The organism is Capnocytophaga genosp. AHN8471 (assembly GCF_016806945.1).
Lineage (GTDB): Bacteria > Bacteroidota > Bacteroidia > Flavobacteriales > Flavobacteriaceae > Capnocytophaga > Capnocytophaga periodontitidis.
Genome location: NZ_JAESPJ010000004.1, coordinates 1 through 57,671, shown reverse-complemented (window position 1 = coordinate 57,671; position 57,671 = coordinate 1). Strand labels below are relative to the sequence as shown.

Annotated in this window: 51 protein-coding genes and 2 tRNA genes; 27 read left to right on the top strand and 26 right to left on the bottom strand. The window is 37.9% G+C overall.

All coding sequences use genetic code 11. From position 1 onward, the window contains the following. Genes JMN12_RS00670 through JMN12_RS00655 form a run of 4 tightly spaced genes read right to left on the bottom strand, consistent with a single transcriptional unit; the run spans window position 1 to window position 6,987 of the window. The gene (locus JMN12_RS00670) at window positions 1-1,314 is read right to left on the bottom strand and encodes a DUF4302 domain-containing protein (RefSeq protein WP_009414218.1); all 1,314 of its coding nucleotides are present in this window, start codon (window positions 1,312-1,314) and stop codon (window positions 1-3) included. Between the two features lies 1 nt (window position 1,315). Further along, window positions 1,316-2,392 (bottom strand): substrate import-associated zinc metallohydrolase lipoprotein, encoded by a 1,077-nt coding sequence (locus tag JMN12_RS00665; RefSeq protein WP_009414217.1) that lies wholly within the window; start codon window positions 2,390-2,392, stop codon window positions 1,316-1,318. Between the two features lie 20 nt (window positions 2,393-2,412). After that, window positions 2,413-4,047 (bottom strand): RagB/SusD family nutrient uptake outer membrane protein, encoded by a 1,635-nt coding sequence (locus JMN12_RS00660; RefSeq protein ID WP_203136177.1) that lies wholly within the window; start codon window positions 4,045-4,047, stop codon window positions 2,413-2,415. A 21-nt stretch (window positions 4,048-4,068) separates the two neighbouring features. Continuing rightward, window positions 4,069-6,987, bottom strand: a complete 2,919-nt coding sequence (locus JMN12_RS00655) for a SusC/RagA family TonB-linked outer membrane protein (RefSeq protein WP_203136175.1) — start codon at window positions 6,985-6,987, stop codon at window positions 4,069-4,071. Window positions 6,988-7,348: 361 nt separating this feature from the next. Between JMN12_RS00655 and JMN12_RS00650 the strand changes: the two genes are divergently transcribed. Both JMN12_RS00650 and JMN12_RS00645 read left to right on the top strand, forming a co-directional pair. Next, entirely contained in the window at window positions 7,349-11,230 is a 3,882-nt protein-coding gene (locus JMN12_RS00650; RefSeq protein ID WP_088594068.1) for a hybrid sensor histidine kinase/response regulator transcription factor, read from the top strand. 76 nt (window positions 11,231-11,306) lie between these two features. Beyond that, window positions 11,307-12,980, top strand: a complete 1,674-nt coding sequence (locus tag JMN12_RS00645; RefSeq protein ID WP_203136166.1) for a leucine-rich repeat protein — start codon at window positions 11,307-11,309, stop codon at window positions 12,978-12,980. A gap of 64 nt (window positions 12,981-13,044) precedes the next feature. Here the strand turns inward: JMN12_RS00645 and JMN12_RS00640 are convergent, their stop codons facing one another. Beyond that, entirely contained in the window at window positions 13,045-13,794 is a 750-nt protein-coding gene (locus JMN12_RS00640) for an ABC transporter ATP-binding protein (RefSeq protein ID WP_203136164.1), read from the bottom strand. A 113-nt stretch (window positions 13,795-13,907) separates the two neighbouring features. Here JMN12_RS00640 and JMN12_RS00635 point away from each other — a divergent pair, with 113 nt between their 5' ends. The 10 genes from JMN12_RS00635 (at window position 13,908) to ybeY (ending at window position 21,973) form a co-directional block, all read left to right on the top strand. Next, entirely contained in the window at window positions 13,908-14,417 is a 510-nt protein-coding gene (locus JMN12_RS00635) for a GNAT family N-acetyltransferase (protein ID WP_203136162.1), read from the top strand. Continuing rightward, window positions 14,414-15,076, top strand: coding sequence for a TrmH family RNA methyltransferase (locus tag JMN12_RS00630; protein ID WP_203081671.1), 663 nt, complete (start codon window positions 14,414-14,416; stop codon window positions 15,074-15,076). Before JMN12_RS00635 ends, JMN12_RS00630 begins: the two co-directional genes overlap by 4 nt. Next, window positions 15,073-15,621, top strand: coding sequence for a tyrosine-protein phosphatase (locus tag JMN12_RS00625; RefSeq protein ID WP_203136159.1), 549 nt, complete (start codon window positions 15,073-15,075; stop codon window positions 15,619-15,621). Before JMN12_RS00630 ends, JMN12_RS00625 begins: the two co-directional genes overlap by 4 nt. After that, window positions 15,618-16,715, top strand: a complete 1,098-nt coding sequence (locus JMN12_RS00620; protein ID WP_203136157.1) for a Nif3-like dinuclear metal center hexameric protein — start codon at window positions 15,618-15,620, stop codon at window positions 16,713-16,715. Before JMN12_RS00625 ends, JMN12_RS00620 begins: the two co-directional genes overlap by 4 nt. Before the next feature lie 2 nt (window positions 16,716-16,717). Further along, on the top strand, window positions 16,718-17,506 hold the full coding sequence (locus JMN12_RS00615; RefSeq protein ID WP_002678914.1) for a zinc ribbon domain-containing protein: 789 nt from the start codon (window positions 16,718-16,720) through the stop codon (window positions 17,504-17,506). A gap of 189 nt (window positions 17,507-17,695) precedes the next feature. Next, window positions 17,696-18,067, top strand: coding sequence for a ribosome silencing factor (gene rsfS, locus JMN12_RS00610; protein WP_095902310.1), 372 nt, complete (start codon window positions 17,696-17,698; stop codon window positions 18,065-18,067). Between the two features lie 4 nt (window positions 18,068-18,071). Then, on the top strand, window positions 18,072-20,039 hold the full coding sequence (gene ftsH, locus JMN12_RS00605) for an ATP-dependent zinc metalloprotease FtsH (protein ID WP_009414205.1): 1,968 nt from the start codon (window positions 18,072-18,074) through the stop codon (window positions 20,037-20,039). A 52-nt stretch (window positions 20,040-20,091) separates the two neighbouring features. Then, a complete protein-coding gene (locus tag JMN12_RS00600; protein ID WP_009414204.1) occupies window positions 20,092-21,075 on the top strand; it encodes a polyprenyl synthetase family protein in 984 nt (327 codons plus the stop codon). 259 nt (window positions 21,076-21,334) lie between these two features. Then, on the top strand, window positions 21,335-21,550 hold the full coding sequence (locus JMN12_RS00595) for a DUF2892 domain-containing protein (protein WP_002678703.1): 216 nt from the start codon (window positions 21,335-21,337) through the stop codon (window positions 21,548-21,550). 3 nt (window positions 21,551-21,553) lie between these two features. Next, window positions 21,554-21,973, top strand: a complete 420-nt coding sequence (gene ybeY, locus JMN12_RS00590; RefSeq protein ID WP_009414203.1) for an rRNA maturation RNase YbeY — start codon at window positions 21,554-21,556, stop codon at window positions 21,971-21,973. A 12-nt stretch (window positions 21,974-21,985) separates the two neighbouring features. Here ybeY and JMN12_RS00585 read toward each other — a convergent pair whose 3' ends face one another. The 6 genes from JMN12_RS00585 to JMN12_RS00560 are packed head-to-tail and all read right to left on the bottom strand — an operon-like array spanning window position 21,986 to window position 29,377. Further along, on the bottom strand, window positions 21,986-23,401 hold the full coding sequence (locus tag JMN12_RS00585) for an oligosaccharide flippase family protein (RefSeq protein ID WP_203082081.1): 1,416 nt from the start codon (window positions 23,399-23,401) through the stop codon (window positions 21,986-21,988). A 12-nt stretch (window positions 23,402-23,413) separates the two neighbouring features. After that, on the bottom strand, window positions 23,414-24,778 hold the full coding sequence (gene radA / locus JMN12_RS00580; protein ID WP_203136148.1) for a DNA repair protein RadA: 1,365 nt from the start codon (window positions 24,776-24,778) through the stop codon (window positions 23,414-23,416). A 9-nt stretch (window positions 24,779-24,787) separates the two neighbouring features. After that, window positions 24,788-26,245, bottom strand: coding sequence for a hypothetical protein (locus JMN12_RS00575; protein WP_203093580.1), 1,458 nt, complete (start codon window positions 26,243-26,245; stop codon window positions 24,788-24,790). Continuing rightward, window positions 26,242-27,294 carry a hypothetical protein gene (locus JMN12_RS00570; RefSeq protein WP_203136146.1) on the bottom strand — a complete coding sequence of 351 codons (1,053 nt, stop codon included), beginning with the start codon at window positions 27,292-27,294 and terminating at the stop codon, window positions 26,242-26,244. Before JMN12_RS00570 ends, JMN12_RS00575 begins: the two co-directional genes overlap by 4 nt. Window positions 27,295-27,305: 11 nt before the next feature. After that, window positions 27,306-28,184: a glucose-1-phosphate thymidylyltransferase RfbA gene (gene rfbA, locus JMN12_RS00565; protein WP_203083275.1), complete on the bottom strand. Its 879-nt coding sequence runs from the start codon at window positions 28,182-28,184 to the stop codon at window positions 27,306-27,308. Between the two features lie 20 nt (window positions 28,185-28,204). Continuing rightward, on the bottom strand, window positions 28,205-29,377 hold the full coding sequence (locus JMN12_RS00560; protein ID WP_203136144.1) for a metallophosphoesterase: 1,173 nt from the start codon (window positions 29,375-29,377) through the stop codon (window positions 28,205-28,207). Between the two features lie 132 nt (window positions 29,378-29,509). Here JMN12_RS00560 and JMN12_RS00555 point away from each other — a divergent pair, with 132 nt between their 5' ends. After that, complete coding sequence (locus JMN12_RS00555) at window positions 29,510-30,583, top strand: glycoside hydrolase family 6 protein (RefSeq protein WP_203136142.1); 1,074 nt, start codon at window positions 29,510-29,512, stop codon at window positions 30,581-30,583. Window positions 30,584-30,599: 16 nt separating this feature from the next. Here the strand turns inward: JMN12_RS00555 and JMN12_RS00550 are convergent, their stop codons facing one another. Both JMN12_RS00550 and JMN12_RS00545 read right to left on the bottom strand, forming a co-directional pair. Continuing rightward, window positions 30,600-31,193 carry a M15 family metallopeptidase gene (locus JMN12_RS00550; RefSeq protein ID WP_203136140.1) on the bottom strand — a complete coding sequence of 198 codons (594 nt, stop codon included), beginning with the start codon at window positions 31,191-31,193 and terminating at the stop codon, window positions 30,600-30,602. Window positions 31,194-31,327: 134 nt separating this feature from the next. Beyond that, the gene (locus JMN12_RS00545) at window positions 31,328-32,260 is read right to left on the bottom strand and encodes a malate dehydrogenase (RefSeq protein WP_002678807.1); all 933 of its coding nucleotides are present in this window, start codon (window positions 32,258-32,260) and stop codon (window positions 31,328-31,330) included. Window positions 32,261-32,461: 201 nt separating this feature from the next. Between JMN12_RS00545 and bioD the strand changes: the two genes are divergently transcribed. The 14 genes from bioD (at window position 32,462) to JMN12_RS00475 (ending at window position 45,835) form a co-directional block, all read left to right on the top strand. Further along, the gene (gene bioD, locus JMN12_RS00540; protein ID WP_009414195.1) at window positions 32,462-33,073 is read left to right on the top strand and encodes a dethiobiotin synthase; all 612 of its coding nucleotides are present in this window, start codon (window positions 32,462-32,464) and stop codon (window positions 33,071-33,073) included. A 16-nt stretch (window positions 33,074-33,089) separates the two neighbouring features. Further along, on the top strand, window positions 33,090-34,883 hold the full coding sequence (gene argS, locus JMN12_RS00535) for an arginine--tRNA ligase (protein WP_203136138.1): 1,794 nt from the start codon (window positions 33,090-33,092) through the stop codon (window positions 34,881-34,883). 135 nt (window positions 34,884-35,018) lie between these two features. Then, window positions 35,019-35,091, top strand: a tRNA-Gly gene (locus JMN12_RS00530). A gap of 23 nt (window positions 35,092-35,114) precedes the next feature. Next, window positions 35,115-35,200 (top strand) — tRNA-Leu (locus JMN12_RS00525). A 71-nt stretch (window positions 35,201-35,271) separates the two neighbouring features. Further along, on the top strand, window positions 35,272-35,514 hold the full coding sequence (locus tag JMN12_RS00520) for a hypothetical protein (RefSeq protein ID WP_198472923.1): 243 nt from the start codon (window positions 35,272-35,274) through the stop codon (window positions 35,512-35,514). Between the two features lie 366 nt (window positions 35,515-35,880). Beyond that, the gene (locus JMN12_RS00515; RefSeq protein ID WP_203084484.1) at window positions 35,881-37,062 is read left to right on the top strand and encodes a proline dehydrogenase family protein; all 1,182 of its coding nucleotides are present in this window, start codon (window positions 35,881-35,883) and stop codon (window positions 37,060-37,062) included. A 105-nt stretch (window positions 37,063-37,167) separates the two neighbouring features. Beyond that, window positions 37,168-38,112, top strand: coding sequence for a ribose-phosphate pyrophosphokinase (locus JMN12_RS00510; protein WP_203136128.1), 945 nt, complete (start codon window positions 37,168-37,170; stop codon window positions 38,110-38,112). A 50-nt stretch (window positions 38,113-38,162) separates the two neighbouring features. Further along, entirely contained in the window at window positions 38,163-38,762 is a 600-nt protein-coding gene (locus JMN12_RS00505; protein WP_198466174.1) for a 50S ribosomal protein L25/general stress protein Ctc, read from the top strand. Between the two features lie 167 nt (window positions 38,763-38,929). After that, window positions 38,930-39,451, top strand: a complete 522-nt coding sequence (locus JMN12_RS00500; protein WP_002678754.1) for an NUDIX hydrolase — start codon at window positions 38,930-38,932, stop codon at window positions 39,449-39,451. Next, entirely contained in the window at window positions 39,448-40,416 is a 969-nt protein-coding gene (locus JMN12_RS00495) for a polyprenyl synthetase family protein (RefSeq protein ID WP_203136126.1), read from the top strand. The genes JMN12_RS00500 and JMN12_RS00495 overlap by 4 nt, the downstream gene beginning before the upstream one ends. Window positions 40,417-40,479: 63 nt before the next feature. Beyond that, window positions 40,480-42,885 (top strand): efflux RND transporter permease subunit, encoded by a 2,406-nt coding sequence (locus tag JMN12_RS00490; RefSeq protein WP_203136124.1) that lies wholly within the window; start codon window positions 40,480-40,482, stop codon window positions 42,883-42,885. A gap of 75 nt (window positions 42,886-42,960) precedes the next feature. Further along, window positions 42,961-44,235 carry an NAD(P)/FAD-dependent oxidoreductase gene (locus JMN12_RS00485; protein WP_203136122.1) on the top strand — a complete coding sequence of 425 codons (1,275 nt, stop codon included), beginning with the start codon at window positions 42,961-42,963 and terminating at the stop codon, window positions 44,233-44,235. A 45-nt stretch (window positions 44,236-44,280) separates the two neighbouring features. Continuing rightward, on the top strand, window positions 44,281-45,363 hold the full coding sequence (locus JMN12_RS00480) for a methylmalonyl-CoA mutase family protein (RefSeq protein ID WP_203136120.1): 1,083 nt from the start codon (window positions 44,281-44,283) through the stop codon (window positions 45,361-45,363). Beyond that, a complete protein-coding gene (locus JMN12_RS00475) occupies window positions 45,347-45,835 on the top strand; it encodes a hypothetical protein (protein WP_203136117.1) in 489 nt (162 codons plus the stop codon). Before JMN12_RS00480 ends, JMN12_RS00475 begins: the two co-directional genes overlap by 17 nt. Here JMN12_RS00475 and JMN12_RS00470 read toward each other — a convergent pair. The 13 genes from JMN12_RS00470 to JMN12_RS00410 all read right to left on the bottom strand — a co-directional run. Next, a complete protein-coding gene (locus tag JMN12_RS00470) occupies window positions 45,830-47,464 on the bottom strand; it encodes an AMP-binding protein (protein WP_203136115.1) in 1,635 nt (544 codons plus the stop codon). The genes JMN12_RS00475 and JMN12_RS00470 overlap by 6 nt on opposite strands. Before the next feature lie 27 nt (window positions 47,465-47,491). Beyond that, window positions 47,492-48,166, bottom strand: coding sequence for a tRNA (guanosine(37)-N1)-methyltransferase TrmD (gene trmD / locus JMN12_RS00465; protein ID WP_009414183.1), 675 nt, complete (start codon window positions 48,164-48,166; stop codon window positions 47,492-47,494). 4 nt (window positions 48,167-48,170) lie between these two features. Next, complete coding sequence (locus tag JMN12_RS00460) at window positions 48,171-48,809, bottom strand: hypothetical protein (RefSeq protein WP_009414182.1); 639 nt, start codon at window positions 48,807-48,809, stop codon at window positions 48,171-48,173. A gap of 16 nt (window positions 48,810-48,825) precedes the next feature. Next, entirely contained in the window at window positions 48,826-49,428 is a 603-nt protein-coding gene (locus JMN12_RS00455; RefSeq protein ID WP_203082097.1) for a thioredoxin family protein, read from the bottom strand. A 24-nt stretch (window positions 49,429-49,452) separates the two neighbouring features. Then, a complete protein-coding gene (gene clpX / locus JMN12_RS00450; RefSeq protein WP_088594026.1) occupies window positions 49,453-50,685 on the bottom strand; it encodes an ATP-dependent Clp protease ATP-binding subunit ClpX in 1,233 nt (410 codons plus the stop codon). Then, window positions 50,685-51,344, bottom strand: coding sequence for an ATP-dependent Clp endopeptidase proteolytic subunit ClpP (gene clpP, locus JMN12_RS00445; RefSeq protein WP_009414179.1), 660 nt, complete (start codon window positions 51,342-51,344; stop codon window positions 50,685-50,687). Before clpP ends, clpX begins: the two co-directional genes overlap by 1 nt. 263 nt (window positions 51,345-51,607) lie before the next feature. Continuing rightward, window positions 51,608-52,936 (bottom strand): trigger factor, encoded by a 1,329-nt coding sequence (gene tig, locus JMN12_RS00440; protein ID WP_009414178.1) that lies wholly within the window; start codon window positions 52,934-52,936, stop codon window positions 51,608-51,610. Window positions 52,937-53,037: 101 nt separating this feature from the next. Then, entirely contained in the window at window positions 53,038-53,667 is a 630-nt protein-coding gene (locus tag JMN12_RS00435; RefSeq protein ID WP_203093594.1) for a trimeric intracellular cation channel family protein, read from the bottom strand. 1 nt (window position 53,668) lies between these two features. Then, window positions 53,669-54,322 (bottom strand): hypothetical protein, encoded by a 654-nt coding sequence (locus JMN12_RS00430; protein WP_203093595.1) that lies wholly within the window; start codon window positions 54,320-54,322, stop codon window positions 53,669-53,671. Beyond that, a complete protein-coding gene (locus JMN12_RS00425) occupies window positions 54,319-54,945 on the bottom strand; it encodes a hypothetical protein (protein WP_203093596.1) in 627 nt (208 codons plus the stop codon). The genes JMN12_RS00430 and JMN12_RS00425 overlap by 4 nt, the downstream gene beginning before the upstream one ends. A gap of 35 nt (window positions 54,946-54,980) precedes the next feature. Next, window positions 54,981-56,288 carry a tRNA (N(6)-L-threonylcarbamoyladenosine(37)-C(2))-methylthiotransferase MtaB gene (gene mtaB, locus JMN12_RS00420; protein ID WP_088594020.1) on the bottom strand — a complete coding sequence of 436 codons (1,308 nt, stop codon included), beginning with the start codon at window positions 56,286-56,288 and terminating at the stop codon, window positions 54,981-54,983. Window positions 56,289-56,309: 21 nt separating this feature from the next. Further along, window positions 56,310-56,672, bottom strand: coding sequence for a hypothetical protein (locus JMN12_RS00415; RefSeq protein ID WP_009414173.1), 363 nt, complete (start codon window positions 56,670-56,672; stop codon window positions 56,310-56,312). Between the two features lie 132 nt (window positions 56,673-56,804). Beyond that, a partial coding sequence (locus JMN12_RS00410) for a T9SS type B sorting domain-containing protein (protein ID WP_203136113.1) occupies window positions 56,805-57,671 on the bottom strand: 867 nt, incomplete at its 5' end.

Genomic DNA, 57,671 nt, shown 5'->3' with positions numbered 1-57,671 from the left:
TTATTTTTTGATGTAAAACCAGACTTCGTCGTTACGGGCACTGGTGAAGATGTAATAACCATTGTTTTGATCTTCTACCTTATAAGGACTATATTTTGCTAATTGCAACAATAAATTTTTTACATCGGAAAAGAAGTAGATGTAGTTATAATAGTCTTCTCCAATGTCTCTAAATAGGATTTCGACTTGATTAGGTTCGCCAGCTACCCCTACGAAATCGGCTTCGTAATAACAATTATAGCCACTTACATCGGCATATAGTTGAGAAACACTTGTGCCATCGTTTCCATTAGCCAATGGCATAAAATAAAGCGACTCGGACAGAACAAAATTAGCTCCATACTCACGTGCAATGGCTCTTTTTCTTCTATTGAAATAGTTTAATAAAATAGGTGACACCCATCCACTACTGAAGTTTATTTGATGAGTGTTATCAGTAGGGATGAAAGGGGAGGTTACAAAAGAGGTTGTAATCGTGCCATCGGGGGTGGTGAGTCCTGTTTTGGCATTGTTGATATAAAACTCACTGAAAGTAACACCATTGATGGTTACGGGTTCATAGAGTTTAAAGCCTTTTTCGGTCATTAGGAAAGCGCGTTGCTCATACTTTTGGTTGTTGTTGTACAAGAAAGCAATCTGTCTATAAGTAGGAAAAAATTTTAGGTTTACTTCTGTTCCGTTTACGCTGATAGGAGACAGTGCTTTGTTTTTTAGGGTATTAGTATTTTCTCTCAGTTTGTTTAAGAAAGTTTCTCTATCACCTTCTAATTTTCTGAGTGTCATCAGGTTGTTAGAGGTACGACCACGCAAGGTAAATACGCCATTTTCTTCTTTGAGGAAGATAAAATCTATATCGCCACCTCTTCCTTTAGGAAAGCAGTTGGATACAAAAGAAAAGTGATGTAATACCTTACTATAGGTGTCAAAACTCAAGGTAGGACCTTCTGTTATGGTATATCTGAAGTAAGAGGTGTCTTCGGTATTATCCTTTAAGACTTCAGAGGAGGCTGTTACCTTTCCATCGGCGAACTTCACGATATAGTTATAGCCACCGATACTGCGGTCGAAGCGGGGATAGTCTCTTTCGGTAGCAAAAACAGTAGGATTATAGGGGTATACCCAAAAGCCTACGTTGCTTTCGCCAGGGTAACTACTCAAGACCCAATAGGTATTAGGAGCTTCTAATTGGCTTTTGTACTTTTGAAGGATGCTATTGTTACGTTCGGAAGGTTTTTGAGAGAACACATCGTCTTCTTTGTAACTACAACTGATAAGCATCAATGTTGATAGTGCTATATATAGGTATTTTTTCATTTTAATCGTTGTTTAATATTGAAAAATCTTTTGCAGGCACGGCTACGCCATCGAAGGTTTTACCAGCTACATAAGGATAACGGCTGCGAATTTCGGCTCTAAACTCATCTAAATTGATGTTCCAAGTCTCAGACAGGTATTTTTTCATAATAGCTATCTTTTGTTCTAATTTTTGTTTGCCGGTATAGGTTTCGGTATCTCTTATTTTTACGTCGGCTTCTTTGAGTACTTCTTCCCAAACGCTAGCAGATTCATAGCCTGTTATATCACCATAATTCACAAATTTGGCTTTCCAAGCGGTGTACAAACTATCGTCGAAGCCATCACCATCGGTATCTAAGCTGCTATTGGTAGTGGCACAACCGCAATCCAAAGAGGCGTTGTAATAGACAATGTAACGGGCTAATAGTTCTACGAAATCTTCGTCGTGGTCGTAACTAGAATAAGCGGTGATGAATCCAGCTTTTAGGTAGTCGCGAGTGCTACCCCAATGGCTAAAGCAGTTTCCCCCTTGATAGTCGTTGAGCGATATTTTCTCGTAATCGGTAGTGTACTGTATTGACTGGTGCAAGGTATGTGAATTTTCGTGATAGAGAGTAGACAACAGGTTATCGTTCAGCCAATAGATATTATTAGGCTGGATGTTGTTTATCTCGGTGAGGTGCACTTTTCTACCTACATTAGCAAGCCCTACGTTCTTAGAGCCATCACTATTGAAAGCAGGTTGCCCCAACAAGATGAGCATATTGAAGGAATGTTCCTTCAAGAAAGTTGTAGAAGTTATTTTTACATAGGGTTCTACAAATAAGTACTTAAACACATTGACGAACTGTACAGCCTTATCGTATTGGGTGGGAGTATAGGAGTACTCACGATTGATGAGCTTGTTATCTTCATACCTATACACTATCTCGATACTATAAGGGGTTGCAATATATTTATCTAAATATCTATCCAGCTCATTTTGAGGGTTTAAGGTAGAACCGTCACTCTCGGGTGTATCATCACTGAGTTTATCGTGGTTGCTACAACCTAAGAAGAAAAGAGCTGCACAAAGGGGATATAGTATTTTTTTCATACGTTGAGTTTTTATTTTTATTATCTTGGGTTTGCTTGCATTCCTGCACCAATAACGGCATCGGGTAGTTGTATGGTGCGTTTCAAATCGTCAGGAGGCAAGATGGCTTTGATGGTTGAGTTGTTTCGGTTTCTGTTGTCACGCTGATATCTGGCGACCTCTATATTATAACGGCGTATATCTTGCCAGCGCAATCCTTCGCCAAGGGTGAGGATACGGCGGCATTGCAATAGGTAGTGCAAGAGAGGTTCTTGAATACCATCGTTGGCAATGGCAAAAGATGGAGCGAGGCGTTTTTTTTGAGTTGCTCCATTATCGGTAGCGGTAGAGGAATAAGCCAAATTGTTGTAAAAGTCTACAATTTCTTGTTGGGTGAATTGGTTTTTAGAAGTATAACTTCCTATAGTAACATCTTTTTTGATGAATTTACCTGTCCACATATTGAGGTCGTTGATCGCACTTGCATATTGTTGCAGGTGTATTTTAGCTTCGGCACGTACCAAAAGAGTTTCATCGGTAGTGAAAGGGACAACGATGCTTTTTTTGACGGTAGTACCTTCTTCATTTTTAGCATTGAATTTAGGAAATTTATCGACTACTACCCCATCGGCACGGGCGCTGGTAGGGGTAAAAGGTTCGAAATAGTAATAGCCAAACGAGAAGTTGTTATTAGGTTGGCGTTGAGGATACCACAAGTTTGCAGTTACGAGTGTTTCCTCGCCGTTTGTGCGTTTGTTGTGTACAAAACGTGTATAGGGTGTAAAATAAGTTTCGGATATTTCGGAACTTACAGGCAAGAGCAACAAATTGGCATTGATACGCTCATTGGTGTAATAAATGGCAAACCTACCGAATACTTTTCCTCCTGTTTTGCTTGCATCGGTGAAGTCGCTCCAGTTGCGCAAGAGTGCTTCGGTAGTAGCATCGTTGGTGGAGAGCACTACATTGGCGGCATCTAAGGCTTTTTGCCATTGTTGGTAATACAAATAGAAGCGTGCCGCAAAAGCATAAGCTGCTTTTTTGTTGAAGTGGTATTTAGGTGTTTGGTAATAACTATCATTAATGAGAGGTAGGCCTGTGGTGAGGTCGGCATCTATTTTGGCATATACCTCGGCTACAGTACCTCTTGCGTATTTTCTATTGAGTTCGCTTTCAGGTTGTAGCATATAAGGAATACCCAAATCGGTACTGCTGCTATTGGGATTATAAGGTTTAGAAAAAAGGTTCACCAGCACAAAGTGAGCATAAGCGCGCGCTACTAAAGCTTCTCCTTTACAAGCGTTGAGTTCTGCTGAAGCGCTCATTTTTTCAATGGCTTCGAGCACGGTATTAGCCGTATTAATTGCTTGGTAGTGAGCTGTCCAAACATTCTGTAATCCGTCGCTATTATTATATTCGCGTATTACCTGCCAATAGCTAGCTTCATTGCTCAAGTAGTTAGCGCCTGATATGATAGTACCGTTATCGTCAATATTATCGGAGGAGAGTTCGCTTATGACAATTTCGCTTGTTTCAGGATAAGCGTTTGTGAGCAATCGGCGTGCTTTTTCGGGGGTATCGATGCGCACTTGGTTGTCGGGCAACTCATCGAGTAACTGGTTGCAGGCGGTCAAGCTGCATACGGCTATACCTATAAGTATATATATCTTTTTCATCGTTTCTCTGTTTTTTTAAGATTAAAGACCTACTCTTAAAGTAAATATAAGGCGTTTTGGCTGGATAGGAGTTCCATTAGCCAGATAATCGGGGTCGTCGCCGTTGAGTCGTTTATCGGCATATAGCAAGGCGAGATTGGTTCCTTGGAGTTTCATACTCAGCTGGCGGATATGGTTTCTTTTCAAGAATTCTTTATCAAAAGTATAACCTATAGAGATTTCTTTTAATCGAATGTTATCACCTTTGGCTATGCGAATATCGGAATAATCATAGGTGTAATAGGCTTGTATTACATTGGCTCTTTGGTATTGTTCAAACATATAAGAGGTAAAAAGCGTAGGCATTGTAGTGCTTTTCTCATCGCCTTCTCTCAACCAGCGATTGTTGAGTTCTTTAGGGGCGGTACTATAATCGGTTGCATAAGCATTGGTGATTTTACGCAAGCGCACCACATTGCCGTAAGAATAGGTAAAGACAACGCCGAGCGAAAGTCCTTTGTAAGTAAATGAGTTGCTGAAACTTCCTTTATCGGTAGGGATGAGTGTACCTGAATATTTCAAGAAATCGACATTGCGGTTATCAAATCGAATACCACTGACTGTGGTGTTGCCATTGGCGTCCAAGAAAGTAGGTAGCCCCTTGTCATTCAGTCCATTGAAAGGAATAGAGAATATAGATTTGAGGGGGTAGCCTTCTTTGGCAAAACCAGCGGGCGAGCTACTGGTGGTAGAGTAGCCTATCATATCTCTAATGGTAGGGGCGGTAAGCAGTTTGGTTACCTCGTTGGTAGCGCGGGAATAGACGAAAGAAGTTTTCCAAGAGAAATCGGTTGTTTTTATATTGGTTGTTTCCAAGCCAAGTTCTACGCCTCGTATGCGCATTTCAGCCATATTTCCTTTTTTGGTAATCGTTCCTCCTACGCCTTGGGTTACAATATCGCCAATGAGGTCATAACTCTTTCGGTTGAACCATTCTGCTGATATGTTGATGCGATTGTTGAATAAGCCTAACTGAGTACCGAGGTTGAGTTCTTGGTTTTTTTCATAGGTAAGGTCGTGGTTGGCAGCATTTTTTATGTATAAGCCTATCTCACGCTCGGTTGAGTTTCGCCAAGGCATATCGGTATAGATTTGAGAAAGCGAATTGCTCACAGAAGGGGAAATGGCTGTTATTCCAAAAGAGGCTTTAAACGATAAGAGCGAGAGCGGTTTGAGTTTGCTGAAGAATTTTTCTTCGGTTACGTTCCACTTTACTCCTGTGTTCCAAGTAGGCATCCATCGTATGTAACGCGATTCGCCGAACTTGTTAGAGGCATCATATCGAAGAGTTCCATCAAAGGTATAACGTTTCTTAAATGTATAGCTCACATTTCCGTAGAAGGCTTGGTTGTTGTTCACGGTGTTGTTGATGCTGTAATAGTTTTTGTTTTCTTCTTGTCGTTTTTTAAAGAGGAGATAGCTGTAATAGCTATAATATCCTGAGTTATAGAGGACGCCGTAATTGTCGTTAGAGTCGGTATCGCGCTGTGTATTATCCATTTCAAAACCGCCAAACAGCGATAGGAGGTGCAAACCGTTTTTAAAGCTGTCGTTATAACTTATTGTAGCGCGGAAGTTGTTGCTACGGGTGGTCATTTCTCGTTTAGAGCGCAAGCCACCTTCGGGCAATACGATGTTGGGGAGAGCAAAGGGGTCGTTAGGGTCTTTATAGAGATTATTATTGCTATCACGGATGAAGGAGTTGGACATCTCGCGGTAAGACATTGCCTCGTTTGATTTTTCGGTGCGGTCGGTATTGCGGATATAAGACTGGTATCGTATAGCGCCCATTAGAGAGGCTTCGACTTTAGGGGTAATTTTCCAAGAGAGTTGTGCCTGCAAACGCAAATTGGCGGTATAGCTTTTTCGATAGGCATTATCTATTTCGTTGAAGATATTGTAAGGAGTGTATTTTTGGGTGTAGTAGTCCTTAGGGTCTAAGGCACGGGAGTTGTTAAGGGCGTAAGAATATAAATCTTGATAAGGAGAAAGTTGTTCTCTATAGGACAAGTCGTTGATGACATTCAGGCGTACTTTTCGAGAGAGGTTGTAGTTAGCATTTAGGTTTCCAGAGTATTGATTTAAGTAGCTTCCTTTCGTCCAACCTGGGTCGCTGAGCACACTCAAAGCGGCGTAATAAGTAGATTTTTCATTTCCAGAGGAGAAAGATAGGGTGTGGTTTTGCATTATACTTGTTTGAAAGAGCTCGTTGAACCAATTGGTGTTCCTAAGTCCGGCAGCTCTGAGGTAAGCAGCGCGCCCTGCTTCGGTATTAGGTACCATAGGGTTGCCATTGGCATCTAATATTTTATACAGTTGGTACATTCGCGAGAGCACGCCCGTTTGAGCGTAGATATCATCGACTTTGAAGTGTCCAGCTTGTAAAAACTCTTTGTATAGTGCGACTTGGTCTTGCGAGTTCATTATATTATACTCGGCATAGGTAGGGATAAAACGAAAGGTAGATTCATTGGTATAGGTGATGTTGCTACTTCCTACATTTCCTTTTTTAGTGGTGATAGCAACAACCCCCCCGATAGCTCGCTGGCCATAGATAGCGGTAGCTGAAGCGTCTTTAAGCACTTTAAAACCTTCTATACTTTCGGTGGTAAGGCCAGGTATAGCCGCGGCGATGAGCATTTTAGCGTCGTCGGAGACTAAATCTTCAGGTTTTAAATCTATATCGTCTTCCAATATTACCCCATTGAGCACCCATAGGGGTTTGGTATTCCCTGAGATAGAAGTTTCCCCGCGCGTAATGGTGTTCATAGGAGTTTGTGCTGTAGTGGTTTTAGAGGTAGTAGCAGTAGTAGTTACTGTTTGCGTTTGGGCGGTAGTCCATTGGGTTAGCCATACAAAAACGCACAGTAGCGAGAGAGTTTTAAATTTTAGTACCTTCATATTATTTTTTGTGGTATGAGGTCGCAAATATACGACATTAAACGAAACGATGCAAATATTTTGTTAAAAAAATTGGGGGAATGTATTTTAATTAGATTGTGAATAAATAATAATCGGAAGTGGAGGAATGGGATTATTAGACAGTGCGGACGAGTTGGGCGAGGCAGATGGTGATATTAATAGACTTTTTAGTTAGAGAGAGGCTTGAGAATCTCGGAAAATTGCAAGGAGTGTTATTTTTGATAGTTTTTGTGATATTGTTTTTGGGGAAACTTCGTTGTGTGTTCGTTGTGTGTTCGACTCTGCATTAAATTGGTATATTGACAAATTATTATTATCTTTGCACTCCAAATAAATGAGGATGAGAATGAGAATACTACCAGCTTTTATATTTATCATATTAAGTTGCTTCCTTTCATTAGTAGGATATAGCCAAAGTTCTACTACTGAATACTATTTTAAACGCATTTCTATAGAACACGGTTTGTCGCAATCGGGGGTTACTACTATGGTTCGCGACCATAAAGGGCTTTTGTGGATAGGCACTCGGCAAGGAATCAATAGAGTGGATAGGAATCACCTTAAGAAGTATATTGACGATTATGTTTACCAGCTCTTGGAAGATGCTCAACAAAACCTTTGGGCTATCACCCCCAAAGGTGTATTACGCTACAATTCAGACCAAGATACTTTTCTTCCTATTATCAACCAGCAGTTATTTTCTATCTGTACTACCCAAAAAGGTGTGTACTTTGGAGGTTATGCTGCTATCTATCAGTATGATTACGCTACTAAGAAGATTGAGCGTTTACCTCTGCGCAAAGACCCTCTCTCTAAAGATAAAGAATGTCTCATCACACATTTATTTCCTATAGATAGCGATACACTTTTAGCGGGTACAGAAAGTGATGGTTTGTATCTTTATTCTTTTAAAAATGAATTGCTAAAGGCTTTTATCACTGAAAATGCTAGTCCGTTGAGCAGTCTTTATTACGACACTAATCGCAAAGAAGTATTGTTTTCAGTTTTTCAAAAAGGGCTTTTTCGCTATAGTCTTTCAGGAGCATTTATAGGGCATTACCACACTCAAAACAGTTCCTTACCTAATGATATTATTTTAGATATCAAGCCTTATAAAAATAGAATATGGCTTGCCACTGATGGCGGAGGGGTATCAGTATTCAATCCTGCTGATCAGCGTTTCTTCAACATACAACACAGTGCGGGTAATGTGCACTCCATTCCTGTAAACTCTATCACTGTACTTTACGAAGACCCTAATCACAATATGTGGGCGGGTACCGTGCGCGATGGTGTTTTTCTATTTAAAGAAACCTATATCAAAACCTATACTGATAGTGCCTTGGGTAGTAATAATGGACTTTCGGAACGCGCAGTCATCAGCCTCTATGAAGCCCCTAATGGCATACTATGGATAGGTACTGATGGTGGAGGTATCAATGCTTTTAACCCTCAAACAGAACATTTTACACATCATTTAAACACCTATACCGACAAGGTATCGTCTATCACCTACTTTTCACCTAATGAGCTTTTAGTATCTCTCTATAGTAAAGGGCTTTTTATATACAACACTAATGCTCGTAAGTACACACCTTTTCTACTTCGTGATGAAACGACTAACCAGCAAGAATGTCACACTGGGTTTACTCCTTTTGTATACCGAATTAACAATGATTTAATACTTATTACTGCTAAAAATACTTATCTCTATCAACTAAGTAACAAACAGTTTACTAAAATATCTTTTGCCCAAAATATCGCTCCTAAAATAGCTTTACAACTAAAGGCAGAAGTAGGCAATACTCTCTACCTCAGCAAAGGTAACTCTCTTTACCAAATGAATGTACAACAGCCTGAACTAAAACCCTTTCTTAGTTTAGAGAATGAGTGTAACATCAGTGCTGTGTGTTATGATCACACTCATAACAGCTTTTGGATCGCAACAGATAAGGGGCTTTTTAGTTATTCCTTATCCAATAAAAAACTTGAGAATGTAGCTACCGAGAACCTTTTTAGGCAAATCAGTTATATGCAATTAGATGATGCACAACGGCTATGGATAAACGCTAGCAATGTACTCTTTTCTTACCACATCCCCGACAAAAAAATAATGATATGGGATGATAATGATGGTTTTCTACCTAACGATGTGCTTACAGGTTATGTACAGACTAAAGCTTCTCCTTACATCTATATGGCAGGAGTGGGAGGATTAGCAAAAATCAATAAAGCGATACGCTCAAGTGAGAATACTTCTCCCTTACTCTTCTTACAAAACATTGAACTAAATGGCAAAATATACAGCGCTCACAATTTTCCTAAAGAAATACCTCCTTATTTTAACTCATTGAAAATAAATGTAGGACTTAATGAAAAGGATATGTTCCGCCGTTTGCTTTTCCGTTTCAAAATTAAGAATAAAGAACAGACTTCTGTGATTGAAACTTACGACAATCGCCTTGATATCTCTCTTCTATCAGTAGGCAAATACCAAGTTGCAGTAGCTTGTATGACTCAAAATGGATCGTGGACTCCCGATACACCTTTGCTTTCTTTTGAAGTATTACCTGTATGGTATCAGCGGACTTGGTTTTTTGTAAGTGTGGGTTTGTTGCTGTTAGCTATCACAGCAGGAGTAATATGGGGCTATCTGCGCCGCAAAAAGCAACAACTGAAATGGCAAATTGCTCTTCATCAGCAAGAACTGAACGAAGATAAGATTCAGTTTCTCACGAATGTAAGCCACGAACTACGCACGCCTCTGACACTTATCTATGCTCCCTTGAAACGACTGTTGAGTGATAGCAATACCTCCACTTTTCCTCCTGCCCAAAAAACACAATTAGAAGGAGCTTTTAGACAAGCCAATACAATGAAAAACATCATCAATTGGATATTAGACTACAATCGCTCTACCTCATTAGAAAATACACTTTCTAAAACCTATACAGACCTCAATCATCTTATCACTGATTGTAGTAAGGATTTTGAACAAGAATTTGAAAGCAAACATATACAATTAGACCTACAATTAGACAAAAACTTACCGCCTATAGCTATTGACACAGCTAAAATACGCGTAGTGCTCTCTAATTTACTTATGAATGCCGTAAAATTTAGCAATGAAGGAGCCACTATAAGACTACGCAGTACTCATACTTCCGAAATAGTACGTTTTCAAGTAGAAAATACAGGTATCGGACTTCAAAACATAGACCCCAACAAACTCTTTAGTCGATTTCAGCAAGGAAAACACCAGCAAGGTGGCAGTGGTATAGGTCTTGCTTATTGCAAAGAATTAGTAGAAAAACACGATGGCAAAATAGGAGCTTATGACGAAGGAGCTCAAACTATTTTTTATGTGGAATTGCCTTACAATAATAGTAATGTATTAGAGAAATTCGACAACGAAGAAACAGATATCCAAGTACCCGAAAAAACTGCTGTGAGTGATACGAGTCAATACAGTATACTTTTAGTAGATGACAACACCGATTTCCTCAACTATCTTTATAGTGAAGTACGTCCGTTGTTTAAGAATGTACTTAAAGCGGTGAATGGAGAAGAAGCTCTATTGCTTTTAAAAACTCACCAACCCGACCTTATCGTAAGCGATGTGATGATGCCTATAATGAATGGATATCAGTTGTGTAAAGAAGTAAAAGAACAGCTCAACATCAGTCATATACCAATAATATTGCTCACCGCTAAGAGTGATGGTGAGAGTCAGAAAATAGGTTATAAATTAGGTGCTGATGCTTATCTTTCTAAGCCTTTTGACATTGACTTATTGCTATCAGTGATAGGTAATTTGCTCAAACAGAAAGAGCTCATCAAGCAACGATACGAAAAAGAAGTACTTCTCCCCTCGCCTGCCCTCACTACCATTAGTAATGCTGACGAACAATTTATGATGAAACTCAACCAGCTCATCAAAAAACGCTACAACGAAATTGACCTTGATGCTAATAATATAGCTGAAGCAATGGCGATGAGTCGTGCTAGTTTATACAATAAGATGAAGCAAATCACAGGTTTAGGTATTGCCGAGTACCTAAATAAGTACCGTATAGAAGTAGCTTGTCAACTCCTCAAAACTACCAACCTTCCTATCAACGATATCGCTACCGACATAGGCTTCAACTCATCTAAATATTTTAGTACTGCTTTTAAGCAAGCTATGGGAGTAAGCCCACGAGAGTATAGAAACGGCAAATAAAAAGAAACACTCTGGCACATTTTTTGATAATAACCTTTAATTTATATTTTAACATTTATTAGTAATTTAGCATTTTATGAAAAAGATTGTTTTTTTAGCAATGTTTGTAGGTCTTAGTCTTGTATCTGTGCAATGTACTAAAACCGTAGAAGAACGCATTGTAGAGCGCGAGCGTACTAATACTATTCTCTCGGGATCTACAGCCCCTACCGCTACTATAGGTAACGTAGGCGATTATTATATAGATCTTACCTCTGTAAACCTATATGGGCCTAAAACTGCCGAAGGTTGGGGAAACCCTGTAAACCTTAGAGGACTACAAGGACAAAACGGTACTGATGGGCAAAACGGTCAAGATGCTCCTATACCTCACATCGGAGATGATGGCTATTGGTATATAGGCAATACTAAAACTACTGTAAAAGCACAAGGAAATAACGGTGCTGACGGTCAAAATGGCGTTACCCCTACTATCTCTGAGGACGGCTATTGGATTGTTAACGGACAAAAAACTAATGTAAAAGCTAAAGGAGAAAAAGGGGCTGACGGTCAAAATGGCACCAATGGACAAAACGGCATTACACCTACTATTTCTATCGACAACAACGGCTACTGGGTAATCAATGGCGTAAAAACTGACATCAAAGCCAAAGGTGAAAAAGGGGAAAAAGGGGAGGACGGTCAAAACGGTACTACACCCTCTATTTCTATCGACAACGACGGCTATTGGGTAATCAATGGCGTAAAAACCAATACCAAAGCCAAAGGAGAAAAAGGTCAAAATGGAACCACCCCTACAATTACAATTGATAACGATGGTTATTGGGTAATAAATGGCATAAAATCAAACACTAAAGCCAAAGGTGAAAAAGGAGAAAAAGGTAATGACGGTCAAAATGGAGCCGATGCTCCTAAACCCAATATCAAAGATGGCTATTGGTATATCGGTAATGTAAATACCAACATCAAAGCTCAAGGCGAAAGAGGACTCCCTGGTAAAGATGGCTCTAAAATATACGCAGGTCAAGGAAATCCTCCTGCCAATGCTGGTAGAGAAGGCGATTACTATATCAATACTGAAGACAAAATATTCTACGGACCTAAAACCAATACTGGCTGGCCTTCTACTGGTATATCTCTCTCTGCACAACAAATAATCACTACCGATTATGAGCTTAGCCCTGACGGCAAAACACTTCTGAAATGGAAAAACCCTAACTCCCGTTTTATCGATATGAACGCCGACCCTAAACTAAAAGACGTAGAATTTATAGCTGAATTAGCTTTTAATGGAGAGCAAGTGTCATACGAATTAAGAACTTTTGTCATTGGAAATAAAGTGAAAAGTATAGGTGCTAAGGCTTTCAATGGATGTTTTAGATTAACAACTGTAGAAGCAGATGAAAATAAAACTACACAGATTACAGAAATAAAAGAACAAACTTTTGCTAATTGTAATCATCTGCAAAATATAGACATTCCTTCAAATGTTACTACTATTGGTAAAAGGGCTTTTATAGGTTGTTATAAACTTACAACTATTATACTCCCTGAAAAAGTAAACAAAATAGAAGATCAAGCCTTTATGCAATGTAAGAATTTGCACACTCTAATTACACATAACCCTACTGCTTTTAATATAAACAAAAAGGCATTTATTCAAACACACTTACGTAATATTTATGTACCCTCTCAAAAAACAGACAGTTATAAAGCACTAAATGCAGATTACAAAGATATTATCAAATAAAATTAAAAATAAAAAAAGCTACCAAATGGTAGCTTTTTTTGTTACTTTTTATTCACATACCCAGCTATGAACTCTCACTGGCTTTACTTGTTACCTGAATAAATACTTCTTCTAAATTGAAAGCTTGTACCTCTTTAATAAGATTTTTAGGAGTATCTTCTTTTATCAATTGCCCCTCACTCAATATCCCTATGCGGTCGCAAAAATCCTGCGCCTCCTGCAAATGGTGTGAAGTATACAATACCGACATTCCTCTTACGTTCAACTCTTTTAAATAATCAATGATTATATTTTTAGATTGTACATCTACCCCTACAGTAGGTTCATCCAAAAAAAGAACTTCGGGTGTATGTAATATCCCCGCTATTAAGTTGATACGGCGTTTCATTCCTCCTGAAAAATGAGCAATTTTCTTATCAGCTACAGTTGATAAAGCAACACGCTCAAGAGCTTCATCTGTTTTTGCTTTTAGCTCTTTCCCTTTGAGTCCATATAGGCTCCCAAAGTAATGTAAATTCTCTCTCGCGGTAAGTGTGGGATACAAAGCGTATTCTTGTGGCACAACTCCTATTTTATATCTCAGTAAAGTATCTTTATAAGTAAGCCCTGCAATAGTAAAACTCCCCATTGTAGGCTTAATACTTCCAAAAAGTATTGACATCAGGGTCGTTTTCCCTGCTCCATTAGGTCCTAAAATACCATAAACTTCTCCTTTCCTCACCTCAAATGACACATCATTCAAGGCAAGAACTGTAGTTTCTTTATATTGTTTGCTGAGGTGTCGTACCTCAATCGCATTTGGGGTTGTATTCATAACATAAAAAACTTAAAAGCGGGGCAAGTTAGCGAAAATTTGTCAATGAGCAAAGTTTTTTCTATTTTTGCCCTCTGTTACCTGTCTTTTGTCACCTGATTACCTAATTGAACATGACCCAAAAAATACAACTCAAAGTAGCAACTCCAGCCGATGCTTCTGCCATTTGGACAATCTTATCCGCTGCTATCCAGCGTCGCAAAACCGAAGGTAGCAATCAGTGGCAAGATGGTTATCCTAATGAACAAGTAATAGCGAATGATATTGCCAAAGGCTATGGCTATGTACTTGTAGAAGACGACGAAATAGTAGGTTATTGTGCCTTGCTTATCAATGATGAACCCGAATATGCTCGTATCAAAGGCAAATGGCTCACCTCTGGCGATTTTGTAGTCTTTCATAGGGTAGCAATTGCACCTAATCATTTAGGGAGAGGCTTAGCAAAAATACTATTGCAACAAATAGAACAATTCACTTGCGATAATGGTATTCATTCTCTGCGCGCTGATACCAATTTTGACAATACCCCTATGTTGCACCTCTTTGAAAAATTAGGTTATCAATATTGTGGCGAAGTCTCTTTCAGGGGAAGTGCCCGTAAAGCTTTTGAGAAAATATTATGAACAAAAAACTACTTTCTTACTTAGAACGATTTATTACCGAAGAGCGCAAAGAGCGTTTTTTAGAGATTATAGCACAACGTACCAATCACTTTACGGTAGCGATGGAAGATGTATTCCAAATGCATAACACTAGTGCCGTTGTGCGTACCTGCGAAGTATTTGGCGTGCAACAAGCGCATAGCATTGAAGGGCGCTTCGGCAAACGCCTTGATGCCAAAATAGCAATGGGAGCTCAAAAATGGGTAGACGTATTTCGTTATAACGACACTCAAAGTTGCATTGATACGCTTCGTGCACAAGGTTACCAAATTGTTGCCACTACTCCGCATAAAGACGCCTATTTTCTCAATGATTTTGATATTACTAAAAAAAGTGCTTTTTTCTTTGGCACTGAAAAAGAAGGACTTTCAGCACAAGTACTTTCACAAGCCAATACTTTCTTAAAAATACCAATGGTAGGCTTTACCGAAAGTTTAAACATCTCGGTAGCAGTGGCTATTGTCTTACAACAACTCACTGATAAACTTCGTCGCAGCGAGATAGCTTGGCAACTCAGCGATGAAGAACGACTTAATACGCTTATTCACTGGACAAAACAATCAATCCGCAATGTGAATGATGTCCTCACACGATATGAAGAAATAAAAGATACCTTATGAAAAAAACACTTCTAATTTGCTCTATTTTATTCGCTTTGCTACCTCTGTGGTCACAACATAAGGCAACACTCATTCACGCCGATGCTAATTTGTACAAAGTGGATAGTTTGCTCTACAGAAGCGAACAATTAGTAGCTGAAGATAAGGCTATTATTAAGAATATTCCCATCAAATCAATTGTAAATCTACGTTATTTCACCCGTTCAGGTGACAAAAAGATTTTCAACGCTTCCGATAATATCAAGCTCATCAATCACCCTTTGCTCACTTGGCGTATCAAAGCCCCTGAAATAGCACAAACATTGAAAATTATACGCGAACACCAAAAACAAGGAGCTGTACTAATTCACTGTTATCACGGTGCCGATCGTACAGGTATAATGGTGGCAATGTATCGTATTATTTATCACAATTGGACGATAGAACAAGCTAAAAAAGAAATGCTCAATGGTCCTTATGGCTACCATAGTGTATGGAAAAACTTAGAAGCACTATTCACTGAAAGCACTGTAAAAGAAGTGCGTAAACATTTAGGAATGCAATGAAAATAACAGACATTATTCAAGAATTAGAAAAACTCGCCCCTCTGCAATATGCTGAAGGGTTTGACAATGTTGGTTTATTAGTAGGTGATGCCAATGCTGAAGTAAAAGGGGTACTCATTACCTTAGATACTCTCGAAGCGGTTGTAGATGAGGCTATTGCCAAAAAATGCAACCTTATTGTGAGTTTTCACCCTATTATCTTTAGCGGACTCAAATCTCTCACAGGAAAAAACTATGTAGAACGTGTGGTGATGAAAGCCATTCAGCATCAAATTGCGATCTATAGTATGCACACGGCTCTCGATAATCAGTTCTTAGGAGTAAATGCATCTATCTGCAATCGTTTAGAATTACAAAACAGACGTATTCTCATTCCTCAACCTCATACCATTCAAAAACTCATCACCTATGTACCAAAATCTGATGCCGAAAACCTTCGTAAGGCTCTTTTTGCAGCTGGTGCAGGCAAGATAGGCAACTATGCTGAGTGTAGTTTCAATCTTGAAGGTAAAGGCACTTATAAAGGAAATGAGGAATCTCACCCTACCATTGGCGAACCTAATGTATTCCACACTGAAGATGAAACCCAAATAGGGGTGATTTTCACTAAACACTTACAACGACAAATATTGCAGGCTCTTCGTCAAAATCACCCTTATGAAGAAGTAGCTTTTGAGATATATACACTCGAAAATGAACACCAACATATCGGGATGGGAATGATTGGTGAACTTAATAAAGCTATGCCCGAAAAAGATTTTTTAGCTTACCTCAAAGAACGTATGCAAGTGAGTGTAGTGCGTCACTCGGCATTGCTTAGTAAAGATGTGAAAAAAGTAGCAGTTTTAGGTGGAAGTGGCGCTTTTGCTATAGAAAATGCCAAACGTGCAAAAGCTGATGTTTATATAACAGCCGACCTCAAATACCACGAATTTTTCAAGGCTGAAGGACAAATTCTCCTTGCCGATATAGGTCATTTTGAAAGTGAACAATACATAAAATCACTTTTATTTGACTATCTTTCAAAAATTTTTCCTACCTTTGCCCTCTCAATATCAAATGTGGATACCAATCCTATCAAATATTATTCGTAAATATGGCACAAAAAGTGGATATTACTGTAGAAGAAAAACTAAGAGCTCTGTACGATTTACAGCTAATTGACTCAAAAATTGACGAGTTGCAATACACTCGTGGCGAACTACCTTTAGAGGTGTCTGACCTTGAAGATGAGGTAGAAGGACTCAAAAAACGTCACGCCAAATTCAAAGAAGAATTAGATGCTTTACAAGCGGGTATCGCTGAGAAAAAAGCAACAATTGAAGAGGCTAAAGCCCTCATCAAAAAGTATACTACCCAGCAAAAAAATGTTCGCAACAACCGCGAGTACACTTCTTTATCTAAAGAAATTGAATTTCAAGAATTGGAAGTACAGTTGGCTGAAAAACGCATCAAAGAAGGTAAAGCTCAAGTTGACCAAAAGAAAGAAGCCATCAAGCAAGTAGACGAACGCAAAGCCCAACGCGATGCCCATCTCAAACACAAAAAAGCAGAACTCAACTCGGTATTAGCTGAAACTGAGAAAGAAGAGGCTTTTCTTAAAGAAAAAGCTGAAGAATATGCAGCTAAAATAGAGGATCGTTTGCTAAAGGCTTACCAACGCATCCGCAGTAGTGTAATGAATAAATTGGCTGTGGTGCCTATCCAGCGTGGTGCTTCTGGAGGATCTTTTTTCACTATTCCTCCACAAGTGCAAGTGGAAATCGCTTCTCGTAAAAAAATTATCACTGATGAACATAGCGGACGCATTTTGGTTGATGCCGCTTTAGCCGAAGAAGAAAAAGAAAAAATGGAAGCTCTCTTCAAAAGTTTCAAAGCTTCTTAATAAAGAAATATAAAAATCAAAAATCACAAAATCAGCTGTTTAGTACAACACTAAACAGCTTTTTTCACTTCTTACCTTCTATCTTTTACTTCCTATCTATTAAAATCTTTTGCTTTTGTGAAAGGAAAGTATTATCTTTGCGCGCTTTCAAGAAGCACTTGTAAATTTAAACTATAAAAACAAAAAACATTGAATAAAGAAATATCATCAAACCAGCTTATTAGCAATATTATTGCTGGTATAGAAAAAGTAAAAGGCACTGATATCACCATTATGGATTTACGCGAGGTTGAAAATACTGTATGCGATTATTTTATCTTGTGTAATGGTTCTTCTAACACCCAAGTATCGGCTATTTCAGGAGCTATCCAAAAAATTGTCAGCCAAGCCGATGGACATCAACACCCTTGGCACGTTGAAGGCGAAGCCAACGCCGAATGGATTCTCATCGATTATGTAGATGTAGTCGTTCATATCTTCCAAACAAAAGTACGTGAGCATTACGACCTCGAAGGTCTTTGGGGGGATGCCAAATTTATCAATTTAGAAACTAACTATTAAATATATGTCGGATAACAAAAGTAACGGAAATCGCTTTTCAGCCTACTGGCTATACGGCGTATTACTGCTCATTCTCATAGGCTTCAATTATTATTCAGGAGCGAGCTTTTGGTCTCAACCTAAAGAAATTCCTCAATCTAAATTTGAGGAATACCTCAGCAATGGCGATGTAGCTAAAATCATCATCTTAAATCGCAAAGAGGCTAATGTATACCTCACCGAGGATGCTCTTAAAAAAGAAGAACACAAAGAGGTGAAACCTACAGGCAATTCTCTTATGCAGGGAGCTAATGCGGGCGAAGTACCTCAATATCGCTTTGAATTAGGCGACTTGAGCAATTTCGAAAATCGCTTCGACCAAATTGTTAAAGATAACAATCTCAGTACCACTCGTGAAAACAAAACCCAACAAAACGTAATCGGCGATTTACTGTTCACTCTCTTGCCTTTCGTCGTTATTATTGGTTTGTGGATATTTGTAATGCGCCGTATGGCAGGTGCTGGTGGACCTGGTGGTATTTTCAGTATAGGCAAGTCTAAAGCGCGGGTGTTTGACGAAAAGAAAGAAACCCGCGTAACTTTCCAAGATGTAGCTGGCTTAGAAGGTGCTAAAGAAGAGGTACAAGAGATTGTAGACTTCCTCAAAAACCCCGATAAATATACCTCATTAGGAGGTAAAATACCTCGCGGAGCTCTGCTTGTAGGTCCTCCAGGTACAGGTAAAACACTCCTTGCCAAAGCGGTAGCTGGTGAGGCTCAAGTACCTTTCTTCTCTCTGTCTGGTTCTGATTTTGTAGAGATGTTCGTAGGGGTGGGAGCTTCTCGTGTGCGCGATCTTTTCAAGCAAGCTAAAGAAAAATCTCCATCTATTATCTTTATCGACGAGATTGATGCTATAGGTCGTGCTCGTGGTAAAAATGCAATGACTGGTGCTAACGATGAGCGTGAAAATACTCTCAACCAATTGCTTACTGAAATGGATGGCTTTGGCTCTCACACCAATGTAATTGTGCTTGCCGCTACAAACCGCGCCGATATTTTGGATAAAGCCCTAATGCGTGCTGGGCGTTTCGACCGCCAAATTTATGTGGAACTTCCAAACTTGAACGAACGCAAACAGATTTTCCAAGTACATTTGCGCCCTATAAAAACAGCTGAGACCTTAGATATTGATTTCTTAGCAAAACAAACTCCTGGTTTCTCAGGTGCTGATATTGCCAACGTTTGTAACGAAGCAGCCCTTATTGCAGCGCGTAAAGGTAAAACAGCTGTGAGCAAACAAGAGTTCCTTGATGCAGTAGATAGAATTGTAGGTGGTTTGGAAAAGAAAACTAAAATCCTTACCCCTGAAGAACGTGAGGCTATTGCTTTCCACGAAGCAGGTCACGCTACCGTAAGCTGGTTGTTAGAACACGCTGCTCCATTGGTAAAAGTAACTATTGTGCCTCGCGGACAGTCACTCGGTGCAGCTTGGTATCTACCGGAAGAGCGACAAATTGTACGCACCGAACAAATACTTGATGAGATGTGTGCTGCCCTTGGCGGTAGAGCTGCAGAAAAAGTAGTATTCAATAAAATATCTACAGGTGCTCTCAGTGACCTCGAAAAAGTAACCAAACAAGCCCGCGCAATGGTAACTATTTATGGGCTCAACGAGAAAATCGGTAATCTTACCTACTACGATTCTGCCCAGTCCGATTATAGTTTTACCAAACCGTATAGTGAGAAAACAGCTCACCTCATCGATGAAGAAATTTCTAAAATCATAGAAGAGCAATACCAACGTGCTATTGATATCCTCACCGAGAATAAAGATAAACTCACCACTTTGGCTAACTTGCTATTAGATCGTGAAGTTATCTTCCGAGATGACCTTGAGAATATTTTTGGAAAACGCAAGTTTAAAGACCCTCACAATAGTAATGAAGAGGAAACTCCTTTAAAAACTGAAAATACTTCTCCAACAGAATAGAGTTTTAAAAGGCTTCCTTTTGCAAAAGGAAGCCTTATTTATATAAAACAAAATGAAAATAACTGCTCAAATAAAAGAACCTATACGCGAAGAAATGGAACTTTTTGAACAGAAGTTCCGCAATTCAATGTCGTCTAAAGTAGCCTTGCTAAATCGCATCACCTATTATATAGTAAATCGCAAAGGCAAGCAAATGCGACCTATGTTTGTTTTCTTAGTAGCCAAAATGCTTTCTGATGATAGTAAAGTAAGTGAACGTACCTATAGGGGTGCTTCAGTTATAGAACTCATTCACACTGCTACTTTGGTGCACGACGATGTGGTAGACGATAGTAACAAACGCCGTGGTTTCTTTTCCATTAATGCTCTTTGGAAAAACAAAATAGCTGTATTAGTAGGTGATTATCTGCTTTCTAAAGGCTTGCTCCTCTCTATAGACAATGGTGATTTCGACCTATTGCGCATTATCTCAGTTGCTGTGCGCGAAATGAGTGAAGGTGAGCTTTTACAAATAGAAAAAGCACGTCGGTTAGACATCGTAGAGGATGTTTACTACGAAATTATCCGTCAAAAAACAGCAACCCTCATTGCGGCTTGTTGTGCAATGGGAGCTTGCTCAGTACAGCCTGAACAGCCTGAACTCATAGAAAAAATGCGCCTCTTTGGTGAATATATAGGAATGGCTTTTCAAATAAAAGATGACCTCTTCGATTATACCGAAGATGCAATCGGAAAACCTACTGGTATAGACATCAAAGAGCAAAAAATGACCCTCCCTCTTATTTATGTACTCAATACTTGTACAGAAAAAGAAAAGCAATGGCTCATCAATTCGGTAAAGAAATACAACAAAGATAAAAAGCGTGTAAAAGAAGTGATTGCCTTTGTGAAAACTCACAACGGATTAGAATATGCTACTGCCAAAATGAAAGAGTTTCAACAAAAAGCTCTCAATATTCTCAACGGTTTCCCTGCTTCCCCTTATAAAGAAGCTCTTACCTTAATGGTAAATTACGTAATCGATAGAAAAATTTAGACCCTGTATTACATAATTAAATACAACGGCATTCGCTTTTAAAATAGTAGTAGCTTATATTTTTAAATAAACTCTAGAATAGTAGAAAATATTAGATGTTTTCTCATTAAAAAAGTCACTTTTGTGAATTGCCCCTTTCCTTTCGAGAGGGAGAGCGAGGGTAGTTTTTTAAATTCAAATGAGCGAATTTACTCATTACCAAATTTGCTAATTTACAAATTATTTGTACCTTTGTCCTCAAAATTTAAACAAAAGTGATATGAAAAGAAATATAAGCACTTTAGACAAGAATATCCGCTTGCTTATTATCGTGATTACGGCAATTTTGGGGTATTTCAACGAGTTTTCTATAACTATTGCATCGGTGTTATCAGGCGTTTCTATTTTGCTATTGGTAACCATTCTCATCAATTTTTCTCCTATTTATGCGCTATTAGGTATCAGCACCTATAAGCCTAAAGAAAAAAATAGTTAGATTATGACTTCTTTTTTTAACGAAACTCCTTTTGTCTTCCCTTATAATAAGAATTCGGTAAAACGCTGGGTGAAAAGTGTTGCTAAATCCGAAGGTAAAGAGGCAGGCAATATCAACTATATTTTTTGTGATGATGAGTATTTGCACAAAATAAATGTAGAGTACTTGCAACACGACACCCTCACCGATATCATCACCTTTGATTATACTGAGGGAAAAGTACTCCATTCGGATATTTATATTTCGGTAGAACGCGTAAAAGAAAACGCCGAAATCTTTAAAGTGCCTTTCCAAAGAGAACTGTTGCGAGTATTGGCACACGGGTTGTTGCACCTCTGTGGGTATAAAGATAAAACCCCCAAAGACAGTGCGCTAATGCGACAAAAAGAAGAGGAAATGATGTTGCTGTTTGACCAACTTTAACTGCCTATCGCCCTACACTTTTGACCGCAACGCTTTTAGCTTGATTGCAAAGCTCGCTAAATAGCCATAGATAAGCAGAAACAAAATACCTATATAAATACTATTACCAAAGGCATAGAAATTTATAAAAGAGAAGAGTACACTCATACCAAGGAAGATTTTTATCTTCCTTTTTTTGTAGGGTATCGGGTAGTATTTTTGTCCGTAGTAATACGAGATACTCATCATTGCAGCATAGGTGATGAGGGTAGCCAAAGCGGCTCCTTTATAGCTAAGCCAAGGGATAAGTGCAAAGTTGAACACTACTGTAATAGCCATTCCTATCAAGGATACAATCGCTCCAAAGCTCGTGCGGTCGGTTACTTTGTACCATACCGAAAGACTGTGGTAAATACCCAAACAAAGGTTAGCTAACAAGATAATAGGCACAATCCAGAGCGCATCCCAGTAGGCTTTATTAGGTATTAAAATAAGTTTAAAAACATCGGTGAATACGGTAATAAAGAGCAAAATAAAGCCTCCGCACACAATGAAGTATTCGGTGATACGTGCATAAGTTTTAGGTGCATTTTTATCTTGGGCACTGCTGAAAAAGAATGGTTCTATACCAAGTTTATAGGCAGTGACAAAGAGGTTCATAAACACCCCCATTTTGTAGCAAGCTGAGTAGATACCTATCGTTTCATCGGCTGTATCAGCAGGGAGGAGCATACGCAAAAACACACGGTCAAAACCTTCGTTCACAGCAAAAGCGATGCCTGCCAAAAGTACGGGGAAAGCGTAGATCATCATCTCTTTCCAAAGAGGATAGTAGAATTTGAAACGTATTTTGAGGTAGATAGGTAGCAGCACAATAAATGTCGCTAAACTAGCAATCACATTCGCTAAAAAAATGTAGTATACACCTCCATTTGTTGCGAGATTTTCAGCAGACAAATAATTTAGATAGTAGATATTAAGCGCTAAATTTAAGGCTGTATTCCCTATTTTTACCATTGCATAGAGTTTGGCTTTACCTTTATTCCTAAGCCACGCAAAAGGAATGACCACTAAGGCATCGAGTACCAATATATAAATGGCAAAGACAATATATTGCACATCGTAGTTCAGCCAAGAGGCAATAAAGTGTCGCAATAAGTAGGCTATCAGCAGGAAAAACAAAGAGCTAACGGTAAGAGAAGTAAGTGCGGTAGATTGCACCTTTTTCTTCTGTTCACCTTTATTCATAAAACGGAAGAAAGCTGTTTCCATACCATAAGATAGCAGTACATTCCCCAAGATAAGGTAGACAAACAATCCTGAGTAGATACCAAAATCGGCAGTATCAAGTTTATTCACGTACAGCCTTGTGAGCAATAGGGTTAGCACACGAGGGAGTACAGTAGCAATGCCGTAAATAATGGTATCTTTAAAGAGTTTTCTCAACATAAGGCGTTCTTCTTATCCAAATAATTCTTGTATCGCATCTTCTATTTTAGCGACCATTATAACTTTTATCTTCGTATTTTTAAGAGCTATTTTGTTGTATTTAGAAACAAAAATCGTATTAAATCCTAATTTTTCAGCTTCAGTAATGCGTTGCTCTACACGTTGTACAGGGCGTATTTCACCGCCTAAACCCACTTCACCAGCAAAACACACATCTTTTTCAATGGCTATATCTTCGTTGGACGATAGGATAGCCATTGCTACTCCTAAATCGGTTGCAGGGTCGTCGATAGTAATACCTCCAGTAATATTTAGGAAGACGTCCTTAGCTCCTAAGCGAAATCCTGCGCGTTTTTCAAGCACTGCCAAAAGCATATTCAAGCGTTTGGCATTGAAGCCCGTAGTACTGCGCTGAGGCGTACCATAAACCGCTGTACTCACCAAGGCTTGTATTTCAATCATTAGCGGACGCATACCTTCTAAGGTGGCAGCTATAGAAGTACCGCTAATAGTTTCATCGGTTTTGGAAATAAGAATTTCTGAAGGGTTATTCACCTCGCGCAATCCATTACTAAGCATTTCATAAATACCTAATTCGGAAGTAGAACCAAAGCGGTTTTTTAATGAACGCAAGATACGGTACACGTAGTTGCGATCGCCTTCAAACTGCAGAACGGTATCCACCATATGCTCTAATATTTTAGGTCCTGCTATTTGTCCGTCTTTAGTGATATGTCCAATAAGTATTACAGGGGTATGAGTAGTTTTAGCAAACTTAATCAATTCGGAAGTACATTCTCTAATTTGAGAAATACTCCCTGCTGATGCCTCTATATAATCGGATTGAAGGGTTTGGATAGAGTCGATAATCACAATTTCGGGCAAGAGTTCTTTTATCTGTTGGAAGATATTTTGCGTCTTAGTTTCAGTGAGAATAAAACAGTTATCAAGTCGGTGTGGAATGCGGTCGGCGCGCATTTTTATCTGTTTTTCACTTTCCTCTCCCGATACGTAGAGCGTACGATAGGGCAAGTTAAGAGCTATTTGCAATAATAGTGTACTCTTACCTATCCCTGGTTCACCTCCTAAAAGAGTAACCGACCCTGGCACTATGCCCCCACCTAGCACATTGTTCAGTTCGTGATTGTTGCTGTTGAGGCGTGGCTCTTGCTGGGTATCGATTTGGGAAATAGGGATGTACTTAGGTGCCTTGTTTTTAATAGGTGATTCTTTTTCTTGCCAAGCAGGAGCCGTGTCTTTTTGTACTACTTCTTCTACAATGGTATTCCACTGCTTGCAAGTGTAACACTGTCCTTGCCATTTGCTATATTGCGCACCGCAATTCTGACAGAAATATGCTGTTTTTAGTTTTGCCATTTTTAGATGTTAGGATTTTAGTTTTAATTCAGCCATTTTCATCTCAGTGAAAGTTTTAGGATTGTAAGAAAGTTTTTTCATTTTCTTTCCTTTAGTATGATAGAGATAGACCCCGTTTTTATCTTTAAAATAGTAATCATGTCCCAGATAATCATTTATAAATATTGTACCTACAAATTCCATTGTATCAAAATCACAAATATTCTTGATTAACTTATTTTCTAACCATAAATAGTCTTTAGTTGCAAAACATATTTTCAAATCTTTCAGTTCTGAGGTAAGAGGGAGTTCTTTTTTAATTCTCAAGTTACTAATTTTATTAGGTTCAAGAAATTTTATAGCGTTATAACTCTGATTTAAATACACTATCTTATTATTCCACAACACAAAAGAGTCCCAATAATATTTATTGAAGTTATTCTCGTATTTCTTTGATTTTAGAATTTCTTTTACAGACTCGTTAAGAGCAATCGGAGTAAATTCATTTCTATAATAGTCAATTATATAAAAATCATTCTCATAACAATACAAATTATAATCTCTCAAGTACTTTAATTTATTGATATTCTTAACTTTTGCAATACTCATTCCATTTTTATATTCTTTATAAACATCCTTAAAATTACAAAAATACTGATTATTTCTCATCGCCAAGTTTAAATCAGAACGAAAAGTAATATTTTGATAGGGATAAAAATAGGTTAGTGTTCGATCATTGATATCAAAAGCAAAAACACCTTTTGTAAAATCAACTTTTTCTACTCCTAATGGTGTATTTTTTTCAGTAAGATCTCCTATTACTTCAAAATCAAGATCAGTAAGGTAAAAAGTATCCTCATCATACAGACTATGAGCATCATATTCGCTAAGAGCTGGTTGAAAATGTACTGTTTTAGGGTCTAAATTAGAAATAACTTTTAAAATACTTGTTATTTCATTATAAGAATAGACTGCTTTATCATCTTTCAGTAAATAACTCTCTCTATCTTTAAATTTGTATATAATTTCAGGATGATTAGGGAAGCCTTTAAGTTCTTTTTTAAACAATTCTTCTCTTCCTAATATAAAATCAATCCAATACCATATCCCATCAATACAATAGGTTTGTTCGCCAAATGTTGCTGTAAGACTTTTAGTAGGGAAAACCTTATGAAAGTCATAGGTATTATCCTTATCGATATAAATAAAAGCATTCTTGTAATAACAATAATCATCATTGGCGACCATAACATACGCATTAAAACCACCTCCATAAGCAATCACTCGAGGATTCTTGTTTTCTATAGGCAGTTCTATTTTTCTATATAAATTAATACTTATACCATCGTAATTTCTACCTATTTGTACCAAGTATACTTTCCCATTTTCAACTTCTATGTAGTATTCACTTTTTACATAAATATGATCTCCTGCCTGCAAAAAGAAAGTAGTAAAGAGGGTTAAGATAAGTATTATATAATTCTTCATTTTCTATTGAGTAATATGGTATACAAATTCTCTTCACTAAAGTTTTGAGGATCGTATGAAAGTTTTTGTAGTAGTTCTTTACCTGTGTGATAGAGATAGACTCCGTTTTTATCTTTGAAATAGTAGTTGTATTCTACCTCTGCCCAATCGCCACTGGGATTTATAACATCTACTACAGAGCCCACAAAGGTCATAGTATCGAAATCGCAAATATTTTCTATAACTTTATCTTCTATCAGCAATTTATCCTTTGAGGCAAAACACAATTGCAAATCTTTTATTTCAGAAGTAAGGGGTATACGTCTTACAAGTCTCGCTTTGAACACATTTCCCCTATTATCTATTTCATAATATCGTATTTCATTATCCACCAGAACAAAGGGCTGTAATTGATGTTGATAAGACTCTCTACCTTTATTGGTATATTTCTTATGAGTTATCAATGTTATATAGTTTTTGTTCTTGAGACGATGCCATTTATTACTATAAAACTCATCTTCCTTATAATAGTTTTTCCCATCATAGTACCAATCTTTTTGGAATAGGCTTGACTTTTCTTTTTGCGGAGAGGAAAGTTGCTCAACAGGATTATTGATAGGTTCTTTTTTGATAGGTTGCTCCCTATCATAAGGGTTATAACTGACTCTGTACCAAACTCCATCGATAAGAAAATTCTGGCTACCCAAAAACTTAGTAACACTTGCTACTGTAAAAACTTTTTCAGGGGTGATTTTTTCCCTGCTGTTATAAAAAATATGACTGTTCACAAAGTAATACCAAGTATCATCAGCAATAAGCAAATGATTGGTATCTCTACCTTCAGTTACTGATACAAAATAAGCATTTTTTCCAATGCTATTAGGCAATAGCACTTTTTTATATTCAGCAATACTAATACCATTAGGATCTCTTGCTATTTTCACTAAAAACAACCTCCCCTTCTCATTCTTCACTTGATACTCCTGCGTAGTATGCCAGTTATAACTATCACTCGCCTGCAAAAAGAAAGTAGTAAAGAGGGTTAAGATAAGTGTTACAAAAGTTTTCATTTTGTTAATTATCAATTGTTCTTTGTTAACTGCAAAAGGTATTGCCCATATTGGTTTTTGAGCATTGGCTTAGCGAGTTCTTGCAGTTTTTCAGCGGTAATCCACCCCTTGCGATAGGCTATTTCTTCCAAACAAGAAATTTTGAGTCCTTGACGTTTTTCTAAGGTCTCCACAAAGTTAGATGCTTCGCTAAGTGAATCGTGAGTACCCGTATCAAGCCACGCAAAACCACGTCCTAAAAGTTGTACTTTTAGTCCACCGTCATTTAGGAACACTTGATTCACAGTAGTAATCTCTAATTCACCTCGTGCTGAAGGTTTGATACTTTTAGCTACTTTCACCACCTTATTAGGATAGAAATAAAGCCCCACTACTGCATAGTTAGATTTGGGTTGTGCTGGTTTCTCCTCAATGCTAAGTACATTACCTGCATTGTCAAACTCGGCTACCCCATAGCGTTCAGGGTCTTTTACGTAATAACCAAAAACAGTAGCTTTGCGTTCTTTCGTTACATTTTCTACTGCTTGAAAAAGCATTTTTGAAAAACTTTGTCCGTAGAAAATATTGTCGCCTAATACCAAACACACATCATCATCTCCTATAAACTCTTCTCCTATGATAAACGCTTGAGCTAAGCCATCGGGACTGGGTTGTTCGGCATAACTAAGGCGAATACCAAAATCAGAGCCATCACCTAACAGGCGCTCAAAACCTGGTAAATCTTGAGGGGTAGAAATTACCAATATCTCACGGATGCCTGAGAGCATCAACACCGACAGTGGATAGTAAATCATTGGTTTATCATAAATAGGAAGCAATTGTTTAGAAACTCCCTTTGTAATGGGGTAAAGACGTGTACCTGAACCTCCTGCTAATATAATTCCTTTCATTAGTTATTAATGTTTAGTTGTTAATCATCATCTTCAGGGATTTCAGCATTCTCAATAATAACTGATTTTTCTCCCTTGCTATTTACTTTATATTCTTTGCCATTCTCTATCAACAATCCTTGTATTACCCCTTTAGCGTGTGCTACATCAAGATCGATAACACGTTTGTTCATCAGGTAGGTTACCTCACTGTGAAGAGTATGTCCTATAACAAACTTACCTACTTGCCAACGTTCTAAAATAGTTTTGGACTCGGTTGTATCAATAGTTTGTTTGCCCCAACCTCTGTACCACGTAGGACTTATACCAAACTGATAGAGAATACTATACAAGCTATCTTTACATTTTCGTGCTTTTAGATTATCAAAATAGTAGTCACGGGCTTTATCATTTAGTTCTTGTACAGTGAGTCCTAAATTGGAAATTTCTATAGAGATACCAGCGTGTACAAACACATAATCACCTATTTTTTCAACGATATTTTTGGTAGCCAACCAGCGTCCTAATTCTGTATTAGGTTTGTAGAAATGTAAATATTCATCTTGTAATAAAGAAGCATTCTGGAAGTATTTTTTGCGCACATAGCGGAAGTCGTTATTCATATTCATCAAGTCGTGGTTGCCAAGTATAAAATGTACTTTACCCCCTGCTTTTTCAGCTTGTTGTTCTAAATGATAGATAAGCCAAAGTGTTTGTGTAACCCAAAGTCCGCGATCAAAAAAATCACCTACCGTCACTAAATGCCCCTTACCATATTTCCATTGGTATTTAGCATTCATCACCCCATTAGCTATCAAAAACTGCTTAAAAGCCTCAAATTCACCTTCGATGTCCGAAATAGCAATGAGTTTTTGAGGCATATTATACACTGCTGTTTCATTCTTTAATTCTTTTTTAATTCTAAAACTAAAAGATTCTTTATCACTGAGTTGTGCTGTGAATTTTTTACCTTTGATATCCTTAGTAAATGTTTGAATAGACGGTAATGCTACACCTTTCTTCTCAGTAATTTGCTTTACAACAATCCCTTTATCAGTATAAAAAATATAAGGTCCATCAAAGCCTGCTTTAGAGTTATCTTTGTGCAGACGAGCCTGACTGAGAATAGGCATTAACTCTTGTGCTTGTAACCTATTATTGTCTAAAACAAAACAGCATAAAAACGCTAAAAAAGTAATATATGTTTTTTTCATTAGATAAAAAGTGAAAAACTTTGGCAAAGGTATAGTATTTATTTGAAAATAACAAATTTACAGATTAGTAAATTTGCAAAATTAAAAATAAAGCACTACCTTTGTAGCCTTAAAACATTTAAAAAGAAAATTATGAATAAATTAGTATCCTTAGTAACTTTGTTATTACTAACAATCGCTTGTGAAAAATCAGGGGAAGACAACACCCCCTCTACACAGACTTCTACTACACAAATACCTTATGATTGGGATTTCTATTTGGAACCTTCTCGCTTAAATGCAGTGAAAAAGGAGCCTAATATAGAACTGAAAAAGCTGTATTACCAAGTGTATGGTACGCCCTGCGGAGGTTGGTATGACGGCGGTGTTAGTCCTGGTAGTGGTGGTAAAGAGAAAAATGACCGTTGGCTTAAAAACTTCGTTGAAGGAGCTGAACGTGCTCACAAAACACCTATAGTAGTACTTTATGGTATTCCTGAACGTGATTGTGGATCGTTTTCTAAAGGTGGACATCCTAATGCGGCTTCTTATAAAGCGTGGATAGATCGTGTGAGTACTATCATCGGGCAACGTCGCGCCGTAGTAATTATAGAACCTGATGCCATTAACTACTGTGGTCATCCAAGAGGTTCGGCTAAATACAATGAACGTGCTGAATTGCTAAGGTACGCTGCCGAAAAATTAAATAAGAACAACCCTAAAGTAATGAGTTATATTCACGCCGGGAATTCTGTTTTGGTTACCCAACATCCTGAAACTGTTGCCAATGCTATTATAGATGGAGGCTTAAAATATATGCGTGGTTTCGCACTAAATGTTTCAGGAGTAGGAGGCACTGCTGAAGAACAAGCTGGAGCTGAGAAGTTTGTAACTTACTTAGCTTCTAAAGGTTTTAAAGATGTGCATTACGTGATTGACACAGGGCGCAGTGGTATCAATAGACCTAAACACCAAAATGCTAATGCTCCTTATAACTCTTGCAACAACTTCAATGCAGCTTTAGGTCCGCGTAGCACTACTAAAACCACTGGGGCACACGCCGATGCTTATTTGTGGATTAACGGAGGAGGTGGCTCCGACGGTGAATGTAAAATGGGAGCCCCTGCAGCGGGAGAACCTTATCCTGAATATACTCGTGCTTTAGTTAACAACGCAATCAGAGTTAAAAGCATACAAATTTTAGAACTCCCTAACAATCTCAAATAACTACCATTATTCGTAATTATTCACATTTCCATTGAAAGTTTTCTACTTTGGATTGCATTTCAGGGCGGTATTCGTAATGCCACCATTCCGAATAAATAGATTTGAAGTTGTATTTATTCAGTATATCTTTCAGCAACTTGCGATTTTTAAGTACTTTTTTAGAAAGGGTGGTACAAGTATGATGGGCTTTCTCACCAAAAAAATCAAAAGGAGTACCCATATCCAATTCTTTACCATCCTTATCTACTAAAGTGAGATCGACTGCTGCTCCACGATTGTGTTTAGAACCTTTGGCAGGATTGGCTACATAATGAGTACCTGGAAGTATTTTCCACATCTTTTTCTGTACTTCAAGAGGTCGATAGCAATCAAATAATTTGATGCGATATCCCAAAGTTTTAAACTCCTCGTTAGCTTTCACTAAGGATTCTGCTGTGTTTTTTCGCAAATAGCATTCTCCACACTCATAAACAGCTTGTTTAAGGAAGTTATCAGGAGTTGCATATTTCATATCAAATACAAAATCGGAAGAAAGACTTTTGAGGAGCACAAAATCAGTTTGTTGTGCCGTAGCAATAAAAGTGACAAAAAATGCAAGAATATATTTCATAAATAAAAGAAATTTTAATAGTTATAAGTATCTTTACGAATTACCCCCTTCGGTGAACGGGAATACCAAATAAAATAAAAGCGACTTTTTTCGGAAAAGTCGCTTTTATTCTAATTTTAAAGTCTTAAGGCAGACTATAACACACTTGCTAAAGCTTTATTTACTTCACGTACGGCTTCAGTACTTTCTGCAAATTTAGCTTTTTCAGCATCGTTGAGTTTTACCTCTACAATTTTTTCAACTCCATCTCTACCGATAATTACAGGAACCCCTACGCACACATCTTTTTGTCCGTATTCACCTTCGAGTAACACTGAGCAAGGGAAAAGTTTCTTTTGGTCGCAAGCGATTGCCTGTACTAAAGCTGATACAGCAGCTCCTGGAGCATACCAAGCTGAAGTTCCTAAAAGTTTAGTAAGGGTAGCACCACCTACTTTAGTATCTTCGGCTACTTGGTTAAGACGGTCAGCACTCAAAAACTCAGTTACTGGTACACCGCGATAGCTTGCCAAACGTGTAAGAGGTAACATACCACTATCACTGTGAGCAGCAATTACCATACCATCTACATCTGAAATCGGACTGTTAAGCGCTTCTGCCAAGCGGTATTTAAAGCGTGCGCTATCAAGTGCTCCACCCATACCGATGATGTGGTTTTTAGGTAATTTAGTAGCTTTGTGTACCAAATAAGCCATAGTGTCCATAGGGTTGCTCACTACAATTACAATCACATTAGGTGAATATTTCACCAATTGTTCAACAACTGATTTCACAATGTTTGCATTGGTACCAATAAGCTCTTCACGAGTCATACCTGGTTTACGAGGAATACCAGAGGTAATCACAGCTACATCACTGCCTGCAGTTTTTGAGTAATCATTGGTTACCCCTGTAATACGAGTATCAAACCCATTGAGGGAAGCGGTTTGCATCAAATCCATAGCTTTACCTTCCGCAAAACCTTCTTTGATGTCAATTAATACTACTTCAGACGCAAAGTCTTTAATAGCAATGTACTCTGCGCAACTTGCTCCTACGGCACCTGCGCCTACTACTGTAACTTTCATATAATCTATTATTTAAAAATGATGAGTTATAAAAAACTCAATCAACGGTTATTTTCAAGCCACAAAAGTAGAAAGTTTTTAATAATTGTGCAAATATTTTTAAGAAAATTTTTGGATTTTAAAAACTAAAAACTAATCGCTATTTTTTGCTCATTTGCCAATTACTTTGTACTTTTGCACTCTCAAAACAAACCATTCAAAATGAAAGACACTTATTTTGTGGTGGGCATTTCCACCGAAGTTGGCAAAACCATCGTTTCAGCAATTCTTACAGAGGCTTTTCAAGCTGATTATTGGAAACCTATACAATCAGGAGACTTAGAGAACTCAGATACTGACAAAGTAAAACGACTTATCAGCAATACACGCACTGTATTTCACCCTAATAGCTATGGATTACACACTCCTGCAAGTCCACATCTTTCAGCTCAATTAGACGGTGTGCGAATTGAGCTTTCTAAAATTGTACGCCCTGAAACCAATAATACACTTGTTATAGAAGCAGCAGGCGGATTGTACGTTCCTCTCAATGAAAAAGATATGATGCTTGACCTAATTCATCCTACGGATAAAGTCATTTTAGTTTCTCGTCATTATTTGGGTAGTATCAACCATACGTTACTCACTTACGAAACACTAAAAAACAGAGGGTTAAACATTCATAGTATAGTATTTAGCGGCTCCCCTACCCCATCTACTGAAGAAGTGATTTTACACCATACTAACTTGCCTGTATTACTACATATTGATGAAGAACCTTATTTCGACAAACGAGTTATTTCAGAATACGCTACAAAAGTTAATAACCCTTGAGATTGATAATTAATATATGCAAAATTTAAATGACATCCTAAAACAACATATACTACAAGCCGTACAAGAACTGTACAACGTAAGTTTAGAAAATGTAGAATTGCAACAAACTAAAAAAGAGTTTGTAGGCGATGTGACCCTCGTAGTCTTCTCACTTTTGCGCCACATCAAAGGCAATCCTGTGCTGATAGGCGAAAAAATAGGAACTTACCTCAAAGAAAAAGTAGGTAATTTAGTAACTGATTTCAATGTGATTAAAGGCTTTCTAAACCTTGTTATCGCTGATACTTATTACCTCAACTTTTTAACAGAAATAAAAGACAATCCTCAGTTTGGATTAGCAACACCTAATAGTAAAGAGGCTATTTTAGTAGAATACTCATCTCCTAACACTAATAAGCCTTTGCACTTAGGACATATTCGCAACAACCTCTTAGGTTATTCAGTAGCCGAAATCTTAAAAGCTGCCGGACATAAAGTGTATAAAACCCAAATTATCAACGATAGAGGAATACACATTTGCAAATCTATGGTAGCTTGGCAACGTTTTGGCAATGGAGAAACTCCTGAAAACACAGAATTAAAAGGAGATAAACTAGTAGGAAACTACTATGTAGCATTCGATAAAGCGTATAAAGAAGAAATACAAGAACTAATAGCTCAAGGAAAATCTAAAGAGGAAGCTGAAAAACAAGCACCTATATTTATAACAGCTCAAGAGATGCTTCGCCAATGGGAAGCAGGAGACCCTGAAGTAATGAAACTTTGGAAACAAATGAACGGATGGGTATACGATGGATTTGCTGTTACTTATAAGAATTTAGGAGTAGATTTCGACTCGTACTACTACGAAAGTAACACCTATTTATTAGGAAAAGACATCGTAGAACAAGGTCTACAAAAAGGGGTATTCTTCAAAAAAGAAGATGGCTCTGTTTGGTGCGATCTCACCGCCGATGGTTTAGATGAGAAGTTGGTACTCCGCGCCGATGGTACTTCAGTATATATAACCCAAGATATGGGTACTGCCATTCAACGTGTGAAGGACTATCCCGATGTGAAAGGAATGGTCTATACTGTGGGTAACGAACAAGACTACCACTTCAAAGTACTTTTTCTCATTTTAAAAAAATTGGGGTACGATTGGGCTTCACACTTGTACCACCTCAGCTATGGTATGGTAGATTTGCCTAGTGGAAAGATGAAAAGCCGTGAAGGAACCGTTGTAGATGCCGATGACTTAATTGCTGAAATGGAACAGACTGCTAAAGTAATTTCACAGGAACTCGGCAAACTCGATGGCTATACCCAAGCACAAAAAGAAGCTTTATATCACACTATTGGCTTAGGAGCCTTAAAATACTATATATTAAAGGTAGATCCTAAAAAACGTATTTTATTTGACCCTAAAGAATCTATCGATTTTCAAGGAAATACAGGACCGTTTATCCAATACACATACGCTCGTATCCAATCTATTTTACGCAAATACGCTGAAACGAATAATAACAAAGAAATAACTGCTATACAACCTGATGCTCTACAAGAAAAAGAAAAAAACTTACTGAAAAGTATCACCCTTTTCCCTTTTATTGTACAAGATGCCGCGGATAATTATAGCCCTGCTGTGGTCGCTAATTACGTATACGATTTGGTAAAAGACTTCAATTCATTCTACCAAAACGTTTCCATTTTAGGTGAAGAAGACACTAACAAACGCTATTTTAGAGTAGCTCTGAGCAAAAAAATAGGTGAAATCATCGCAGAATCTTTTAAAATGTTAGGAATACAAGTACCTGAAAGAATGTAGGTTATAAAAAATATGTAAAAAAGTAAAAAAAAAGTTGCTCAAAAATTTGCAGGAATGAATATTTGTCGTACCTTTGCACCGCAAATGAGAAACAAAGTAACTCTTCAGATGCAAGTTTATTGAAACAATTTATATGCGAAAATAGCTCAGTTGGTAGAGCGCAACCTTGCCAAGGTTGAGGTCGCGGGTTCGAACCCCGTTTTTCGCTCTTTTTTTATGTCTATCATAAAGGCTCGGATGGTGGAATCGGTAGACACGCTGGACTTAAAATCCAGTGGGCAGTAATGCCTGTGCGGGTTCAAGTCCCGCTCCGAGTACAACCTTTAATCACTACTTATAAGTAGTGATTTTTTTTTGCTTCTATGTAACCTTTAAAAATATTTTGACTATGGAAACAGCTGTAACATTCGCTACCTCTGATGTAGGTAAATTAAATTCAATAAAAGATTTTATAAGGTCTTTAAATGTCTCTATCATTCAAGAAGAGGACATACCTCAGCCTATTGAAATGACGCCAAGATTAGTAGCTTTTCTTGATAAAATAGAAGCTCGTAATACTCCTTTCGAGGAATGTGATGATTTTGATGTTATGATTAATGATGTTGCTTCTGAATATGGAATTACCTTATAAAATAAAGTAGTACCTAAACTATGAAGAGATACCCTTATTTTGTGACCTATGTAGTAGATAAGATAGAAGGAGATTATTAAAGGTATTTTTAATATCTATCAAGATACCAGCAAATATCCCGAATAAAAGAACAAAAAGCTTTCTAAAATTTAGATAGATCTTCCTTTTTATCATCAAACACACAAAAAAACTGATTATCAATGTAATAAATTTATTAAAGCACTAAACTTTGATAAATCACTCTTTCTAAAAACAACTCTAAAATCTTCTCTATTTTTCTTTTTTATCAAAAAACGAAATTAAAATTTGCACAATCAAAATAAAAATATTACTTTTGCCTCATCAACCGTTAATTGTAAAATTGTTATGAGTACACGTTTCTCCGACACTCAAACGGCTTTTGCTCTTAAAAGCCAATCTGAACTCAATTGGGCTTACCGCCTCTTTAAACTCATAGGTAGTAACACTCTTACTCGTTTAGGCACCGCCCTCACCAACTTCTCTTTAAAACTGCGTTTGCCTATAGAAGGTCTTATCAAGCGCACAGTTTTCAAACAATTCTGTGGTGGCATCTCCGAACAAGACTGTCTACCTGTAATCAAAAAAATGCACCAAAAAGGTGTTGGCTCTGTACTTGATTACTCAGTAGAAGGAAAAGATGAAGAAACTTCTATCGAAGCTACTTTTGAAAAGACGATGGAAACCATTGATTTTGGCAACCTCCACCGCGATGAAGGCATTCCTATTGTAGTGTTTAAACCTACAGGTTTTGGCCGTTTTGCTATCTTCCAAAAAATTACTGAGAAAAAAGCTCTTACCGATGCGGAAACAAAAGAATGGGAACGCATCAAAGCGCGTTTTGATGCTGCTTGTAAACGTGCTTATGACTACAAAATTCCTATCTTAGTAGATGCTGAAGAAAGCTGGATGCAAACCGCTGCCGATGACCTCGTAGAAGAAATGATGGAAAAGTACAACAAAGAAGAAGCTATTGTGTACAACACCTTGCAAATGTATCGTCACGATCGTTTACCTTATCTAAAAGGACTCTATGAACGCGCCGTAAACAAAGGATTTTATATAGGTGTAAAAATCGTACGAGGCGCCTATATGGAAAAAGAAAATGAACGCGCTGCCGAACAAGGATACCCTACCCCTATCTGCCCTAACAAGCAAGCTACTGATGATAATTACAATGCTGTTGTACGATATATCATTGAACATATCGACCGAATTGCACTCTTTGCAGGCACTCACAACGAAGAAAGTGCAGCTTTGATAATGGACTTAATGAAAGAAAAAGGATTGCAACCTAACGACAAACGCGTGTGGATAGCTCAACTATACGGAATGAGTGACCATATCAGTTTCAATGCTTCTAAAGAAGGCTATAACATCGCTAAATATTTGCCTTTTGGCCCCGTACGCGAAGTAATGCCTTACTTAATACGCCGTGCTGAAGAAAACACCTCAGTAGCTGGACAAACAGGACGCGAGCTTTCTCTTTTAAAAGCTGAGAAAAAACGCCGTAGCCAAGAAAAAAAATAATAAACAGAATATTTTTTAGGGTTATAGTTGCTATTATCATTAATATTTGTAATTTTGCGCCCTGAAAAATTAGAAGTTTTTATACCTTAATGCTTACTGATAAAAATGTTTAGTGAAACCATCCCTAATTCAAAAATCTTCGCTTGTTCTAAAAGCATAGAACTCGCTGAGAAAATTGCAGAAAAATACGGTACTCAGCTCGGTGAAGTTAAACTATCTTATTATAGTGATGGTGAGTTTCAGCCCTCTTTTGAGGAATCAATTAGAGGGGCACGCGTTTTCTTAATATGCTCTACTTTCCCTAATTCGGATAATTTAATGGAGCTTTTGCTAATGATAGACGCTGCCAAACGCGCTTCAGCACGCCATATCACTGCGGTAATGCCATACTTTGGTTGGGCTCGCCAAGATAGAAAAGATAAACCTAGAGTGCCCATAGGAGCAAAATTGGTTGCTAACCTCTTACAAGCGGCAGGTGCTACTCGTATTATGACAATGGACTTGCACGCCGACCAAATTCAAGGTTTCTTTGAACGCCCCGTAGATCACCTTTTTGCTTCAAGTATTTTCTTGCCTTATTTGCAAAGTTTGAATTTAAATAACTTGTGTATCGCTTCACCTGATATGGGTGGTTCTAAAAGAGCCTATGCATATTCTAAGTTTTTAAAATGTGATGTAGTAATTTGCTACAAACAGCGCAAACAAGCCAATGTGATTGAAACAATGGAACTTATTGGGGATGTAGAAGGTAAAAATGTAGTATTAGTCGATGATATGGTTGATACTGCTGGCACCTTAGTAAAAGCTGCCCAACTAATGAAAGATAGGGGTGCTGTAAGTGTAAGAGCTGTTGCTACTCACCCTATCCTCAGTGGCAATGCTCACGAACGTATAGAAAATTCAGCTTTAGAAGAATTAATCGTAACTGATTCAATACCTCTAAAACAACCTTCAAACAAAATAAAAGTATTGAGTTGTGCTGAACTATTCGCCGACGTAATGCACAAAGTACACCACAATGAACCTATCAGTTCTAAATTTATAATGTAAAAATTAGGGATTAGCTAAAAACAAGTAACTTAATAACTATATATAAATAAATGAAATCAATTACAATCAAAGGATCTCAAAGAGAAAGCGTGGGCAAAGCAGCTAGCAAAGCCTTACGTAATGCTGGACAGGTTCCTTGCGTACTATACGGAGGAGACAATGTTCTGCATTTTTCAGCACCTGAATTAGCATTCAAAGACATCGTGTACACTCCTAATGTATACACCGCTGCGATTGAATTAAATGGTAAAACTTACGATGCCATTCTGCAAGACATTCAGTTTGACCCTGTAACTGATAAAATCATCCACATCGATTTCTATCAGTTAAACAAGAACAAAGAAATCACTATTGAAGTGCCTATCCAAATCGAAGGAACTTCTCCTGGTATTATGGCTGGTGGTACTTTGCGTATTGTTAACCGCAAACTCAAAGTAAAAGCACTTCCTGATAACTTGCCTGACTTCGTTCCTGTAAACATTTCAGGTTTGGAAATGGGTAACAAATTATATGTTACTAAATTAGCTCAAGAAAACTACAAAATTATGCACCCAGATAACACTGTAGTTTGCCAGATAAGAGTATCTCGTGCCGCAATGAAAGCTGCTCAAGACGCTGCTAAAGCTGAAAAAGCTGCTAAAAAGAAATAATATTTAGTAAATAGATTTTCTTACAAAAAGAGGCTGTCTAAAAAGTTTAGTTTTAACTTTTTTAGACAGTCTCTTTCATATTAATTCAACTAAAAAAGAATTTTTATACTGAGTATAATACTTTTTTCACTATATTTGTCGCCTGATTTTATACATTACTATTTTTTATGGAAAGTATTTTTAAACATTGTCCTAATTGTACTTCTACTCATATAGAGTTCCCTAACAACGTACGCTTTCTCTGCCACGATTGTGGTTTTACCTATTTTCATAATATTGCTGCTGCTGTAGCTGTAGTGTTTCGTCACCAAGATAAAATACTCTTTACAGTGCGCAATATGGATCCCGACAAAGGCAAACTAGACCTCCCAGGAGGATTTATCGACCCCGAGGAAACTGCTCAAGAAGCTGCTTGCCGTGAAGTAAAAGAGGAAATGGGAATGATTATAAAGCCTGAACAATTGCGATTTATCACTACCTTTCCCAACAACTATCTGTACAAAAACGTACCTTACCGCACTATGGATATTTTCTTCGAGTGCAAATTAGCTGAAGAACAAGTACACATAGTTGCTCCCGACGAAATCAAAGCCTTAGAATGGTTCAAACTACAAGAAATCCCTGAAGAAAAAATAGGTTTTGTATCGGTGAGAACGGTAATCCAACAACTAAAAAAATCCGCCCTATGAAAACAGTAGAACAATACAGAGAAGCCTTCTTAGATCATCTCAACTCTAAACTTTTCGTAAAAGAACCACGCAATTTGTATGAACCTATGCGTTACATTTTGCAATTGGGAGGCAAACGATTGCGCCCTATCCTCACTCTCATAGCAACTGATCTTTTTGATGCCGATTACCACAAAGCTCTCAATGCAGCTATGGCTATAGAAATATTCCATAATTTTTCCCTCGTTCACGATGATATTATGGACAAGGCTTCTTTACGACGTGGAGAGACTACTGTACACAAAAAATGGAACACCAATATCGCTATCCTCTCTGGCGATGCAATGCTGGTTAAAGCCTATCAATTATTAGACGACTATCCTACTGAGGTTTTTTCTCTTCTTACTAAAATACTTTCACGTACTGCTTTACAAGTATGTGAAGGACAACAATGGGATATGGATTTTGAAATTCAAACCGAAGTAAGTATCCCCGATTATTTACAGATGATACGCTACAAAACAGCTGTACTCATAGGGGCTGCTTTACAAATGGGGGTTATCATAGCTAATGCTTCTCCTGAAAACCAAATGCCAATCTATACTTTTGGTGAAGAATTAGGTTTAGCATTCCAACTGCAAGATGATTATTTAGACGCTTTTGGCGATGAGTCTTTTGGCAAACGTATAGGTGGTGATATCATCGAAAATAAAAAGACAATTCTTTATCTAACTGCCTTAAAATTAGCCGATGAACAACAGCGAAAAACACTGTTACAACACTACGCTACTACTGAAGATAGTCAGCAGAAAATCAACGAAGTAAAAGCATTATTCGAAGCCACTGGAGCAACTACAGCTGTACGTCAAGAAATAGAGTACACTACCCGTAGAGCCCTTAGTGCACTCACCGAGCTCACCATCAGCGATGAAAAACGCCATTATCTAAAAGAATTTGCCCTAAAGCTAATGAATAGAAAGGTCTAACTTAAATTTGCTAATTGGCAAATTATTCTTATTTTTGCGCGCTAATTTAAAGAAGAGACCCAAATGTTTAAATGGATAAAAGCCAGTTTTTGGAGTACCATAGCTGGCTTAATATTGCGCAACCGAATTGCTTTTCTACTACTCATAATTGCTATCACTGGAGGCTTAGCTTCTCAGTGGAAGAACGTTCGCTTTACCTTCACCGAAGCGAATATGCTCCCCGATGATCACCCCGTGAATATGGAGTATAAACACTTCCTCAATAAGTTTGGTGAAGAAGGTAACTTGATATTAATGGCGTTAGACGATGAAAAAATCTATACGCCCGAGGTGCTCAACAAATGGATTGCCCTTAGTAACGAACTGAAGCAATTTAAACAAATAGACGCGGTTATCTCTATTAATAACCTCCCTATCTTGGTAAAGGACACCGCTCAGCAACGCTTTGTTACTCATAAATTCATTGAAGGAGAAGTAAAAACTCAAGCTCAAGCTGATAGTCTCCAGCAAATACTCTCCGAAAAATTGCCTTTCTACGAAGGCCTCATCTACAACAAAAAAAATAACACCTTACAAACAGCTGTGTATATGAACAAGAAGATTGTTAATACACAAGCTCGCAAAGATTTTATCCTCAACGATTTTATTCCCATTGTAGAAAAATTTGAACAGCAAACTGGACTCAAAGTGCATACTTCGGGTATGCCTTATATTCGTACCCTTAGCGCTCAAAATATAATGGATGAGATTGGGCTATTTATCTTAGCTGCCTTACTTTCCACCTCAGCGATTTTCTTTTTCTTCTTCCGTTCATTCAGGGCAATGTTCATCTCTATGGGCGTGGTATCAATTGCAGTAATGTGGGTTTTTGGATTTTTGGGGCTTTTCGGCTACGAAATTACTATTCTCACAGGACTTATTCCACCGTTAGTGATTGTAATTGGTATCCCTAACTGTGTGTTTCTCATTAATAAATATCAGCAAGAAATTAGTAAACACGGCAACCAAGCCAAGTCGCTTATTAGGGTTATCCGCAACGTAGGCAATGTAACCCTGCTCACCAATCTTACCACGGCTATCGGTTTTGCTACCTTCATTTTTACTGAAAGTACCTTGCTCAAACAGTTTGGGGTGATTGCTTCTATCAATGTAGTGTCTATTTTCTTCATCTCTCTATTGGTTATCCCCATTATTTATAGTTATATGAGTATTCCTAAGGAAAAACACCTTAGGCATTTGCACCGCAACTGGATTGGTGGACTCATCAAATTCATTGAAAATACAGTTAAACACCATCGCATTGCGGTATTTACAACAGCTATTGCGTTGCTCATTTTGAGTATCATAGGTATTTACAAAATTAAAATTTCAGGGAGTCTCATTGAAGATATGCCTAAATCAGCTGCTTTCTTTGATGATATTGGCTTCTTTGAGAAAAATTATGGAGGAATTATGCCTTTGGAAATCACCATTAATACTAAACAAAAAAATAGCGTCACTAAATTAGCTAACCTCAAACGCATTGATGAACTCTGCACTCATATTGAGGAAATCCCTGAAATATCCAAACCTCTTTCATTAGTAAACTTAGTAAAATACGCCAAACAAGCCTATTACAACGGCAACCCTAAATATTACAGTTTACCTACTACTCAAGAGCAAAATTTCATTCTTTCGTACGTAAAGAACTCTAAAGGCAATGCCAATATGCTTTCTGCTTATGTAGATTCTTTAGGGCAAACAGCACGTATCACTACTTTTATGAAGGATATTGGTACGGAAAAGATGCAACAAATAGAGGAAAACATCTACACCAAAGCCCAAAAGCTCTTCCCTAGCGATCGTTTTGATGTAAAAATAACAGGAAAAGCCTATTTATTTACCAAAGGAACAAACTATTTAGCTACCAACCTTATTTGGTCGTTAGCTTTAGCCATTTTGCTCATCGCTCTCATTATGGCATATATGTTCCGCTCGTTCAAAATGATAGTTATCTCGCTTATCCCTAACCTCTTACCTCTTCTTATCACTGCAGGGTTGATGGGCTATTTTGGCATTCCGCTCAAGCCTTCTACTATCCTTGTGTTCAGTATTGCCTTTGGTATTTCGGTAGACGATACCATTCACTTCTTGGCTAAATACCGCTTGGAATTGGTAGCGCGCAATTGGAAGATTAGCAAATCAGTATATGCTGCTTTGCGCGAAACAGGAGTAAGTATGTTCTATACCTCTATTGTACTGCTCTGTGGTTTCTCGGTATTCTTACTCTCAAGTTTTGGAGGTACCAAAGCCCTCGGCGGACTCATATCGGCTACTTTGCTCTTCGCAATGATGACCAACTTATTGCTCTTACCAAGTTTGCTTTTGTCGTTAGAACGCAGCTTGTCTAACAAAGAAACTATCAAAGAGCCTAAGATTGAGATTTTCCCAAAAGAAGAAGAGGAGGAAAACAACGAAAATGAAAAATAGTTTATAATTTTAATAATAAAGATAATAAAAACAATAATTAGTCATTATCAAATCGGCTAATTAACAATAATTATTATGGAAAACAAAAAACATATCGTAATTGTAGGCGGTGGCTTTGCTGGCTTAGAGTTAGTAAAAGTGTTGAACCGTTCTGGAAAATATAAAATTACCTTGGTGGATATGAATAACTACAACTTCTTTCCACCTTTATTATACCAATTGGCAGCAGGATTTATGGAGCCGTCATCTATCTCCTACCCTTTCCGTCGCCTATTCCGAAAGTATAAAAATGCACGTTTTAGGATGGCTACTTTGCAAGAAGTCGTTCCTTCAGAAAACAAAATTATTTTGAGCAATGGCGAATTGCAGTACGACATATTGGTAATGGCTACAGGAGCAGAATCTAACTTCTTTGGCAACAAAAATGTAGAAGAAAAAGCTATGCCTATGAAAACGGTAGGTGATGCTTTGATGCTCCGCAACTTAGTATACACCCGCTTGGAGCGTGCTACCCGTACTCAAGATAAAGAATTACGCCGCAAATTGCTCTCTTTTGCTATTGCAGGAGCAGGACCTACTGGGGTAGAGCTATCTGGTATCTTTGCTGAAATGAAACAGAACATTATGCGCAAGGATTACCCTGAGCTTACTTATGACGATTTAGGTGATATTTATCTCATCGACGGACAAGATACTGTGCTTGCCCCAATGAGTAAAAAAGCGCAAGAATATACTGAAAAATCTTTGCTAAAAAAAGGGGTAAAACTCAAATTAGGCGTACTCGTAACCGATTTTGTAAATGACGAAGTACACCTTTCGGACGGCACTATACTCGATGCGCGCAACCTGATATGGGCAGCGGGAATTTCGGCTAAAGCCTTTAAAGGAATTAACGATAAACAACACTTGGGTCGTGGACGACGTATGAAAACCGATGCTTATAACAAAATGGAAGGCTTCGAGAACATCTATGCAATCGGCGATTCATCCATTATGACCGCCGACCCTCATTTCCCTGAAGGTCACCCTCAGCTCGCACAAGTAGCCATACAACAAGCTAACAACTTAGGAAAAAACTTCAATAAAGATTTTATAAACCCTACTCCCTTCAGTTATGTCGATAAAGGTTCAATGGCAATCATTGGTCGTAACCAAGCCGTCGCCGATTTGCCTAAACACATTTTCCTCAAAGGCTTCGTAGCGTGGGCTATTTGGGCATTTATACACATAATGTCGCTGGTAAACTTCCGCAACAAAATGAGAGCTTTGTACAACTGGATAGGTTATTACATCAGTAAAGATCAATCTTATCGTATGATATTGCGCCCTAACGAAAAAGCAAAAGGATGATAATCAAGTAACAGGTAACAGGTAACAAGTAATAGGTAAATAAAAATGGATATCGTTGCAAAACAATGGAAACAACAATTGCAATATCTGCTGGAGGGAAGAGACTATGAGTCACTTATATTCACTTCAACAGAAGATATTCCTATTTTACCTTTTTACACCGCTGAAAATGTAAAAAATCCTTATGCTATCAACACTAAAACGCAAGTAGCTGTCTCTCTTTTCATATCTGATAAAGAAGCAACACTCAAGCGTATTGCTTTTTGGCAAGACCAATCGGTATCTTTCTTTTTGTTGGATATACATCCTAAATTTACTCAAAAAGAAGTAGAAGAATGGCTACCTGCAAACTTGCAGTGTTTATTTACTAACTCATTTGCTATTGATACTACAATTTACCAAAAAGCAGGCGCCTCAATGGTGCAACAAATTGCCTTTGGGGTAGCCCAAATCAAAGAAAATCCTCACACTGCTGATGTACTCAATGTAAAAGTCGCAGTGGGAGGTACTTTTTTATTAGAAATAGCCAAATTGCGTGCTTTTTGCAGGCTACTAAATGAACAACTCCCTACCCTACCCCTTTGCCTCATCGCTGAAGTATCAAGTAGAGGTTTATCGCTACTGAAATCATCATACAACGAAAACTATGTACAATTAGCTTATGAAGCTGCCGTGTTAGGAGGTGCTGATTATCTACTGCCTAAAAATCCTCTTTTCTTTAAAAATAACAACCTAAATACTGAAAAAGCGAATGTAGCAACCATTCAGAACATCACAGCTACACGCAACGCTACTCTGCTTAATGGAATGTATGCTATAGAAAGTATCAGTTATGAAATGTACAAAAAAGCCCTTGTAATGTTAGAGCAGATTACAAAAAAAGGGGGACTTTCTGCTATCACAAAAAACTTTAGCTTGATAAAGGACATAAAACAGAAATCACAACGAGAGCAGGCTCTTTTTAATGAACAGTGCACGTCCTTACCTCCCATAGATTTATACAGCCGTAAAGATTGGGATTTCTATCCTTTTAGCAAAAAAAAATCATCTGAAGTATTAGAGCTCAAACGCTTGTGGGAACCTTTTGAAAAACGCTTAAAACAAGAAGACTATGACAGAAACGCATAATGCCATAGCTGGCGTACCACCTTATGAACGCGGATTTCACGTAATGGGGTATTTAAAAGAAGTACCCCCTTTGCGCATTATCACCGATGAACTAATGGTAGTTAGTACTTTAGAGGAACTACCTCAAGTACTTACTCGTGAAGAGACATACATTTATATTCCTGCTTCCCTTCTTTTAGAAAATAGTACTCAACAAGATTTTATCAGAGAATTACCTTTTAACGACAAACTGCGCATTTTAGTAGATAGTCCTGCGAATAGTTTTGAAATGATTGCACTTCTCCGCCAATTGCGCGCTATTGCCAAAATACCAATCAGCTGCTGGGTGTATTCTATCACCGATTATCTCTATGCTCTCATAGCTCAAACCGATGATTTGATTACCAAAAATAAAGAGTTGTCTTTACCAGAAAACCAACTCTTGATAGCAAATAGTTTAGTTACAAAAACTATTGATCCTTTTTATCTATAATTCTTCTTCGGTATCTAAACCAAGTTCTCTTGCAGATATTTCACGCATTTCCACCTTGCGTATTTTACCCGAGATAGTCATTGGAAATTCGTCTACAAATTTCCAATAACGAGGTACTTTATAGTGGGCAATACGACCCTTACAAAAATCGTGAAGTTCTTGTTCGGTGAGGGTAACTCCTTCTTTAGGCTTGATCCAAGCCATTACCTCTTCACCGTATTTCTTGCTTGGTACCCCAATCACTTGAGCGTCCATTACGCCTACATACGTATAGAGGAAGTCTTCTATTTCTTTAGGAGAAATGTTCTCACCACCGCGAATGATCAAATCTTTGATACGACCTGAAATGTGGATATAACCATCTTCATCCATCATCGCCAAATCGCCAGAGTGCATCCAGCGTTGTTCGTCTATTACCTGTTGTGTAGCCTGCGGACTATTCCAGTACTTCAACATCACCGAATAGCCACGCGTACAGAGTTCACCATTTTCTCCTCGTTTTACAATTGCTTTAGTCTCGGGGTTGATAATCTTAATTTCCAAATGGTCGTGGATAGTCCCCACTGAGTGAATTTGTTTCTCAAAAGGCGCCCCTATCTTGGTTTGTGTAGATACGGGAGATGTTTCGGTCATACCATAACATATCGTGATTTCGTGCATATTCATTTGCTCTTTCACGCGTTTCATAATCTCGGGAGGACACAAAGCTCCTGCCATTACACCTGTACGCAAACTTGACAAATCGTAAGGATGTTTGTCTAATATATAAAGTTCAGAAATGAACATTGTTGGCACTCCATAGAGCGATGTACACTTTTCTTTTTCTATCGTTTCGAGAGTTTTGGTAGCATCGAAACTATCATTAGGGATTACCATTGTAGCTCCGTGAACTGTACAAGCAAGATTCCCGATAACCATCCCGAAACAATGGTAAAAAGGCACTGGAATACACACCCTATCCTTCTCGGTATAATTCATACGGATGCCTATAAAATAGGCATTATTGAGGATATTGTGATGGGAAAGTGTAACACCTTTAGGGTTGCCCGTAGTACCTGAAGTATACTGTATATTTACGGGATCGTCGAACTGTACTTTTTCTTCAAAAGAAAGTAATTTCTCGTCTGTAACTTTTTTACCATTCTCTAAGAAGCGTTGCCAACTATCTCCCCAATAGACCTCTTTTCTAAGGGTTTCAGTAAATTCACGAGCATCGTCAATCATTTTTTTATAATTGCTACTCTTAAATTCAGGAGCTGCAAAAATAAACGATATTCCTGATTGGTTGATTACATAAATCAGTTCACTGGTACGGTAAGCAGGATTGATATTCACCATTATCACGCCTATTTTGGCAGTAGCATACTGCAAGAGTGTCCACTCATAGCAGTTAGGAGACCAAATACCTACTCTATCACCCTGTTTTACGCCTAAAGCGATGAGCCCTTTGGCTACTGCTGTTACTTGCTCATAAAACTCGGTGTAAGTAACTCTATAGTTTTGATGTACAGAGATAAGCGCCTCTTTGTGAGGAAATTTTTCTACTGTTCGACGGAGGTTCTGGTCGATTGTTTCTCCTAAAAGAGATACATCGGAAGCTCCATAAGTGTAAGCTAAGTTTCTATTCATAAGGATTATTTTTAAGTTATTCTTTTGTTATTTCAACAGATCAGGGCGTTTGGCTTTAGTGTGTTTATAAGCCATATCTTCCCGCCATTGTTCTATTTTAGGTGTATTACCGCTAGTAAGGATTTCGGGTACTTCCCAACCTTTGTAGTTAGCAGGACGTGTATAGACGGGGGGTGCTAACAGATTGTCCTGAAATGAATCGGTGAGAGCTGAAGTTTCGTCGGAGAGGACACCAGGTATGAGGCGAATAATTGCATCGCAGAGTACAGCAGCTCCTAATTCTCCCCCTGAAAGCACATAGTCTCCTATGGAGATTTCTTTAGTGATAAAATGATCACGCACACGCTGGTCTACCCCTTTGAAGTGCCCACATAATATGATAATATTTTCAGCTAACGAGAGCTGATTAGCCATCTTTTGTTGGAGTGTTTTGCCATCGGGGGTGAGGAATATCACCTCGTCATAATCTCTTTCGGCTTTTAAGGCTGAAATACACTTATCGATAGGTTCTATCATCAACACCATTCCTGCTCCTCCACCAAACTGATAATCATCTACTTGACGATAAGCATTATTAGCATAGTCGTGTAGATTGTGGAAATGCACTTCCACTAATTGTTTATCAATAGCACGTTTCATAATGGAGTAGGCAAAGGGGCTCTCCATTATTTCAGGGACTACCGATATAATATCAAGACGCATTGGTTTAACGGTGTTTATTTATTTCGTCCTGCAACTGGCGACGCACTTTTTGCTCGCGTTCTATAGCTGCTTTGCGATAGTTTTCGTACTCTTCTTGCAATTCGGCTAAGTCACTGATAGATTTTTTAGTAACTACATTTCCGTTAGCATATCTATAGATATAGAAAACAAGCAATACTGTCAAAACAACCACAATTCCCCACATAATAGTATTGTAGAGCCCTTTAGAAAGCAAAGCTCCGAAGAAGTTCATACTATCTTTCTGGTTTTTAGTTTCATCAAGTGCTGTTTGTAGCTCTGTGATATTATCGTTGAGGGTTTTGATAGTATTTTCGTGTGTTTTTACGGTTTGTTTTTCAGCTTCAAGTCGAGACTTCACACTGTTGATACTATCGTTCATACTGCGTTGAAAGGTAGCTAATTTAGTTTTGTCAATCAGTTTGAATCTCTCATAAGAGTTTGATCTATCTACCATATACTGAAATTGTTCAGACAGAGTAGTGGGGATTTTTTCTTCTTGTACTGCTTCTACAGGAGCTACTTGAGTAGTAGTACGTGTAGTAGTACGCATAGAAGTTTCTTCTTGGGCAGTAGCTGAAAAGAAAGCAAAAGCTGCTATTGCAACAAACGTAAGTTTTTTCATATTAAAATTATTATTATTATATAGTTTCTAAAATCTTTTTGAAATCATCTACAATGGTAGCACCTTTATCTTGGTTATACCATCTTTGTAGGTTTTCTTTGAACTCAGGAGAGAGTTTGCCATTTTTAGCTTTTTCCTCTTCTACCATTTTGGTAGCGACTGATGGGCGAGATCCCCAATGTGCTAGTACCTTATCTTCTAAGTCTAAAAACACTACTATAGGAATTGCTTTACCGCCATTGGTAAGAAAAAGGTTCATCAAAGCTTCATTTTCATCTCTAAAAACGAGTTTCATAGTAATTTTAGGGTTGAGTTCAGCTATTTTATGTACCACAGGTACAATTTGAGCTGCATCGGCACACCAACTTTCAGTAATCACTAACAAACAAACGCTTTTAGGATAATTTATAAAGAATTGCGCTTTTTCTTCGGGTATCTCTATAGTTTTATCCAAACGTTTGTAGCGTTTTTGGTTGAGAGCTGTGTAGTACACACGCTCTTCGGTCTGTTCTTCCCCACTTGATTTACCTTCGGCTTCGTACTTATCTATTAGATTACGATAGGTTTCGTAGGAAACGGATTTTAGTAGGCTATTGCGGATGATTTGTGTTTTTTCCATTGTTATTTAGGTAAGAGTTAAGAGTTAGGAAGCAATTTGCAAAGTTGATTTATTGAGTTTTTCTTCCGCATATTCTTCAGTAACTATCAATTCTTTAACTCCTGAATTAGGGAGTTCGAACATTGCGTCGGTGAGAATATTCTCGCATAGTGAACGTAAGCCACGTGCACCGAGTTTGTACTCTAAGGCTTTTTCGACGATAAAATTGAGAGCTTCCTCAGTTATATCAAATTTAATACCATCCATTTCAAAGAGCTTTTTATACTGCTTGATAATGGCGTTCTTAGGTTCGGTGAGAATCATACGTAAAGCGTGCTTATCCAATGGATTCATATAGGTTAGCACAGGTAAACGACCTATAATTTCGGGGATTAAACCAAAATCTTTTAAGTCTTTGGGGATGATATACTGTACCAAATTTTTCCTATCGACTTGTGTATTTTTGGACGAGTTGTAACCTACTGTTTGCATATTGAGACGTTTAGAAATAACACGTTCGATGCCATCAAAAGCACCTCCAGCAATAAACAAAATATGTTCGGTATTTACCTCAATATATTTTTGGTCGGGATGCTTGCGCCCGCCTTTAGGCGGCACGTTCACCACTGATCCTTCCAAGAGTTTGAGCAATGCTTGTTGCACCCCTTCACCCGATACATCACGAGTGATAGAAGGATTATCGCTCTTGCGGGCAATTTTATCAATTTCATCTATGAAAACGATACCACGTTCGGCTTTCTCTACATCGTAATCGGCAGCCTGTAAGAGGCGAGATAGGATACTTTCGACATCTTCGCCCACATATCCTGCTTCAGTAAGTACTGTAGCATCAACAATAGCAATGGGCACGTTGAGCATTTTGGCAATAGTACGGGCCACCAAGGTTTTACCCGTACCTGTTTCGCCAACCATAATGACGTTGCTTTTTTGGATTTCGACCTCATCATCTGCATCGGGTTGTTGTAGGCGTTTGTAGTGATTATAGACCGCCACAGAGAGGATTTTTTTAGTAAAATCCTGACCTATCACATATTGGTCGAGGAATTGTTTGATTTCTTGAGGTGTTTTGAGGGTCATATCACCTGATACTACAGGCTTACCTTTTTGAGCTTTACTACCAAATGCTTCTTCAATAATGATATTGGCTTGTTCAACGCAATAATTACATATATTACCAGCCATACCGCGAATGAGCATTTCGGTTTCAGATTCTGCACGACCGCAGAACGAACAATATTCTACTTGTTTTTTAGCCATTATTTTCTTTCTAATACTTCGTCGATCATACCATATTCTTTAGCTTCACGGGCTATCATCCAATAGTCGCGTTCAGAATCTTTATACACTTTAGCAAAAGGTTGCTTAGTGTGTTTGGCAATGATTTCGTAGAGTTCATTTTTGAGTTTCAACATTTCTTTGAGGTTAATTTCCATATCACTGGCTACTCCTTGTGCTCCTCCTGAGGGTTGATGAATCATTACACGAGAGTGTGGCAAAGCTGAGCGTTTACCTTCAGCTCCTGCACATAGTAATACAGCAGCCATTGAAGCAGCAATACCTGTACAGATAGTGGCTACATCGGGTTTGATGAACTGCATAGTGTCGTACATACCCAATCCTGCATATACGCTACCACCGGGAGAGTTGATATAGATTTGGATATCTTTGGCACTATCCACGCTTTCCAAGAAAAGCAATTGAGCGGTAACGATATTTGCTACTTGATCGTTCACATCAGTGCCAAGGAAGATGATTCTATCCATCATCAAGCGGGAAAAAACGTCCATTTGAGCTACGTTTAGCTGGCGTTCTTCCATAATATAAGGAGTCATACTACCTACTATTTTATCGTAGTAAAGGCTGTTTACTCCGTGTTGTTTAATTGCGTATTTTTTAAATTCGTCTGCTAAATTCATTTGTTTAGTTATTAGTTGTTAGTCATTAAGTTTTTAGTGTTGTGGTGATTAGGTTATAATTTATCTATATTTTTCTAAAATATTGATGATTTCTTCTATGGTTATCTTTAGTTTACTAATATCATCGCCAAGGGCTTGTAGTCGGTCGAGAATTGTTTGTTTCATTTTTAATAAATGTAGTCCAAAATTGCTAAATTAAGATACAATAATAGTATTTATCATTAGCAATTTTGGACTGGTTTATAGTTTTTTATAGAAAAATACTATTCAGGGAAAGCTATTTTTACGAACTCATCAAAAGTTACTTTTTTAACTTCTGTTTTAACATTTTCTTTGTAGAAGTCGATGAGTTTTTTGAATACTAATTGTTGCTGAATACGTTGTACTTCTTCACGGTTTTGCAATACGCGATCAACGATACCATCTACATAGCTATCGTCATCGGTAGGCATACCATATTGAGCTAATTGACCTTTGATATAATCACGTGCAAAATCTTTCAACTCTTCGAACTTAGGATGTAAGTTATTCTCATCCAATACTTTACCTTCTATAAGCTGGTAGCGCAAACCTTTTTCTGAACGGCTGTATTCTTCTTCAGCTTCTTGCTCGGTAAGTTCTTTTTCACCTGCTGTACGTAACCATTTTTTAAGGAAAGTTTCAGGGAGGTCAAATTTAGTATTATCTACTAAATAATCGGTAACTGTGTTGAGGAAATGCTGGTCGGCTTGCTCGTTGTATTGGTGTTGAGCGCCTTCTTTTATTTTGTCGCGCAATTGTTGTTCAGTAGTTACACTTCCATCAGGGAAGAGTTTGTTGAACAATTCTTGATCTAAAGCAGCACCTTGACGTTCGTTTACTTCTTCCAAAGTGAAAGTAACTTCCACCTCTAAGTGGTGAGCCTCATCGTGAGATACTTTGAGGTAGTGCATTAGACTATGAGCATCTTTGAACAAACCTTTAGTTTGCAATTGGAATTGGTCGCCTATTTTTTTACCGATGAACTCTTTGCGTGCAGCATCACTAAGTTCTTCTAAAGTGAAAGTAGCTTGAGAATCGATAGATTTTTCTTCGTTGAAGAAAGTACCTGTAATTTCAAGGCTATCATCGTTGATTACTTCACCTTTAGCAACGAGTTTACCAAATTGTTTTTGGATACGTTCTACTTGTTTATCGATTTGGTCATCGGCTACTTCTATTTCATAGCGAACTATAGCTTTTTTAGGTTTTAAATTCACTTCGATAGTAGGAGCTAAGCCAATTTCGAACTCGAAAGTAAAATCGTCGGCATCTAAGTTGATATCTTGTTTTTCTTTAGGCAGTGGATTTCCTAAGATATTGAGTTTTTCGTCGTTTATATATTTGTACAACGAGTCTTGCAACACACGGTTGATCTCGTCAAATTTTACAGCTTTGCCGTACTGTCTTTTAATCATACCTGCAGGTACGTGACCTTTTCTAAATCCAGGGATAGAAGCGGTTTTTCTGTAATCGTTTAGTACTTTTTCTACTTTATCGGCGTAGTCGTTTTTTTCAATTGCTATCTTAATGATCGCATTTAAAGCATCTACTTGCTCTCTGTTGATATTCATTTTTAAAAATATTTAATCTAAAATTTCAAATTGCAAAGATAGTACAAAATGTTTATATACACAAGGTTTTATGTATTTTTTTAGGAATTAGGAATTAGGAATTAGAATTTTGGCAGTTCCCAATGGTATTTTACCGATAGCAATCGCACAGCAATTACTACCATTATAGTGATGAATACAACTAAGTTGTGATTGACAAAATCATCGATAAGGAAATAGACTGTACCTCCTGCAATACAAGCGGTTGCATAAATTTCTTTATGAAAGAGGGCAGGCAATTTGTTGGCTAAGATATCACGTATGACTCCTCCAAAACTACCCGTCATCGTACCCAGAATAATAGCGATGGTAGGTGATAATCCAAAACGCAGGGCTTTTTCTATCCCTATAATTGTAAAGACCCCCAACCCAATGGTATCGAATAACATCAGTGATTTGCTCCAGTGTTCTGAAAACTGCTTTTTGAAGAGAATGGTAATCACAACACTAATGACAATCATCAATATATAAGTGAGGTTATTCATCCAAAATACGGGTACACTACCTATCATAATATCGCGGAGTGTTCCCCCTCCTACTCCTGTTACAAAGGCTAAGATGAGCATTCCAAAGATATCCATACGACGTTCTAAGCCCAGCAATACGCCCGAAACACCAAAAACAGTCGTTCCGATTAAATCCCAGAGATAAATCTGGTCGATTTGCGATAAAAATTGAATCAAATTATCCATTTTAATGCCAAATTTGAGTGAGTTTCCAAGTATTCCCTATAGGAATAAACACGAGTATCATTGCTTTTTCAGTGTTTTTACACAACACACTATCAGGATAATAGCTAAAGTTATATGTTTGTAATTCGTTGAACTCATCGGTAAGGAGTTCTTCTTCAGTAAGAAGTACACTGCCGTCATTCTGCCTCAATAAGCGCAACAGCGGTTCAGCTAAGTGCTGCTGCCTAAAAGCCATATCAGTAGTGAATTGCTTAAAAAAATCGGGGAATTGCTTTTGCTGAGTTTTTGTTTGCTCAGTTAATTTTTTCATTTCGGCATAAGGTAATAGCGTAGCTTTTTTTTGTTCCCAAAACACCTGTTTACAATCATCTTTTGGCACTGCAAAAGTATAGAGATGTACATCGGTATACGACAATTTGTTGAGTAGTTGCAAACGATAATAGGTTTTATTATCTCTTTGCACACTATCCTGTACCCAATAAGTGGGATTGTTCCCTGTAAGGGTTTCTAATTGCTTTATTTTAGCTTTTACTTCTGCTAATTCGGCAACTGTTTGTTTTGCAGTATCGGCATTGCAAGATTTTTTGAAGCCTATAACGGAGTTATCGCAGGAAAAAAGCAGTAGAGATAGGGTAATTGTTAAAAGGATTTTCATCTTTCAGATATTACTTTTACTTTATAATCCAACTTATCTACATTTATGTTTTCAGGAATTATAGGCAAAGTATCCATCTTTTCAAAAAACAATTCATAGCCACACTTACTCTCAAAAATATCAGGCTCATTTACATCTAAGAAGCCTAATACTTTTACCCCGTAATTACCTGCTGGAATATCAAATCTATCTCCTGTATCTCCATTTAGTTCTCCTCCTTCTACATTAGGTTGAGGATTTAGACTTTTTTCTGTAGCAAAATCGGAATAATTACTTTCATAATCCCAATTCATTATCATAAAGATATCTTCTACAGCTAACCTTCCGCTTTTTACTTGTAGAGGTAATGAGACTTCATTTTTAAAAACTACCCAATCGGTAGGGATTTCACTTTTAGTAGTTGTATTTATGAGTATTTCATAATCAAAAGGTTCTATATTATAGATAGGTAGTAATATTCCTCGTTGGATACTTTCCTCACCTATAGTAGGATTATTTATGAAGTATTTCAGTAAATCGTCATCTTCTATACCTTTTTCGAGTAGGAACTCTTGTAGTACTACTGGATCGAAGAGTACAAACCCAGGGAATTCTAACATTAATTCTGTTTTATAGTGTACCATTGTTGTTTTATTATTTCTAATTTTCTTTGTTCTACTTATACAAACTCAAAGCGCACCATTCCGTCTACATCTATTTTGGTGAGTTTTACTTTGTGGAGGGTATTCACTAAAGCAGGATCCCAAGGAGCTTTTACTTTTACATAATTCTCAGTAAACCCGTGAATATATCCCTGCTTGTTGTCGCTCTCGAAAAGGACTGTTTTTTCTTTACCTAACTGGCTCTCATAAAAAGCATTGCGTTTCTTAGCTGACAATCCGCGTAACATTTTGCTGCGTTTAGCTCGTACTGCATCGGGGACTACACCATCCATAAGTACTGCTTCGGTATTGTCACGCTCGGAATAAGTAAATACGTGCAAGTAAGAAATATCTAATTCGTTTAGAAAATGATAAGTTTCTAAGAAATGTTCATCTGTTTCGCCAGGAAAACCTACAATCACATCTACCCCGATGCAAGCATCAGGCATCACTTCACGTATTTTGGCGACTCTACTTACATAGAGTTCACGCAAATAGCGGCGTTTCATCTTTTTAAGGATTTCGTTACTTCCACTCTGTAATGGGATATGAAAGTGAGGCACAAAACTTTTAGACTGTGCTATGAAGTCGATAGTTTCGTCTTTGATAAGATTGGGTTCAATAGAGGAAATGCGCAGGCGTTCGATACCTTCAACCTTATCAAGAGCCTGCACTAATTCTAAAAAGGTATGTTCGTGTTTTTTATTACCAAATTCTCCTTTGCCGTAATCGCCTATATTCACACCCGTAAGCACAATTTCTTTGATACCTTTGTCGGATATTTTTTTAGCGTTATTCAATATATTTTCGATGGTATCACTTCGCGAAATACCACGTGCCATTGGGATAGTGCAATAAGTGCACTTATAATCGCAACCGTCCTGCACCTTTAAGAATGCACGCGTACGATCGCCAATGGAATAACTTCCGACATAGAAATCAGTTTCGGAAATTTCGCAGGAGTGCACGATGCCCTCGTTGTTTTTGGTGAGGTCATCAATATATTGAGTGATATTGAACTTTTCTTTGGCACCTAATACCAAATCAACTCCATCTACTGAAGCGAGTTCTTCTGGTTTTAATTGAGCATAACAACCTACTGCCGCCAAGAATGCCTTAGGGTTTGTTTTCAGTGCTTTGCGTACAATTTGTTTGAATTGTTTGTCGGCGTTTTCGGTAACCGAACAGGTGTTAATCACATATATATCGGCAGGGTCGTCGAAATCAACACGAATATAGCCATCTTCTTCAAAGCTACGTGCAATAGTAGAAGTTTCGGCAAAGTTGAGTTTGCAACCCAAAGTATAGAATGCTACTTTTTTCATTTAGTTGTTAGCGTTTAGTCATTAGTCGTTAGAAAAAAAGTCTCTATCCAAAAAGTATTGGACAATGGCTTTTTTCATCAGTATGGTTTGTTCTCCAGGTTTGAGAGCGGGGAGCTCTTGCACTAAACTATAATGAGGCCAACCATCAGGGTCAGTAAATTCATATTTATAATAACCAAAGGGTTCAAGGAGTTTACAAATAGCGATGTGCATTAGGTCTACTTTTTCATCTTTGGCGTAAGGGCGACCTATTTGTCCGAGTTCTTGTACTCCAATGAGATAGATGATACCATCGACATTCAGAGTTTCACCCTCTGTAAAAGTATCGGAGAGGCGTTGTACAATTTCCTCCCAACGGGCTTTTAGCAGCTCGTGTTCCGTCATAATAAAAAATTATTTTGGCGGCAAAGGTACAAAATAATTACGAATTACGAATTACGAAATACAAATTACGAAATAATAATAAGAGAGCTACTCTGGTGAATAGCTCTCTCATTATTTTGTTAATTTGCTTTATTATCTAAATAAAGTGAAGTTACCGTAGAACTCACGTTTGTCGTACAATTGATCGTTGATTTCGATGATATACCAATAGTCGCCTGATGGCATCGCTTGTTTTTCATAAGTACCATCCCAGCCTTCTCCTGGTTCTAACTTCACTAAACGACGACCATAACGATCGAAAATGTAGATACGGGCATTTACATTGTTGTCTAAATACTTCGCTTTCCATACATCATTCTCTCCATCTCCATTGGGCGTGAAGAAGTTCGGCACTTCTATATCAAAGTATTCTAAATCGTAAGTCGCTGTTACTGTACAACCTTCAGCATCTTCCACGCGTACATTCACTACTTTATAACGACGTCCGTTTACTAACTTATCAGGATCGTCATGGTTGATTTTGTACACAGGATTATCTCCTTTACTCACCTCATTAAAGTAGTATGTATAACCTCTAAAGTTATTCGTCCTACCTCCTCGTGCTAATACCTCTAAGGTGTTGAGCGTGGTATTAGTCGTTACTCTCGTAACTGTAAGTGGTGTGTAAGGATCTATCGTGATGGTCTCGGAGGCACTACAACTTCCCGTCATTCCTGGAATAGAGGATACTATAGTATAGGTTACTTCAACTGTTTGGGTAACTGAACTTCTATTGAAATTATCAATATAAGCTACATTGCCTGTGGTTCGTGTGAAAGTAGCTGCTGGAGCTCCATTCAAACTATAGGTTATCTTACTATAGTCAGGTGATGGATTATTGAAGTGTACCTCTAAATAATCTACGTAACTATTAGAACTTGCTTGACAAGTACCATAGTATTTGAGTTCCTTGATTGTAACATCTGGTAATTCTTCTACCGTGAATGACAAGGTCTTAGT

What these genes read in the sequence shown, in the direction of transcription:
- argS (WP_203136138.1), top strand. Translation starts at nt 33,090, where the DNA reads ATGCAAAATTTAAATGACATCCTAAAACAACATATACTACAAGCCGTA.
- rfbA (WP_203083275.1), bottom strand. Translation starts at nt 28,184, where the DNA reads ATGAAAGGAATTATATTAGCAGGAGGTTCAGGTACACGTCTTTACCCC.
- JMN12_RS00425 (WP_203093596.1), bottom strand. Translation starts at nt 54,945, where the DNA reads ATGGTACACTATAAAACAGAATTAATGTTAGAATTCCCTGGGTTTGTA.
- ftsH (WP_009414205.1), top strand. Translation starts at nt 18,072, where the DNA reads ATGTCGGATAACAAAAGTAACGGAAATCGCTTTTCAGCCTACTGGCTA.
- JMN12_RS00550 (WP_203136140.1), bottom strand. Translation starts at nt 31,193, where the DNA reads ATGAAATATATTCTTGCATTTTTTGTCACTTTTATTGCTACGGCACAA.
- JMN12_RS00615 (WP_002678914.1), top strand. Translation starts at nt 16,718, where the DNA reads ATGGCACAAAAAGTGGATATTACTGTAGAAGAAAAACTAAGAGCTCTG.
- JMN12_RS00430 (WP_203093595.1), bottom strand. Translation starts at nt 54,322, where the DNA reads ATGAAAATCCTTTTAACAATTACCCTATCTCTACTGCTTTTTTCCTGC.
- mtaB (WP_088594020.1), bottom strand. Translation starts at nt 56,288, where the DNA reads ATGAAAAAAGTAGCATTCTATACTTTGGGTTGCAAACTCAACTTTGCC.
- JMN12_RS00500 (WP_002678754.1), top strand. Translation starts at nt 38,930, where the DNA reads ATGGAAAGTATTTTTAAACATTGTCCTAATTGTACTTCTACTCATATA.
- radA (WP_203136148.1), bottom strand. Translation starts at nt 24,778, where the DNA reads ATGGCAAAACTAAAAACAGCATATTTCTGTCAGAATTGCGGTGCGCAA.
- JMN12_RS00655 (WP_203136175.1), bottom strand. Translation starts at nt 6,987, where the DNA reads ATGAAGGTACTAAAATTTAAAACTCTCTCGCTACTGTGCGTTTTTGTA.
- JMN12_RS00485 (WP_203136122.1), top strand. Translation starts at nt 42,961, where the DNA reads ATGGAAAACAAAAAACATATCGTAATTGTAGGCGGTGGCTTTGCTGGC.
- JMN12_RS00510 (WP_203136128.1), top strand. Translation starts at nt 37,168, where the DNA reads ATGTTTAGTGAAACCATCCCTAATTCAAAAATCTTCGCTTGTTCTAAA.
- JMN12_RS00435 (WP_203093594.1), bottom strand. Translation starts at nt 53,667, where the DNA reads ATGGATAATTTGATTCAATTTTTATCGCAAATCGACCAGATTTATCTC.
- JMN12_RS00490 (WP_203136124.1), top strand. Translation starts at nt 40,480, where the DNA reads ATGTTTAAATGGATAAAAGCCAGTTTTTGGAGTACCATAGCTGGCTTA.
- JMN12_RS00555 (WP_203136142.1), top strand. Translation starts at nt 29,510, where the DNA reads ATGAATAAATTAGTATCCTTAGTAACTTTGTTATTACTAACAATCGCT.
- JMN12_RS00630 (WP_203081671.1), top strand. Translation starts at nt 14,414, where the DNA reads ATGAACAAAAAACTACTTTCTTACTTAGAACGATTTATTACCGAAGAG.
- JMN12_RS00645 (WP_203136166.1), top strand. Translation starts at nt 11,307, where the DNA reads ATGAAAAAGATTGTTTTTTTAGCAATGTTTGTAGGTCTTAGTCTTGTA.
- JMN12_RS00575 (WP_203093580.1), bottom strand. Translation starts at nt 26,245, where the DNA reads ATGAAGAATTATATAATACTTATCTTAACCCTCTTTACTACTTTCTTT.
- JMN12_RS00495 (WP_203136126.1), top strand. Translation starts at nt 39,448, where the DNA reads ATGAAAACAGTAGAACAATACAGAGAAGCCTTCTTAGATCATCTCAAC.
- JMN12_RS00560 (WP_203136144.1), bottom strand. Translation starts at nt 29,377, where the DNA reads ATGAAAAAAACATATATTACTTTTTTAGCGTTTTTATGCTGTTTTGTT.
- JMN12_RS00475 (WP_203136117.1), top strand. Translation starts at nt 45,347, where the DNA reads ATGACAGAAACGCATAATGCCATAGCTGGCGTACCACCTTATGAACGC.
- JMN12_RS00640 (WP_203136164.1), bottom strand. Translation starts at nt 13,794, where the DNA reads ATGAATACAACCCCAAATGCGATTGAGGTACGACACCTCAGCAAACAA.
- JMN12_RS00570 (WP_203136146.1), bottom strand. Translation starts at nt 27,294, where the DNA reads ATGAAAACTTTTGTAACACTTATCTTAACCCTCTTTACTACTTTCTTT.
- JMN12_RS00520 (WP_198472923.1), top strand. Translation starts at nt 35,272, where the DNA reads ATGGAAACAGCTGTAACATTCGCTACCTCTGATGTAGGTAAATTAAAT.
- JMN12_RS00620 (WP_203136157.1), top strand. Translation starts at nt 15,618, where the DNA reads ATGAAAATAACAGACATTATTCAAGAATTAGAAAAACTCGCCCCTCTG.
- JMN12_RS00585 (WP_203082081.1), bottom strand. Translation starts at nt 23,401, where the DNA reads ATGTTGAGAAAACTCTTTAAAGATACCATTATTTACGGCATTGCTACT.
- JMN12_RS00635 (WP_203136162.1), top strand. Translation starts at nt 13,908, where the DNA reads ATGACCCAAAAAATACAACTCAAAGTAGCAACTCCAGCCGATGCTTCT.
- JMN12_RS00595 (WP_002678703.1), top strand. Translation starts at nt 21,335, where the DNA reads ATGAAAAGAAATATAAGCACTTTAGACAAGAATATCCGCTTGCTTATT.
- JMN12_RS00505 (WP_198466174.1), top strand. Translation starts at nt 38,163, where the DNA reads ATGAAATCAATTACAATCAAAGGATCTCAAAGAGAAAGCGTGGGCAAA.
- JMN12_RS00665 (WP_009414217.1), bottom strand. Translation starts at nt 2,392, where the DNA reads ATGAAAAAAATACTATATCCCCTTTGTGCAGCTCTTTTCTTCTTAGGT.
- JMN12_RS00650 (WP_088594068.1), top strand. Translation starts at nt 7,349, where the DNA reads ATGAGAATGAGAATACTACCAGCTTTTATATTTATCATATTAAGTTGC.
- trmD (WP_009414183.1), bottom strand. Translation starts at nt 48,166, where the DNA reads ATGCGTCTTGATATTATATCGGTAGTCCCTGAAATAATGGAGAGCCCC.
- JMN12_RS00470 (WP_203136115.1), bottom strand. Translation starts at nt 47,464, where the DNA reads ATGAATAGAAACTTAGCTTACACTTATGGAGCTTCCGATGTATCTCTT.
- JMN12_RS00660 (WP_203136177.1), bottom strand. Translation starts at nt 4,047, where the DNA reads ATGAAAAAGATATATATACTTATAGGTATAGCCGTATGCAGCTTGACC.
- JMN12_RS00460 (WP_009414182.1), bottom strand. Translation starts at nt 48,809, where the DNA reads ATGAAAAAACTTACGTTTGTTGCAATAGCAGCTTTTGCTTTCTTTTCA.
- JMN12_RS00670 (WP_009414218.1), bottom strand. Translation starts at nt 1,314, where the DNA reads ATGAAAAAATACCTATATATAGCACTATCAACATTGATGCTTATCAGT.
- clpX (WP_088594026.1), bottom strand. Translation starts at nt 50,685, where the DNA reads ATGGCTAAAAAACAAGTAGAATATTGTTCGTTCTGCGGTCGTGCAGAA.
- JMN12_RS00545 (WP_002678807.1), bottom strand. Translation starts at nt 32,260, where the DNA reads ATGAAAGTTACAGTAGTAGGCGCAGGTGCCGTAGGAGCAAGTTGCGCA.
- JMN12_RS00480 (WP_203136120.1), top strand. Translation starts at nt 44,281, where the DNA reads ATGGATATCGTTGCAAAACAATGGAAACAACAATTGCAATATCTGCTG.
- ybeY (WP_009414203.1), top strand. Translation starts at nt 21,554, where the DNA reads ATGACTTCTTTTTTTAACGAAACTCCTTTTGTCTTCCCTTATAATAAG.
- JMN12_RS00515 (WP_203084484.1), top strand. Translation starts at nt 35,881, where the DNA reads ATGAGTACACGTTTCTCCGACACTCAAACGGCTTTTGCTCTTAAAAGC.
- JMN12_RS00415 (WP_009414173.1), bottom strand. Translation starts at nt 56,672, where the DNA reads ATGACGGAACACGAGCTGCTAAAAGCCCGTTGGGAGGAAATTGTACAA.
- bioD (WP_009414195.1), top strand. Translation starts at nt 32,462, where the DNA reads ATGAAAGACACTTATTTTGTGGTGGGCATTTCCACCGAAGTTGGCAAA.
- JMN12_RS00455 (WP_203082097.1), bottom strand. Translation starts at nt 49,428, where the DNA reads ATGGAAAAAACACAAATCATCCGCAATAGCCTACTAAAATCCGTTTCC.
- clpP (WP_009414179.1), bottom strand. Translation starts at nt 51,344, where the DNA reads ATGAATTTAGCAGACGAATTTAAAAAATACGCAATTAAACAACACGGA.
- tig (WP_009414178.1), bottom strand. Translation starts at nt 52,936, where the DNA reads ATGAATATCAACAGAGAGCAAGTAGATGCTTTAAATGCGATCATTAAG.
- JMN12_RS00600 (WP_009414204.1), top strand. Translation starts at nt 20,092, where the DNA reads ATGAAAATAACTGCTCAAATAAAAGAACCTATACGCGAAGAAATGGAA.
- JMN12_RS00625 (WP_203136159.1), top strand. Translation starts at nt 15,073, where the DNA reads ATGAAAAAAACACTTCTAATTTGCTCTATTTTATTCGCTTTGCTACCT.